Origin of the sequence: Pseudomonas sp. GM18, assembly GCF_000282195.1 — a bacterium.
Lineage (GTDB): Bacteria > Pseudomonadota > Gammaproteobacteria > Pseudomonadales > Pseudomonadaceae > Aquipseudomonas.
Genome location: NZ_AKJT01000044.1, coordinates 1 through 57671 on the forward strand (window position 1 = coordinate 1; position 57671 = coordinate 57671).

General features: G+C 59.2%; 49 protein-coding genes and 1 pseudogene (1 of these 50 running past the window's edge). 20 read left to right on the plus strand and 30 right to left on the minus strand.

Going from position 1 to position 57671, the window contains the following annotated elements; all coding sequences use genetic code 11:
• Positions 1-16: 16 nt before the first annotated feature.
• The 14 genes from PMI21_RS14875 to PMI21_RS14810 all read right to left on the minus strand — a co-directional run bounded on the left by PMI21_RS14875 (position 17) and on the right by PMI21_RS14810 (position 16838).
• Positions 17-1555, minus strand: a complete 1539-nt coding sequence (locus tag PMI21_RS14875; protein ID WP_238541217.1) for an ArnT family glycosyltransferase — start codon at positions 1553-1555, stop codon at positions 17-19.
• 56 nt (positions 1556-1611) lie between these two features.
• Entirely contained in the window at positions 1612-2976 is a 1365-nt protein-coding gene (locus PMI21_RS14870; RefSeq protein WP_007938129.1) for a UDP-glucose dehydrogenase family protein, read from the minus strand.
• Complete coding sequence (gene arnF, locus PMI21_RS14865; protein ID WP_007938131.1) at positions 2973-3386, minus strand: 4-amino-4-deoxy-L-arabinose-phosphoundecaprenol flippase subunit ArnF; 414 nt, start codon at positions 3384-3386, stop codon at positions 2973-2975. Before arnF ends, PMI21_RS14870 begins: the two co-directional genes overlap by 4 nt.
• Entirely contained in the window at positions 3383-3727 is a 345-nt protein-coding gene (gene arnE / locus PMI21_RS14860; RefSeq protein WP_007938133.1) for a 4-amino-4-deoxy-L-arabinose-phosphoundecaprenol flippase subunit ArnE, read from the minus strand. Before arnE ends, arnF begins: the two co-directional genes overlap by 4 nt.
• Positions 3724-5379, minus strand: coding sequence for a lipid IV(A) 4-amino-4-deoxy-L-arabinosyltransferase (gene arnT / locus PMI21_RS14855; RefSeq protein WP_007938135.1), 1656 nt, complete (start codon positions 5377-5379; stop codon positions 3724-3726). The genes arnE and arnT (PMI21_RS14855) overlap by 4 nt, the downstream gene beginning before the upstream one ends.
• On the minus strand, positions 5376-6260 hold the full coding sequence (gene arnD, locus PMI21_RS14850; RefSeq protein WP_007938137.1) for a 4-deoxy-4-formamido-L-arabinose-phosphoundecaprenol deformylase: 885 nt from the start codon (positions 6258-6260) through the stop codon (positions 5376-5378). Before arnD ends, arnT (PMI21_RS14855) begins: the two co-directional genes overlap by 4 nt.
• The gene (gene arnA / locus PMI21_RS14845; protein ID WP_007938139.1) at positions 6260-8254 is read right to left on the minus strand and encodes a bifunctional UDP-4-amino-4-deoxy-L-arabinose formyltransferase/UDP-glucuronic acid oxidase ArnA; all 1995 of its coding nucleotides are present in this window, start codon (positions 8252-8254) and stop codon (positions 6260-6262) included. The genes arnD and arnA overlap by 1 nt, the downstream gene beginning before the upstream one ends.
• Positions 8251-9270, minus strand: a complete 1020-nt coding sequence (gene arnC, locus PMI21_RS14840; protein ID WP_007938141.1) for an undecaprenyl-phosphate 4-deoxy-4-formamido-L-arabinose transferase — start codon at positions 9268-9270, stop codon at positions 8251-8253. The genes arnA and arnC overlap by 4 nt, the downstream gene beginning before the upstream one ends.
• On the minus strand, positions 9267-10415 hold the full coding sequence (arnB, locus tag PMI21_RS14835) for a UDP-4-amino-4-deoxy-L-arabinose aminotransferase (RefSeq protein WP_007938143.1): 1149 nt from the start codon (positions 10413-10415) through the stop codon (positions 9267-9269). Before arnB ends, arnC begins: the two co-directional genes overlap by 4 nt.
• Positions 10416-10836: 421 nt before the next feature.
• Positions 10837-11907 (minus strand): ABC transporter ATP-binding protein, encoded by a 1071-nt coding sequence (locus PMI21_RS14830; RefSeq protein WP_007938147.1) that lies wholly within the window; start codon positions 11905-11907, stop codon positions 10837-10839.
• The gene (locus tag PMI21_RS14825; RefSeq protein ID WP_007938150.1) at positions 11904-13427 is read right to left on the minus strand and encodes an ABC transporter permease; all 1524 of its coding nucleotides are present in this window, start codon (positions 13425-13427) and stop codon (positions 11904-11906) included. Before PMI21_RS14825 ends, PMI21_RS14830 begins: the two co-directional genes overlap by 4 nt.
• Positions 13428-13505: 78 nt before the next feature.
• Positions 13506-14522, minus strand: a complete 1017-nt coding sequence (locus tag PMI21_RS14820; protein ID WP_007938152.1) for an iron ABC transporter substrate-binding protein — start codon at positions 14520-14522, stop codon at positions 13506-13508.
• A gap of 245 nt (positions 14523-14767) precedes the next feature.
• Complete coding sequence (locus tag PMI21_RS14815) at positions 14768-16183, minus strand: sensor histidine kinase (protein WP_007938153.1); 1416 nt, start codon at positions 16181-16183, stop codon at positions 14768-14770.
• Entirely contained in the window at positions 16173-16838 is a 666-nt protein-coding gene (locus PMI21_RS14810) for a response regulator transcription factor (protein WP_007938156.1), read from the minus strand. The genes PMI21_RS14815 and PMI21_RS14810 overlap by 11 nt, the downstream gene beginning before the upstream one ends.
• 188 nt (positions 16839-17026) lie before the next feature.
• Between PMI21_RS14810 and secF the strand changes: the two genes are divergently transcribed.
• Positions 17027-19591: a protein translocase subunit SecF gene (gene secF / locus PMI21_RS14805; RefSeq protein WP_007938158.1), complete on the plus strand. Its 2565-nt coding sequence runs from the start codon at positions 17027-17029 to the stop codon at positions 19589-19591.
• Between the two features lie 3 nt (positions 19592-19594).
• Here the strand turns inward: secF and PMI21_RS14800 are convergent, their stop codons facing one another.
• From PMI21_RS14800 to PMI21_RS0128100, 3 genes are all read right to left on the minus strand, one after another.
• The gene (locus PMI21_RS14800; RefSeq protein WP_007938160.1) at positions 19595-21124 is read right to left on the minus strand and encodes an ArnT family glycosyltransferase; all 1530 of its coding nucleotides are present in this window, start codon (positions 21122-21124) and stop codon (positions 19595-19597) included.
• 27 nt (positions 21125-21151) lie between these two features.
• Positions 21152-22873 (minus strand): lipid IV(A) 4-amino-4-deoxy-L-arabinosyltransferase, encoded by a 1722-nt coding sequence (arnT, locus tag PMI21_RS14795; protein ID WP_007938162.1) that lies wholly within the window; start codon positions 22871-22873, stop codon positions 21152-21154.
• A gap of 187 nt (positions 22874-23060) precedes the next feature.
• A complete protein-coding gene (locus tag PMI21_RS0128100; protein ID WP_033063995.1) occupies positions 23061-23741 on the minus strand; it encodes a histidine phosphatase family protein in 681 nt (226 codons plus the stop codon).
• Between the two features lie 297 nt (positions 23742-24038).
• Here PMI21_RS0128100 and PMI21_RS14790 point away from each other — a divergent pair, with 297 nt between their 5' ends.
• A complete protein-coding gene (locus tag PMI21_RS14790; protein WP_033063999.1) occupies positions 24039-25310 on the plus strand; it encodes a sensor histidine kinase in 1272 nt (423 codons plus the stop codon).
• Positions 25311-25316: 6 nt separating this feature from the next.
• Here PMI21_RS14790 and PMI21_RS14785 read toward each other — a convergent pair whose 3' ends face one another.
• From PMI21_RS14785 to PMI21_RS14760, 7 genes and pseudogenes are all read right to left on the minus strand, one after another.
• Positions 25317-25871 (minus strand): PqiC family protein, encoded by a 555-nt coding sequence (locus PMI21_RS14785; protein WP_007938168.1) that lies wholly within the window; start codon positions 25869-25871, stop codon positions 25317-25319.
• Between the two features lie 16 nt (positions 25872-25887).
• Complete coding sequence (locus tag PMI21_RS14780) at positions 25888-27543, minus strand: PqiB family protein (protein ID WP_007938174.1); 1656 nt, start codon at positions 27541-27543, stop codon at positions 25888-25890.
• Positions 27524-28204 carry a paraquat-inducible protein A gene (locus PMI21_RS14775; RefSeq protein ID WP_007938176.1) on the minus strand — a complete coding sequence of 227 codons (681 nt, stop codon included), beginning with the start codon at positions 28202-28204 and terminating at the stop codon, positions 27524-27526. Before PMI21_RS14775 ends, PMI21_RS14780 begins: the two co-directional genes overlap by 20 nt.
• Positions 28201-28797 carry a paraquat-inducible protein A gene (locus PMI21_RS14770; RefSeq protein WP_007938179.1) on the minus strand — a complete coding sequence of 199 codons (597 nt, stop codon included), beginning with the start codon at positions 28795-28797 and terminating at the stop codon, positions 28201-28203. The genes PMI21_RS14775 and PMI21_RS14770 overlap by 4 nt, the downstream gene beginning before the upstream one ends.
• A 110-nt stretch (positions 28798-28907) precedes the next feature.
• On the minus strand, positions 28908-30209 hold the full coding sequence (locus PMI21_RS14765) for an NAD(P)/FAD-dependent oxidoreductase (RefSeq protein ID WP_007938180.1): 1302 nt from the start codon (positions 30207-30209) through the stop codon (positions 28908-28910).
• Positions 30206-31289 (minus strand): annotated as a pseudogene (locus PMI21_RS0128105) (polyamine ABC transporter substrate-binding protein). The gene PMI21_RS14765 and the pseudogene PMI21_RS0128105 overlap by 4 nt, the downstream one beginning before the upstream one ends.
• A gap of 138 nt (positions 31290-31427) precedes the next feature.
• The gene (locus PMI21_RS14760; protein ID WP_007938186.1) at positions 31428-32786 is read right to left on the minus strand and encodes a glutamine synthetase family protein; all 1359 of its coding nucleotides are present in this window, start codon (positions 32784-32786) and stop codon (positions 31428-31430) included.
• Positions 32787-32948: 162 nt separating this feature from the next.
• Between PMI21_RS14760 and PMI21_RS14755 the strand changes: the two genes are divergently transcribed.
• Both PMI21_RS14755 and PMI21_RS14750 read left to right on the plus strand, forming a co-directional pair.
• Positions 32949-33875, plus strand: a complete 927-nt coding sequence (locus PMI21_RS14755) for a helix-turn-helix domain-containing protein (RefSeq protein WP_007938188.1) — start codon at positions 32949-32951, stop codon at positions 33873-33875.
• A complete protein-coding gene (locus tag PMI21_RS14750) occupies positions 33872-34324 on the plus strand; it encodes a YMGG-like glycine zipper-containing protein (protein ID WP_007938190.1) in 453 nt (150 codons plus the stop codon). Before PMI21_RS14755 ends, PMI21_RS14750 begins: the two co-directional genes overlap by 4 nt.
• Here the strand turns inward: PMI21_RS14750 and PMI21_RS14745 are convergent.
• The 3 genes from PMI21_RS14745 to PMI21_RS14735 are packed head-to-tail and all read right to left on the minus strand — an operon-like array spanning position 34309 to position 38000.
• Positions 34309-35340 (minus strand): DUF2955 domain-containing protein, encoded by a 1032-nt coding sequence (locus PMI21_RS14745; RefSeq protein WP_007938192.1) that lies wholly within the window; start codon positions 35338-35340, stop codon positions 34309-34311. The two genes, PMI21_RS14750 and PMI21_RS14745, sit on opposite strands and share 16 nt — an antisense overlap.
• Complete coding sequence (locus PMI21_RS14740) at positions 35330-36469, minus strand: HlyD family secretion protein (protein WP_007938193.1); 1140 nt, start codon at positions 36467-36469, stop codon at positions 35330-35332. Before PMI21_RS14740 ends, PMI21_RS14745 begins: the two co-directional genes overlap by 11 nt.
• Complete coding sequence (locus PMI21_RS14735) at positions 36462-38000, minus strand: efflux transporter outer membrane subunit (RefSeq protein WP_007938194.1); 1539 nt, start codon at positions 37998-38000, stop codon at positions 36462-36464. The genes PMI21_RS14740 and PMI21_RS14735 overlap by 8 nt, the downstream gene beginning before the upstream one ends.
• A gap of 202 nt (positions 38001-38202) precedes the next feature.
• On the opposite strand from PMI21_RS14735, the gene PMI21_RS14730 reads away from it, so the two are divergent.
• Both PMI21_RS14730 and PMI21_RS14725 read left to right on the plus strand, forming a co-directional pair.
• Positions 38203-38727 carry a transporter suffix domain-containing protein gene (locus PMI21_RS14730; protein WP_007938196.1) on the plus strand — a complete coding sequence of 175 codons (525 nt, stop codon included), beginning with the start codon at positions 38203-38205 and terminating at the stop codon, positions 38725-38727.
• Positions 38728-38760: 33 nt separating this feature from the next.
• Positions 38761-39285 (plus strand): cupin domain-containing protein, encoded by a 525-nt coding sequence (locus tag PMI21_RS14725; RefSeq protein ID WP_007938211.1) that lies wholly within the window; start codon positions 38761-38763, stop codon positions 39283-39285.
• Here PMI21_RS14725 and PMI21_RS14720 read toward each other — a convergent pair.
• Positions 39282-39914, minus strand: a complete 633-nt coding sequence (locus tag PMI21_RS14720) for a response regulator (RefSeq protein WP_007938213.1) — start codon at positions 39912-39914, stop codon at positions 39282-39284. The two genes, PMI21_RS14725 and PMI21_RS14720, sit on opposite strands and share 4 nt — an antisense overlap.
• Before the next feature lie 33 nt (positions 39915-39947).
• Positions 39948-41309 (minus strand): cache domain-containing protein, encoded by a 1362-nt coding sequence (locus PMI21_RS14715; RefSeq protein WP_007938215.1) that lies wholly within the window; start codon positions 41307-41309, stop codon positions 39948-39950.
• Between the two features lie 242 nt (positions 41310-41551).
• Here PMI21_RS14715 and PMI21_RS14710 point away from each other — a divergent pair, with 242 nt between their 5' ends.
• The gene (locus PMI21_RS14710; RefSeq protein ID WP_007938217.1) at positions 41552-43609 is read left to right on the plus strand and encodes a carbon starvation CstA family protein; all 2058 of its coding nucleotides are present in this window, start codon (positions 41552-41554) and stop codon (positions 43607-43609) included.
• A 14-nt stretch (positions 43610-43623) separates the two neighbouring features.
• Positions 43624-43821 (plus strand): YbdD/YjiX family protein, encoded by a 198-nt coding sequence (locus PMI21_RS14705; RefSeq protein WP_007938220.1) that lies wholly within the window; start codon positions 43624-43626, stop codon positions 43819-43821.
• A gap of 55 nt (positions 43822-43876) precedes the next feature.
• Here PMI21_RS14705 and PMI21_RS14700 read toward each other — a convergent pair whose 3' ends face one another.
• Positions 43877-44719, minus strand: a complete 843-nt coding sequence (locus PMI21_RS14700) for a type 1 glutamine amidotransferase domain-containing protein (protein WP_007938221.1) — start codon at positions 44717-44719, stop codon at positions 43877-43879.
• Between the two features lie 116 nt (positions 44720-44835).
• On the opposite strand from PMI21_RS14700, the gene PMI21_RS14695 reads away from it, so the two are divergent.
• The 12 genes from PMI21_RS14695 to PMI21_RS14640 form a co-directional block, all read left to right on the plus strand.
• Positions 44836-45741, plus strand: a complete 906-nt coding sequence (locus PMI21_RS14695) for a LysR family transcriptional regulator (protein WP_007938222.1) — start codon at positions 44836-44838, stop codon at positions 45739-45741.
• Positions 45742-46564: 823 nt separating this feature from the next.
• Positions 46565-47884 (plus strand): C4-dicarboxylate transporter DctA, encoded by a 1320-nt coding sequence (dctA, locus tag PMI21_RS14690; protein ID WP_007938224.1) that lies wholly within the window; start codon positions 46565-46567, stop codon positions 47882-47884.
• 733 nt (positions 47885-48617) lie between these two features.
• On the plus strand, positions 48618-50027 hold the full coding sequence (locus PMI21_RS14685) for a circularly permuted type 2 ATP-grasp protein (RefSeq protein WP_007938225.1): 1410 nt from the start codon (positions 48618-48620) through the stop codon (positions 50025-50027).
• 3 nt (positions 50028-50030) lie between these two features.
• Positions 50031-50981 carry an alpha-E domain-containing protein gene (locus PMI21_RS14680; protein WP_007938226.1) on the plus strand — a complete coding sequence of 317 codons (951 nt, stop codon included), beginning with the start codon at positions 50031-50033 and terminating at the stop codon, positions 50979-50981.
• Entirely contained in the window at positions 50978-51775 is a 798-nt protein-coding gene (locus PMI21_RS14675) for a transglutaminase family protein (RefSeq protein WP_007938228.1), read from the plus strand. The genes PMI21_RS14680 and PMI21_RS14675 overlap by 4 nt, the downstream gene beginning before the upstream one ends.
• Before the next feature lie 81 nt (positions 51776-51856).
• Entirely contained in the window at positions 51857-52606 is a 750-nt protein-coding gene (locus PMI21_RS14670; protein WP_007938243.1) for a proteasome-type protease, read from the plus strand.
• A 165-nt stretch (positions 52607-52771) separates the two neighbouring features.
• Entirely contained in the window at positions 52772-54079 is a 1308-nt protein-coding gene (locus PMI21_RS14665) for a dicarboxylate/amino acid:cation symporter (protein WP_007938245.1), read from the plus strand.
• 317 nt (positions 54080-54396) lie between these two features.
• Entirely contained in the window at positions 54397-55314 is a 918-nt protein-coding gene (locus tag PMI21_RS14660; RefSeq protein WP_007938248.1) for an NAD(P)-dependent oxidoreductase, read from the plus strand.
• A complete protein-coding gene (locus PMI21_RS14655) occupies positions 55308-55622 on the plus strand; it encodes an NIPSNAP family protein (protein ID WP_007938251.1) in 315 nt (104 codons plus the stop codon). The genes PMI21_RS14660 and PMI21_RS14655 overlap by 7 nt, the downstream gene beginning before the upstream one ends.
• Before the next feature lie 15 nt (positions 55623-55637).
• Positions 55638-56570, plus strand: coding sequence for a VOC family protein (locus PMI21_RS14650; RefSeq protein ID WP_007938252.1), 933 nt, complete (start codon positions 55638-55640; stop codon positions 56568-56570).
• Entirely contained in the window at positions 56563-56940 is a 378-nt protein-coding gene (locus tag PMI21_RS14645) for a YciI family protein (RefSeq protein ID WP_007938254.1), read from the plus strand. Before PMI21_RS14650 ends, PMI21_RS14645 begins: the two co-directional genes overlap by 8 nt.
• Before the next feature lie 10 nt (positions 56941-56950).
• Positions 56951-57671: the 5' portion of a fumarylacetoacetate hydrolase family protein gene (locus PMI21_RS14640; RefSeq protein ID WP_007938256.1), read on the plus strand. It continues 233 nt past the right edge of the window; 721 of the gene's 954 nt are visible here — the first part of the coding sequence; the start codon lies at positions 56951-56953; its stop codon lies off the right edge, out of view.

Sequence of the window (57671 nt, forward strand, 5' to 3'; positions counted from 1 at the left end):
CAGCCTGCGGCAGCTCCTACAAGGGAGGTGTGTGTAGCAATACGAAATCGTTTTTATCGAAACGTCCGCTCAATACTGGCGTCTGGGTACCCAGCGGAGTGCCTTGCAAGGCGTTGTAGTCGCTTCGGTCCATCATCAGCCAGGCCGGCCCGGAGAGGGCTTCCAGTTCCTGTATCGATTCGGTGAACACCGGTTGCAAATCCTGCTCGATATTGACCATGAACTTGATCGCCTTGGCGTCTTTGCCCATGCCGTGCAGCACTAACGGCGCCGGGGCTTTTTGAACCTCAGCGAACGCGGCTCGGCTGAAGGCTTGTGTGTCGTAAAGCTGACGTTCGACCGGTTCAAACACCAGGATATAAACCGACCACAGCGCCAGGACTGCGCAACAGGCCAGCGCCTCGGCTCGCCAGTGAGCGCGGAACCAAACCGCCAGCGCGATGATTTGCAGGGCCGCAAGCACGATCAATACCGGCACAAACGCAGGTGGTTGTGCTGGCAGACGCCGCTGAACGATCAGCAATGCGACAATCAACACCCCCGGTATCACCAACCAAAGCCCTTGCATCAAACCCCGCAACCAACCGAACACCCGACCCTGCGCCACCTGAAACGGGTACGCCGCAACGATCGCCGCCATGGGCAGCATCGGCAGCAGGTAACGGGCCTTTTTCGCTTGGGGAATCGATAGGCCAATCATCACGATCAACCCGGCCGCCGTGCAGTATTGCAACAGGCGTAATGCCGGACCTGCCTGCCGTGGATTCGTCAGCCAGACCGCGGCCAATACCAGCAGTGCCAGTGGATAAGCGAGCGCATAGTTGCCAAACGAAGCGGTGAAGTAATACAGCGAACCACTGACGCCCTCACTGCCGTCCATGCGCCCCATGAACTGCATGCGCACCACGTCATGCATGAAGGCTGTTCCACCACTGGCTTCGGCCAGCCACAACAGTGCGCCGACGCACACCACCAGCAACACCGCCGCCAACAGGCCAAAACCGAACAACCGCGACCATTGGCGATTGAGCAGGTAGTAGCTGCACAGCATACCGGTGGGGATCACCAGCCCGATCGGCCCTCGAATCCCGAAGCCCAACAGCAGCAGTACAAAAATCAGCGGCCACCGACGGGGCATCGCGAAATGATCGGCGGCGTACCCAAGGTAGAACACCGAAAAGGCCACGGCCGCCAGCATCAGGTCCTGGGACACGGCACGGGTTTCAGTGACAAACATACTGGTGAGCAACATCAACGCGATGCTCAGCAGCGCCCAGCGTGTGGAGCAGGGCGCGAGCAACCGGTACATCAACGTGACGATCACCGCGGCGCCGATGGCGCTCGGCAACCAGGCGCTGAGGCTGTTGACCTGCCCGAACGGCAGGGACAGCAACCAGACGAACAATGTCGACAGCGCCGAGTAATCGGCATAGGGCTGGCCGTAGGTGGTCGGGAAAAACGACGGCCCGTGGCGCAGCATTTCCTGGGCGAACAGCACGAACCGCGAATCGAAACCGATCGCCGTTTGCTGATAAGCACCGGCGATGAACAGCATCAGCGTCAGCAGCCCGAACCCTAAGGACTGCCGACGAATGCCGGGGGATACCGTACTCACGCGACGACTGAGGCCGCTGGAATCGGTAACTTGCACGATTCACCACGGCCCATCGGGAAGTACAGGAAACCGCTGCGGGCCAGGCGCTCGGCGTCGTACAGGTTACGTCCGTCGAAAATCACCGGTGCATTCAGACGTTGCTGGATCAGGTCGAAGTCCGGCGCCTTGAACTGCTGCCATTCGGTGCAGATGATCAACGCGTCGGCTCCTGCAAGCACCGATTCCGGCGTGCCCATGAGCATCAGCTTCGGTTCGTCAGGATAAAGTTGTTGGGTTTCCTGCATGGCTTCCGGGTCGAACGCGCGAACATTGGCCCCCGCGGCCCACAACGATTCCAGCAGCACCCGGCTCGGCGCATCGCGCATGTCGTCGGTGTTGGGCTTGAAGGCCAGGCCCCACACGGCGAAGGTCTTGTCGCGCAAATCACCCTTGTAGAAGGCGTTGATGCGTTCGAACAGTTTGTGTTTCTGCCGCTGGTTGATGGCTTCCACCGCTTGCAGCAGGTCGCTGTTGCAATGGGCTTCTTCGGCACTGTGAATCAGTGCGCGCATGTCCTTGGGGAAACACGAGCCGCCGTAACCGCAGCCGGGATAGATGAAGTGGTAACCGATTCGCGAATCGGCACCGATGCCCAACCGTACCGATTCGATGTCGGCACCCAGGTGTTCGGCCAGTTCGGCGATCTGGTTGATGAAGCTGATTTTGGTCGCCAGCATGCAGTTGGCGGCGTATTTGGTCAGCTCGGCGCTGCGCAGGTCCATGAACATGACGCGGTCATGGTTGCGGTTGAACGGTGCATAGAGGTCGCGCATCACGTCGCGCACTTCATCGCCTTCACAGCCAATGATGATGCGGTCCGGGCGCCGGCAATCGGCTACAGCCGAGCCTTCTTTCAAAAACTCCGGGTTGGAAACGATATCGAACTGCAACTGCCGGCCGGCCTTGAGCAGGTAGTTTTCGATGTGGGCGCGCAGCGTATCGCCAGTGCCCACCGGCACCGTGGATTTCTCCACCAGGATCACCGGCTGTTCACGATGACGCGCCACCGCTTCACCCACCGACAACACGTATTGCAGATCCGCCGAACCATCCTCCCGGGACGGCGTACCAACAGCGATGAACAGCACCTGGCCATGTTGCACCGCGAATTTTTCGTCCGAGGTGAAGTGCAGCCGCTTGGCGTCCAGGCTTTCACGCACCAGGCTGGCCAGCCCCGGCTCGAAGATGCTGACGTGGCCTTGTTGCAGTAACGCAACTTTTTTCTCGTCAATGTCCATACACACTACGTCGTGGCCGACTTCAGCCAGGACGGCGGCTTGCACCAGACCAACGTAACCGCTACCAAATACACTGATTTTCATGATGCACTCCTAAGTTCGGGCGCGCGAGCAGGTCGAGAATTAATAGTAATGACACCCAGGATGACCAACGCCACTCCCAGGGTTTTTGAAAGGCTGAAGGATTCGTTGAACAGCGGCAGGCTGGCGGCCAGCACATACACCAGCGCGTAGCCGATGCTCAGCAGCGAATAGGCCCGGCCCAGGGGCACATCCCGCAGGGCGGCAAGCCAGGTGAGCATCGACGCGGCATAGGCGAGGATGGCGGTCAGCACGACAATCACAGCGGACACATCGACGCTGCCGCTGCTCAAGGCCGCTAACCACTGTTCGGGACGCGGCAAGCGAATCATGCTCCAGCGCATGCCCAGCTGCGCGGCGGTGCCGAACAGCACGCTGCCCATGGCGAAAGCGATTCCGCGACGCAGGCTCATGCGTGTTGCCCCAGCAGCGCCACGCCACCGATCACCAGTGCCACGCCCAACCAGTGACGGCGGTCGATGACTTCGTGAAAGATGAAACGGGCGACCAGTGTGATCAGCACGAAATTAAGGCTGAGCATGGGATAGGCGATACCGACTTCGAGACGCTGCAATACCAGCAGCCAGACCAGCAAGCCCAGCCCCAGAGAGACGAGCGCCAGCCACAGCCAGGGTGAACGCAGTTTCTGGCCCCAGCCCGAGGTCTTGCCACGCCAGCTTTCCACGGCGTACTTCTGGGCGATCTGGCCAAGGCAAGTCAGCAGGCAGGCGATCAGTAGCAGCAACAGGCTCATGACGCGTCCTGAGGGAAGATCAGAATCACCAGGTTGCCTTGTTCATAACGTTTGCCATCCTTGGGCAGCAGTTCGATTTCTTGCAGTTCGTCATCCCCTTTGACCCGCATCACCACCCCGACCGAACCACTTTGGCGCGCTTCGCGCATCCACTGTTGCACGTGCTCGAGGTCGACCCGCTGCTGCATTGCATCGGGATCAGGATAGTCAAGGCCGTATTTCAATTCGCCTATCGTGTTGTACAACGCCACCTCAGGGCGTTTCAAGCGCCAGGCCAGGGCCGAGGCAGCGCCCAGGTCGTTGCTCAACAGCTTGTCGGTTTGCGCCAGTTCCGGGGCGTGCTGGAGGATGAACTGGTCGGGCATCTTGTTCGCCACCACCGAATCCGGCATGCCGGCCGGCAGCACGCCGATCAGCAGCAAACTGCCGAAGGCCGGTGCCGCCCAGCATTGCAAGGGGCGGAAGGCCTGCAGCAGGTTGGCCATGATCCAGCCGATCAACCCGATGAACACCAATACCAGGTTGTGCAGTTCGTGGGTGTACAGCGGCTTTTTCAGTTGCAGGTAGACCAGCGCAATCAGGACGATCAGGCCGAGCGTCATGTTCAGCAGGCCATTGATTCCCAGCACCCGGCCCTGTTCCAGCTTCAGTCGGTCCGCCAGGGTATGACCCAACAACAACGCCAGAGGCAGCAGGCAGGGCATGATGTAGGTCGGCAGCTTGCCGTTGCTCAGGCTGAAAAACAGCAAGGGCATCAGCAACCACAGCAGCAGGAAAGCGATGTTGGTTTGACGCCGGGTCTGCCAGGCCTGTTTCAGCGCCGATGGCAGCAACGCCGCCCATGGCAGACTGAACGCCACCAGTAGCGGCAGGTAGAACCACCATGGCGCATCGTGCTGGGCATCATCCCCGGCGAACCGGCGAATGTGTTCGTGCCAGAAGAAGAACCGCCAATAATCGGGTTCCTGTGCGTGCACCGCCAAGGCCCAAGGCAGACTCACCGCGATGGCCACGACAATTGCCACCGGGCCGTAAGTCAGCAGTTCCCGCCAGCGTTTCTGCCAAAGCACCCAGGGCAGGGCGATCAAAACCGGCAACGCCCAGGCGAGGAAGCCCTTGGTCATGAAACCCATGCCGCAGGCCAGCCCCAGTACTGTCCAGCCGAGCAGACGCTGACCACGGCTGGTGCTGTCGAACGCAAACCACAAAGCCACCAGGCTCAGGTTGACCCAGAAGGTGAATTGCGGATCGAGGTTGGCGTAGCCGGCTTGCCCGGCGATGATCGCAAAACTCATGTACAGCAGCGCGCAGGCAAAACTCTTGCGCGGCTCGTTCCACAGCCGGCGGGCGATCAGATAACACAGCAAAACGCTCAGTCCGGTGCTCAGCACCGAGGCGATACGCACGCCAAACAGATTGTCGCCAAACAGCGCCTGGCCGATGGCGATCATCCAGTAGCCCGCAATGGGCTTTTCGAAGTAGCGCAGGCTCATGAAGTGCGGCGACACCCAGTTACCGGTCAGGAGCATGTCCTGGCTGATCTGGGCGTAACGGGTTTCGTCGGGAATCCATAGGCCGTGAGTGCCCAGTGGCAACAAGTACGCCAGCGCCAGAACGACCAGTAATAACGGCAATGCCCAGGGTTTGCTCATGCGCCTTGAACCCCTAGCCAGCCTTCGCGACCCTCAAGAGTGCCGCGTACGACCCGGCCCTTTGGCAAGATGGCGGGGGCGTCGGGAAGCAAATTGCCCAAGGGCTGGAAATGAATATCACGTTGGCGAGCATCGGCCAGTAATTGGCGAAAATCGTTGGCCATCAGAATCCCTTCTACTTCGGCATGGACAGTGTAGACATTGAGTTTTTGCGGGGAGAACCGCTCAAGAATAAAGGTGTTGAAGTCTTTGGCTGCGACGGTCGGGCCGACCACTTCGTCGAAGGTCGGCAGGTCCACCGGAATCTGCGGTGCCCCCAGACTACCATTGGTCAGGATCGGCTGGAACAGGTGCTGGCCTCGACAATCGCTGTTGTAGCGAAAGCCGAAACCTTGCTTGGCTTCGATCACACGCTCATCCGCCCGCCAACCGGCGGACGCCGAGCATTCGACTTTTTGCCCGAGGATGTCACTGAGGCTGTCGACGCCACGACGGATCTGCTCGATCAGTTGCGCTTGGCTCCAGCGTCCGGCATTGGCCTGCCAAGCGTGGTGATCCCAGGCGTGCAGGCCGACTTCATGCCCGGCCGCCTGCGCCTGACGCATCAGGTGCCCGAGGTCGCGACCGATCGGTTTGCCCGGCCACGCGGTGCCGGCCAGCAAAATGTCCCAGCCATACAGACCGGCAGCGTTGGAACGAAGCATCTTCCAGAGAAACTGCGGACGGATCAGGCGCCACAAGTGGCGCCCCATGTTGTCTGGCCCGACGCTGAAGAAAAACGTCGCCTTGACCTGTGCTTCATCGAGCATCTCGAGTAACCGCGGCACCCCTTCACGGGTGCCTCGGTAAGTGTCGACATCGATTCGAAGGCCTGCCTGCATCAACGTTTTTTGTCCGCGATTTCGAGCATGGCTTCACGCAGGAAGAAGTCCAGCGTGTTGCCGATGGTTTCCTTCATCTCCACGGTTGGAGCCCAGTCAAGCAGACGCTTGGCGTTGGCGATGCTCGGTTTGCGGTGAGACACGTCCTGATAGCCGGTGCCGTAGAAGGCCTTGCTTTCGATATCGCGGAAACCGGCAAATGGCGGGAAGTTGTCGCGTAGCGGGTGAGCTTCGAACTGACGCAGCAATTCTTCGCCCAACTGCCGAATGCTGGCTTCGTTGTCCGGATTGCCAATGTTGATGATCTGGCCGTTACAGGCATCGTTGTCATTGTCGATGATCCGCGCCAGGGCTTCGACGCCATCGGCGATGTCGGTGAAGCAGCGCTTTTGCTCGCCGCCGTCGAACAGGCGAATCGGCGTGCCTTCCACCAGGTTCAGGATCAACTGGGTAATGGCCCGGGAACTGCCGATACGCGCTGAGTCCAGACGGTCCAGGCGTGGGCCCATCCAGTTGAAAGGGCGGAACAGGGTGAAGTTCAGGCCTTTCTGGCCGTAAGCCCAGATTACTCGATCAAGCAGCTGCTTGGAGATCGAGTAGATCCAGCGTTGCTTGTTGATCGGCCCAACCACCAGGTTGGAGCTGTCTTCGTCGAAGTTGGCGTCCTGGCACATGCCATAGACTTCGGAGGTCGACGGGAAGATCACGCGCTTGTTGTATTTGACGCAGTAGCGAACCAGTTTCAGGTTCTCTTCGAAGTCCAGTTCGAACACACGCAGCGGATTGCGGGTGTATTCGATCGGCGTGGCGATCGCCACCAGCGGCAGGACCACGTCGCATTTCTTGATGTGGTACTCGATCCACTCCGAGTGGATGCTGATGTCACCTTCGACGAAGTGGAAATTCGGATGGCTGCGCAGGCGCTCGATGGCGTCCGAGCCGATGTCCAGGCCGTAGACTTCATAGCGATCGTCACGCAGCAGACGCTCGGACAGGTGATTGCCGATGAACCCGTTGACGCCAAGGATCAGCACTCGGGTGCGACGCGGTGCACGGCCCGATTCGGCGCCCCGCAGCACAGAACCGTCGACCAGCCCCAACTCGTTGGCCAGTTGCGGGCCACTGAGGTACAGGCCGCTGTCGTTGCGCTGGCCGGCGTTGACCACCAGCGAGTCTTCGCCGCAGGCGATTCGCAGCGGATCGACGCTGATGACCCGGCCCGGTGCCTGGCCTTCGTTGCCCTTGACGACATCCGCGCTCCAGACAATCAACTTGTGCTCGCCCACGGCACAGAACGCGCCCGGGTAAGGCTGGGTCACGGCGCGGACCAGATTGAACAGTTCTTCGGCCGGTTTGCTCCAGACCAGTTTGCCGTCCGCCGGGGTACGACGGCCAAACACTGTGGCTTTGGATTCGTCCTGCGGAGTTTCGCTGATTTTGCCTTGAAGCAGTGCAGGCAAGGTGTCGCGCAGCAGATCGCTGGCGGCCTGGCGCAATTTACCGTGCAAGGTCAGCGCGGTGTCGGTGCGCTCGATCGCCACCCGTTGCTGGGCGGTGATTGCGCCGGCATCGGCACGTTTGACCATGCGGTGCAGGGTCACGCCGGTCTCGGTTTCACCGTTGACCAGTACCCAGTTGGCCGGTGCGCGACCACGGTAGCGAGGCAGCAACGAGCCGTGCAGGTTAAAGGCGCCTTTGCTGGCGGTGGCCAGCAGTGGTTCGCTCAGCAGGTTGCGGTAGTAGAACGAAAACAGGTACTCGGGGTTGAGTTTGCTGATGCGCTCGATCCACAGCGGGTGGTTGGCGTCTTCCGGGGCGTGCACCGGGATGCCTTTGCGGGCGCACAGTTGCGCAACCGAGCCATAGAACGCATTTTCCTTCGGGTCATCGGGATGGGTGAACACGGCTGCAATCTCGAAACCGCTGGCAAGCAGGGATTCGATGCCGGCACAGCCAATATCGTGATAAGCGAAGACAACAGCTTTTGCACTCATGAGAGAACCTGATCTGAAGAAGTGGAAGTGAGACCGTCAACGGTGACAACGGGGGCTGGAGCGGAGGGGGTGCTGCGCAAAATCTTTTCGATAAAGAACCGTGGACGCGCCCGGACATCGCTGTACATGCGGCCCAGGTACTCGCCCAACAGGCCCATGCCAATGAATTGGCCACCGGTGAACACGAACAGCACGGCGAACAGGACGAATGTACCGCCGCCGGCCCAACCGGCACCGAAAACCATGCGCAGCACAATCAACGCGATGGCGAACAGCACGCCGAGCGCCGCCATGCCGAAGCCGACGATGCTCAGTAATCGCAGCGGTGTGGTCGTCATGCAGGTGACCAGATCGAACATGAGGTTGATCAGGCGCATCGGGCTGTATTTGGATTCGCCGTGTTCGCGTTCGGCGTGAGTCACCAGAATTTCCGTGGTGTGCCGGGCGAAGCTGTTGGCCAGGATCGGGATGAAGGTGCTGCGTTCGCGGCAGGCGAGCATGGCGTCGACGATGGTCCGGCGATAGGCGCGCAGCATGCAGCCGTAGTCGCTCATGGCAACGCCGGTGGAGCGTTGCACGGCGAGGTTGATCAGCTTCGACGGCCAGCGACGCAAGGCCGAGTCCTGACGGTTGTTGCGCACAGTGGCGACCACGTCATAGCCCAGTTCGGCCTGGGCCACCAGCCGCGGGATTTCTTCCGGCGGGTTTTGCAGGTCGGCGTCGAGGGTGATCACCACATCGCCCTTGCACTGTTCGAACCCGGCCATGATCGCCGCATGCTGGCCATAGTTGCGGTTGAGAATGACCGCCACCACCGGGCTGCAGTCACGACTGGCGGCCTCTTCGAGGATTTGCGCCGAGTTGTCGCGGCTGCCGTCGTCGACCAACACAATTTCGTAGTCATGGTGCAGTTGCTGGCACGCCGCTTCGGTGCGCCTGAGCAACTCGGGCAGGCTGTCCTGCTCGTTGTAGACCGGGATGACGATTGATACGCAACGGATCGGATAAGGTTTCACAGGCTTCTGTCCAGTGTTTTTTCAATGGCGCCGACGACACGATCGACATCATCGGTGGTCATGTCGGGGAACAACGGGATCGAACACAGCCGCGCCGAGTTCCATTCGGTGTTGGGCAGGTAGATGTTGGGGAAACGCTGCCGGTAGTAAGTGTGCAGGTGGGTGGCGATGAAGTGAATACCTGTGCCGATGTTCTGTTCCTGCAACGCCTTCATGAACGCCTCGCGATCCAGCCCGCAACGTTCGGCGTCGATGCGCAGGATGAACAGATGCCAGGCGTGCTGTTGCGCATGGGCCGGAATGGCCAGTGGTTGCACCGGCAGGCCTTCAAGGCGTTGCAGGTAGGTCTGGGCCAGCTCTGTGCGCTTGGCGTTGATCGCGTCCAGGCGTTCCAGCTGCACCAGGGCGATGGCGGCATTGATGTCGGCCAGGTTGTACTTGAAGCCGGGCTCGATCACCTGGGCCTGGGGTTTGCGGCCGTGGGTGAGTCGGTCGTAGGCGTCGACGCCCAGGCCATGGAACTTGAGCATGCGTACCCGATTGGCCAGGGCTTCATCGTCGCTGACGAACATCGCGCCCTCGGCGCAGGTCATGTTCTTGATCGCGTGGAACGAAAAGATCGCCGTGCCTTGAGCGCCGACATGCCGACCTTTATAGAAAGTGCCCGCCGCGTGAGCCGCGTCTTCGATGACGGCGATGCCATGTTTGTCGGCCAGATCGTAGAGTGGATCGAGGTCGAATGCCGCGCCGGCGTAATGCACCGGAATGATTGCCTTGGTGCGAGGCGTGATCGCCGCTTCGATGCTCGCCAGGTCGCTCATCAACGTGTCGCGGTCAACGTCGACGAACACCGGCGTCGCACCGAGCAGGCAGATCATGTTGGCGGTCGACACCCAGGTCTGCGACGGTGTGATGACTTCGTCGCCGGGACCAATGCCCAATGCCAGTAACGTGATATGCATGCCACCGGTGGCCGAGGACAATGCAACGGCATGCCGACAGCCGACATAGTTGGCGAAGTGTTCTTCCAGTTGCTGGTTTTTCGGCCCGGTAGTGATCCAGCCAGAGCGCAGTACTTGCTCTACCGCAGCAATTTCTTCGTCGCCGATACTAGGGCGAGAGAAGGGGAGAAACGCCTGACTCATGGGCACCTCGGAACTGAAAAAAAAATTAGACTATCAGGCTTGAGCGTTGGATCCAACACCAGCGTAGACGCCAAAATAAAAGCTGCATCAAGCAGTTGCCAGAAATTTGTGACAAATTACGTTGATTGAGTTTGCTCGTCGTGACCGGCAGGCTGGACGCTATCAAGACGCCATCTCGTATCCGTTGAGGTTAAGCGCGATTTTGTGAAAGGAACATGAAAACCCGGTAGGCGATTCGTTTATTTGAAACCCATACAGGCACGGTTCAGGCTTCTGCCGCTCATCGCACTTTTTTTGCAGGAAAAGGCGTACAGAAGTGTCCGCCTTAATGGACTTGTGCTGCATTGCTTAGTTGTTTTTTTGAATTGTTATATTCAGGGCGATTTCGTTTGATTGACTGACCTGTTACCGATTCAAAAGCTTAAAGTTCGTTCAGTACATGAGCATGGCCGATGGTCGACACATGAACCTCGCTGCCAGCGGGGGGCGCGTGCATGCCGGAACTGCGCACCAGCAATGAACGACCCGGGCGTTCATCAGCGGCCAACGTCTGCAATTCCACGGTCAAGGTGCAGGTATTACCACCGAAATCGCATTCGGTGACCACGCCGCGACAGCCGTCCGATTGTGCCAGACCGTGGGGCGCGCTGATCAGCTGAAGTTGCTCGGGGCGCAGCATGATTTGCGCTGATCGGTTGTTTCTGTGGTTGTTGACCGGTATACGACCCAGATCGCAATGAGCCCAACCCGCTTCGATTCTGGCCGGCATGACCACGGCATCCCCGAGAAACAGGGCGGTTTGTTCATCGGCGGGATAGCGGTAAAGGTCCAGCGGATGCCCGGATTGCACTAACCGGCCCTGACGCATCACCGCCAACTGATCGGCGAATGACAACGCTTCACTTTGATCGTGAGTCACCAGAATGGTCGTGACACCGGCGTCGGCCAGAAGCCTTGCGACCAATTTGCGCATGGCGGCGCGCAAACCGGTATCGAGCGCCGAGAATGGCTCGTCCAGCAACATCAACCGTGGTTGTTGTGCCAGGGCCCGGGCCAGCGCGACACGCTGTTGCTGGCCGCCGGAGAGTTCATGCGGCCAACGATTGGCCATGCTCGAATCCAGCGCCACGCTGTCCATCAACTCAGCGACACGCTCCTGTTTGGCAACGCCCTTGGCCGCAAGCCCGAAACCGATGTTGGCGGCTACGGTCATGTGCGGGAACAGTGCACCATCCTGCGGAACATAGCCGATTAACCGTTGATGCGCGGGGACCTCACGGGTGCCATCGACCAGCGTCTGACCATTGAGCGAAAGGCTGCCCGAGTCCGGGAATTCGAAACCGGCGATCATTCGCAGCAAGGTGGTCTTGCCCGAACCGGACGGGCCGACGATAACCGTACGGCTTCCCGTCGGCACCGACAGGCTGATGTTCTCCAGGGCTCGGTGAGAACCGTAGGACTTGCAGATCGAGTGGAGTTCAAGAGCGTTCATCGGCCAGCCGTGCGTTTGGATTGGTGATAAAGAAGTCCGGTTAACGGAAGCGACAGCAGAATCATGAGCAAGGCATAGGGCGCAGCAGCGGCATAGTCGATTTCACTGGTCATTGCCCAGAAACCGGTGGCCAGGGTGCGCGTGCCATTGGGGGCGAGCAGCAGGGTAGCGGTCAACTCATTGGTGACCGCCAGAAACACCAGCGCAGCGCCAGCGGCTGCACCGGGTGCGGCCAGACGCAGAGTGATCAGCCACAACGCCCGACCGGGCGAACGGCCGAGGCTGCGGGCCATGTTCTCCAGCTCAACCGGCGCCTGGGCGATGCCCGCGCGCAAACTCACCAGGGCTCGGGGCAAAAACATCAGTAAATACGCCAGCAGCACCGTGATGGTGGTCTGGTAAATCGGCCGGGCAAAATGAATCGTCAGGGTCACCAATGCCAGCGCAACGACAATCCCCGGCAACGCGCTGGTAATGTAGTTGCAGCTCTCCAGCACACGCTGCAACGGGCCCGGCGAGCGAATCGACAGCCAGGCAATCGGGATGGCCGCGCATGTGGTAATGAGCGCGCCGGCGGCCCCGAGCATCAGCGTTTGTTCCAGCGCCGGCAGCAGTTCGCTCAGCTGCCAGACTTGCGCACCACCGGCGATCAGCCACTTGCCAAGGGTGATCAACGGCACACCGAGTGCCAGCACACAGGTCACGCCTTGCAGCGTGAGCGCGAGTAGGGTGGTGCGCAAATTCAGATGCACGATCCTTTGTTCGCGCGCGCTTCCCGACCCGACCCGGGCATAGCGCGCCGTACCGCGAGCAGCCGACTCGGCCGTCAGCATGGCCAGGCAGCAGAGTGCGAGGACGCCGGCCAGCATATTGGCGGCGGGCCCGTTGAAGGTGGACTTGAACTGATCGAAGATGGCCGTGGTGAAGGTGTCGAAGCGGATCATCGCGTACAGCCCGTACTCGGCCAGCAAGTGCAGCCCCACCAGTAAGGCACCGCCGCAGATGGCCAGGCGCAATTGCGGCAGCACCACGCGACAAAACACCGCCCAGGGCTTGAGCCCCAACGACTCGGAGACATCTTCGATGGCTGGATCGAGCCGGCGCAACGTTGCCGCTATCGGCAGGTAAAGAAATGGGAAATAGGCGATGACCGAAACCAGAACACCGGCAAACAGCCCATGAATCGGTGGCACCAGACTGACCCAGGCATAGCTGTGCACGAATGCCGGCACCGCCAGCGGCGCCGTCGCCAACAGCGACCACCAGCGCCGCCCCGGCAAGTTGGTGCGTTCCGTCAACCAGGCCAGCGCCAGCCCTAGTGCAATGCACAAGGGAATGGTGAGCAATACCAGCAACACGGTGTTGATCAGCAACTCGCCAACGCGTGGGCGCCATACCAGCGTCACAAGCGTCGCCCAACCTGTCTGCACCGACACGCCGATGACGAAAGCAATCGGCAGTAATGCCAGCAACGACATCAGCACCGACAAACCAATCACCCATGCGCCACCGCGGCCCACGAAGACGCCGCGAGAGCGTGCGCGCAAGTGTGCAGAGGACGCCGCAGCGACCTCTGCCGGTAGAGTTTCAGGAAGCAATTAGAGCAACCCGGCCTGGGTCATCAGCTCAACCGCCTTTTTGCTGTCGAGTTTCGAGACGTCGACAGTCGGGGCGTCGAGTTGCTGCAGCGGTACCAGTTTCGGGTTGGACTCTGCGCTCTTGCCCACGGCGTATTCAAACGAGTTGCCGGTCTTGAGAATCGCCTGGCCGTCTTTGCCGGTAATCCATTTCAGGAAGGCCTGGGCCTGTTCCTTGTGTTGACTGGAAGCCAGAACGCCGCCACCGGACAGGCTGACAAAGGCACCTGGATCCTTGTGTTTGAAGTAGTTAAGCGAGGTGTTCTTGCTGTTCTCGCCGGTCTTGGACTGATCGACGAAGCTGTAATAGTGATAGATCACGCCGCTGTCGATCTGGCCGGCATTGACGGCCTTGAGCACGGCGCTGTTGCCCCGGTAGGCGGTGAAGTTGGTTTTCATGGCTTTCAGCCAGTCGAGGGTGGCGGCTTCACCCTTGAGTTCCAGCACGGCAGCGACGATGGCCTGGAAGTCGGCACCGGCCGGCGAAGCGGCCCAGCGGCCTTTCCAGTTCGGTGCGGCGAGGTCCATCAGCGATTTTGGCAAGTCTGCTTCGGCCAGCTTGCTCGGGTTGTAGACGAACACCGTGGAGCGTGCGGCAATCCCTACCCATTTGCCATGCGCCGGACGATAGGCTGCGCCCACTTGTTCCAGCGTGCTCGGCGCAACCGGTGCAAACAGCCCCGCGTTGTCGACCAGCACCATGGCCGGGGAGTTTTCGGTCAGGAACACGTCGGCCGGGGAGGCTGCACCTTCTTGCACGAGTTGATTGCCCATCTCGGTGTCGTCGCCATTGCGCACGGTCACTTTGATGCCGGTTTCCTTGGTGAAACCTTCGACCCAGGCTTTGGTCAGGCTTTCGTGTTGAGCGTTGTAGACCACGATACCGTCAGCCTGCGCAGCTGCATACACATGACCGGCGCTGAGGAATGCAGTGGTCAGCAATGCTTTTTTAAGGAACGAGGGGATGCGGGAAATCATTCTGTCGACGGCTCCTGTTTTTTTTAGTCAACACGCGCAGATTCATTAGCGGAACAATGCGAATCATTTGCATGTTTAAGTCGCCGCGAATGTAGAGTGCCAAATGAGAAAAAAACGTCAAAAAAACCGTTAATAGATGTCATTTTAATGTCGACGGAAAACCCGAGCCGACGCGATATCGTCGATCAGAATGTGGCTTTGGGCACTGCGGCTCAATATTAGCCTGGCCTGAGGTGACGCCGGGTTCAAGGCTTAAAACGCATAATGGCAATGGTCACACGAGTCCCTGCCTGCGGCGTACTTTGAACCGTCAGCTGTCCACCCAGTCTTTCGACGATCCGCTTGCAGTGGGCAAACCCGAGTCCGAACGAGGATGGTTGCGACCGTGCAGCGTCGGCACGAAAAAACACTTGTCCCAGCTGCCGGAGCTCTTGCGCGGACATGCCTGCACCGTTATCTCTGATCCGGATGGACAAACCGCTGCCCGGTTGTTCGTCCAGCGTGACGTCGACAGCGCCACCGGCCGGTGTGTACTTGATGGCGTTGTCCAGCAGGTTGCCAAACACCACTTCCCACTGTTCCGGACCTCCGGCGACTTGAGCCCGGTGATCCTCCAGCAGCTGCAGGGAGAGACTGAGACCCTTGAGGTCGGCGGCCTTGCGCCAACGCTCGACGGCATTGAGCGCATTGTCATTCAACCCGCTCGACTGCCCGGCAATGTCTGCGGTGCCCTCCAGTTGCGCAAGGTTCAACAGACCGAGAGACAGGCGCTTGAGCACCTGCATTTCGGCCAGTACGTCACGACAGGTCTGGGCGTAATCTTCGGCGTGCCGTGGCCGCGCCAGAATGACCTCCAGCGCAGAGGTCACGGCAGCAATCGGCGTCTTCAGTTCATGGGAGGCGTTGGCGATAAACAGCCGTTGATGTTCCAGCACCTCCTGAACCGCCGTTTCCATTTGCGCGTAGCTGTCGAACAGCAGTTTTTCTTCCGCCGAGTGCGCCTTGAATACCACCCGGCGGGTGAATTCCGGCGGCTTCAATGTGCGCAATTGTCGAGCGAAATGGCGAAGGTTGCGGGTGGAGAGCGACACCACGATAAAGCTGCCAAGCGTCGTCAGCAGCAGTATCCCTATCGCGGCCAGCGCCACCACACGTTTGAAGGCGGCGACCGCGTTGAGTACCGGTTGCGCGTTGGTGGCCACCAGCAGCCTGGCCTTCAACGGTCCTTCGGGGCTGGGGCGCTCAAGGTCGCCCATCTGCGCGATCCATTTCTCGTGACCGACATCGAACAGGAACGTCTCTTCGTTGCCGGCGCGAACCTGGCTCATGGCCTCGCGAAGCGCTTTGCGCATTGGCGGTGTCGGCCCCCAGGAATCTTGCAGCAACTCGCCCGAAGCCGATGACAGGTCAAAGTACAGGTCGTGATCGTGATCCAGTTCCGAGGCGAATTCACCCTGGCGCTGATAGACCAACTGCGCGTTTTCGACGCCGATCAGCGACTCGATGACGTCCGACTGGGTATCGAGATGGTGCTGCAGTTCATCGAGCCGGGTGGTTTGCACCCAATGACTCAGCCACACATAGCCAATCAGCAAAACGCACGCCTGAACCACGAACAGGGTGAGCGCGATTTTGATGTTCAGCGCCAGGTTACGCCACACGAAGGATCAACCCTTTGCCGCGAATGGTTTCAATCTCGACATCGGCCCCGGCCAACTTGCGTCGCAGGCGATTGAGCAGCACGTCCAGGCTGTTGCTGTCCGGCTCGCTGTCGAAAGGGTAGAGCAGCCCCAGCAACACCGTGCGGGTCTGCAATTGATTAGCCTTGCCGGCCAGCGCCACCAGCAGATCGTATTCCATGCCCGTGAGCTCCAGAGGACGGTCGCCGATGCTGACCCGCAAGGTGTCGAGTTCGATGTTCAGATTGCCCAGCGTCAGCGATTTCGAGCCACGGGCGATCGAGCGTCGATAGAGGGCATTGAGCCGCGACACCAGCTCGATCATTTCGAAAGGTTTGGTCAGATAATCGTCGGCACCGCGATCCAGGCCCAGCACCCGATCCACCACCTCGCTTCTGGCCGTGACCATGATCACCGGTACTTCGTTGCCCTTGCCGCGCAGCACATTGAGTACGTCCAGACCGGATATCTGCGGCAGCATCCAGTCCAGCACCAACACGTCGTATTCACTGGAGTCGACATAGTACAAAGCCTCTTTGCCATCCCTGGCCAGATCCACCACCCAGCCTTCTTCCTCAAGCCCGCGCTTGATGCTGTTACCCAGCAGGGCATTGTCTTCGGCCACCAGAACCTTCATTGCTCACTTCCTGATCAGGCATCGCAGGCGTGCATTCATTGCATGTCCGGCACGTGCTGGCAAGCCGTCGCACAGCCATACGGCTTCGTTAACAAGCGGTTCATTTTCGCTTCTTTAGACTGCCCGCCAGTGGTGAATGGGCCCTTGGGCTTCGATTCGCTTTTCAGTCCCTTATCTGGATTTCTTCCATGAGCCTTTCCAGTCGACGTCTGTCGTTCATCCTCTTGACGGGGCTTCTGGCCTGTCTGGTGGCCGCGACATTTTCCAGCCTGGCCACTCATGTGCGCTTCGGGCTGGAGTTTCGCGGTGGTTACGAGATTTATTACGTTGTGAACCCGGCGCCGGGCAAAACCCAGCTCGCCAAGGATGACCTGTTGCAGACGGTCGCGATCCTGAGTAAACGCGCCGACAGCATTGGTATTACCGAGCCGGACATTCGCGTTGAGGGCGCCAACCATATTCGGGTGAAACTGGCAGGCCTGACGTCCGCCGAAGAGTCACGCTCGCTGCTCGGCAGTTCGCAGGGGTTGCCCACGCAGCTGACCGAGAAATACACCCAGACCGTCGGCAGCGTGCTCGGCAAAACCGCGCTGGCGGAAACCGTTCAGGCAGGTTTGATCGGCATCGCCTGTATTTTTCTACTGCTGGTGGGGTTGTACCGCACCGCCGGTTTGATCGCCGCGTTTTGTACGCTGGTGTACCTGTGGCTATTGCTGATTGTGTTCACCGCTTCGGGTGCCACCTTGTCGCTGTCGGCGGTGGTCGTGTTTGTGCTGGGCATTGGTATGGCGGCGGATGCGAGCATCATTTGCCTGGAACGTATTCGCGAGGAAATCGACCTCGGCCGGTCTCTGCGCGAAGCCGTGGAAAACGGCTTCAAAGGCTCGCTGCCGACGATACGTGATGCCAACCTTGTGACCGCGCTGGCGATGATTGCCTTGTTTGCGGCCGGCATCGGGCCGATTCAAGGATTTGCACTGACCATGCTGGTGAGCATCGTGATCAGTGTCGCCACTAACTTCTTGCTGATTCGCCGGCTGATGCTGTGGCTGGTCGATACCCAGTGGGTCAGCCAGCGCTGGTTGATCGGCAAGGGCAAGCCGCGCGCCACCAAGGCCCGTCGTTTCAACTTCGTGGGCCTGGGTAAAACGGCGATTGTGGTCTCGTTGCTGACCATCGTTTCCGGCTCGCTGTACTACCGCGCTCACGGCTTGAACCTGGACATCGACTTTACCGCCGGTACCGCGCTGGACATCGACGTCGACCGTGCAATCACTCAGGAAACCGCCACGCAGATCATGACCGGGGCGGGCACCATCCCGGCCACCGTGGCCGTGGGCGGCGCACAGAATCAGCACATCGCCGTGCGCTTCGATGAAGTGCTCAAACCGGCTGATTTGAAGCAGATCATTACTGCGTTCAAGGGCAAGTATCAGACCGTAGAGTACGAGGAAAACACCGCAGACCCGGGCGTTGCACGGGATTTTGCCACTCGGGCGATCTATGCGGTGATTGCGGCATTCGCCAGCATCGCGATCTATATCGGCCTGCGTTTCTCCTGGGCCATCGCCTTGGCGACCTTGCTGCCAATCGTTCAGGACATCCTCATTGTTTCGGCGATCTTCTCGCTGTTCAAGCTGGAGATCGACGTCACTTACATCGCTGCATTGCTGACGATCATCGGCTATTCACTGAACGACAAGATCGTGATCTTCGGACGCATTGTCGAAAACGTGAAAAAGTCCCCGCCGATGGATGCGGCGGCCTTGTGGGGTTTGATCAACCTGAGCATCAGCCAGACCCTGGGGCGTTCGCTGTACACCGTGCTGACGGTAGTGATGGCGTCGACCTGCCTGTATCTGTTTGCCTGCGAACCCTTGCAGATGTTCTCGCTGGCACTGGTGCTGGGGCTGATATCCGGCGCGGTATCGTCGATTTTCATGTCCAGCGCTATCTGGCTGACGCTGTCCCGGCGAAAACATCAAGTGGCGAATGTTGGCTCGACGTTGAAAGTCAGCGCCAAACGCATCCCGCATCTGGCGTCCACTCCATTCCTGGGAGCACTGCTGGTTGTCTGCATGGTCGGACTCGGTGGATGGTTCTGGGTGCCGGCCCAGGCAATGGCTGGCAAAACGGCGGTCAGCGCCTCGACTTCACTCGGCGATTTGTCGAGTTTCCGGACGATTACCGTAGACACCGCCCGTTTAGTGGACGCCGGCGACCTGAAGGCGGCCAAGGCGCGCATCACCGATCTGGAAACTGCCTGGGATCAGGCCGAAGAAACCTTGCAGCCGAAGTCGCCAGCATCCTGGACGTCGCTCGACAAATCGATCGACCGTGCGCTGTCCCAATTGCGCTCCGGCAAACCGGACCCGAAAGCCTGTGCCGACGCCCTGAAAACCCTGCTGGCCAAACTTGATAGCCAGCAGATCAGTGCCGTCACCCCCGTTGCGGCACCTTCTGCGGGGTCGATGGGTGACTTGTCCTACCTGAAGGTCATGATTACCGACACCGAAAAACTGCTGGGCAGTGGCGACATGAAAGGCGCACGGGCCAGGATCACCGACCTGGAAAGCACCTGGGACCAAAACGAGGAAAAGCTGCGGGCGATTGATCCTGAAGGCTGGACCTCCATCGACAAGTCCCTGGACCGAGCGTTGAAACAAGTCAGGACCGGTTCGCCGGATCTGGCGGCGTGTACCGAGGCGCTGAGCACCCTGGCGACAAAGATCGACAGCAAAAGCGTGCACTGACGCCTATTCGATCCGGGGAATGAACGCCACGCTCTGGTCTTCACGGGCGTGGAATATTCGCTCGCCGTTGGTGGGCGTGGTGGTGATGACCTGATGGTCGGCACTCAGGTAGTTCAGCGGTAACGCATCACCGTTGCGGTACTGGGCGATAACGATGGTGCGTTGCGGATTCCAGTGCTGGCCGCTGGTGTTGTCCAGCCAGGTCATCAGCGCGGCGGTATCGCCAGTGCGAGGAAAGTCCTGGGTTTGCTGCACGTAATAGAAGGGTGCGCCGCCGGTTTGCAGGTACATCGGTACTTTGTTGTCCACTTCGATCATCACCATGCGCCATGTATTGAGGGGCGCGCGTTTGCTGGCCTCAAGCCTGACCGTCTCACCGAACTGAACCACGCCGCCGCCGCCATTGGTCCAGGGATAGAACACACCGAGTATCGCCATCAACAACGCGGCGGTCAGGCCGAAACCGATTATTAATCGGCGACCGCCGAACCTGCCCGCGGCGTTGCGTTCGGCCATTCGCCGGGTGATCCACCAGGCGCCCAGCAACTGGGCGAAAGGTACCAGGGGCAACACGTAGTAACTGCGTCGACTGCCGCTGGCGGTGAAAAACAGCATCAACAGACCCAACCCCCAAACCAGCCAGCGCGTATTGGGTTCGACGCTGCGCCAGTGGCGCAACGCATACCACAACGCCAGCAGCCAGCAGGGCGCCCATGGCAGGGTGTAGATCGGGAGATAAAGCAGATAGGTGTAGATCGGTCCGATGTTGTCGAAGGGCTGGAAAAACCGCACGACGTTTTCCCGTAACACCAGGCCCAGGCCGCTTTCGCCATAAGTTGGCGTGCCATAGAGGTGCGACAACATGAATGGCGTCATGTAAAACGCCCCGGCGATGACCAGGGCCGCACACAGCCGTAGATTGAGGTGGCTTTTCCAGCGACCGTCCTGCACCACATGTGGTAACAGCAGCAAGCCCGGCAGAATGAAGCCGATCAGGCCTTTGAACAATGAGGTCAGGGACAACAGCAGGAAGAACACCAGATAACGGCTGAAACGTGTGTCTTGCGGCCCGCGCCAATACCACCACACCGCCGCCAGCACACCGCAGACGGTGAGGATGTCGGCGGTGGCGACCCGTGCCCAGAACGCGAAATAGAAGGTGGTCGCCAGCATCCAGCCGGCAATCAACCCGGTGCCTTTGCGCATCAGTTGCTCGCCGATCAAGTACACCAGCCAGACGCTCAACCAGGCAGCAATCACCGAAGACAAGCGCAATGACCAGTGTCCCAAACCGCCGGTCAGCCAGGCCGTGGCCGTGATCAGCCAGTAGGAGGGCAGCGGTTTGTCGTAATACGGCCCGCCCTTGAGGTAGGGGTCGAAATAGTCACCGCTCTGCAGCATTTGCAACGCAATGTTGGCCCAGCGGGTTTCCGCTCCCCATAACTCCCGCGTGCCCAGACCCAACAACAAAATCAGCGCAGACGCACCCAGCAGGAGCGCCAACGCGCCCCTGTCACTTGCCCAAAACTTCATGACGGGTTTCCTGTAGGACGGACAGCGTCAGGGTTGGCTCTGCGGGAATATCAGGATCTCCAGTTGGCCGCGCTGATAGCGCTTGCCATCGATGGGCAACATCTCGACCTCCTGCATTTCCACGACACTGTTAACCCGCATCACCACACCGACCGCGCCTTTTTTGCGGGCCTCGGTCATCCATTGCCCGACGTTGTCCATGGTGACTTTACGTGAAGCCATGGCGGGATCGTCCAGGCCATATTTCAACTCGCCGACCGTGTTGAACAGATCGACCTGAGGCCGCTTCAGTCGCCACGACAAGGCTGACGCCGCGCCCAGATCGTTGCTGAGCAACGACGTCGTCTGATTCAAGGCATCCAGATGCTCGGCGATAAACTGGTCAGGCATTTGGCTATTGACGATCTGTGACGGCATCGCTGCCGGCAACAACGCTACCAGCAGCCAGATGCCGAGTGCCGGCATGGCCCAGAACACCAATGGACGCAGCACCTGCAAGGCGTTGGCGATGATCCAGCCGAGCAATACGATGAACGCCAGGGACAGGGCGAACATCTCGGTGTTTTCGTAGACTTCTTTGGTGGCTTGCAGATAAAGCAGGGCGATCAGGGCGCTGGTGGCGATGACGACGTTGATCGCGCCGTTGATGCGAATGGCCCGGCCTCGCCCCTGATTCAACAGCTCCATCACGGCGTGTCCCATCAGCAACGCCAAAGGCAACAGGCACGGCATGATGTAGGTTGGCAGTTTGCCGCTACTCGAGCTGAAGAACGCCAGCGGCAACAGCATCCATAGCAACAGAAAACCGATCACGGGCTGGCGCTTTTGCTGCCAGGCCTGAACGAACGTGGTCGGCAACAAGGCGGCCCACGGCAGGCTCGAGGCGACCAGCAGCGGCAGATAGAACCACCACGGGCGAGCATGTTGCGCGTTATCGGCAGCGAAACGGCGGATGTGTTCGTGCCAGAAGAAGAACCGCCAGAAATCCGGTTCCTGATGGTGAATGGCAAGCACCCACGGCAGGCAGACCACCGCCGCCACGACCACCGCCAGCGGTCCGTAGCGCAACAGCTCGCCCAGGCGTCGCTGCCAGATCATGTAGGGCAGGGCGATCAACACCGGCAACAACCAGGCGAGAAAGCCCTTGGTCATGAAGCCCATGCCACAGGCAAAACCCAACAGCGCCCAGGCGCCGAGTTTGCCGCGGGAGGAATGGCTATCGATGGCAAACCACAACGCGACCAGGCTCAAATTGACCCAGAGCGTGAATTGCGGATCGAGGTTGGCGTATCCGGCTTGCCCGGCGATCAGGCCGAAGCTCATGTAGAGCAAGGCGCAGATAAAGCTTTTGCGCGGATCATTCCAGAATCGGCGCGCAATCAGGTAAGTCAGCCAGACGCTCAACCCGGTGCTCAGCGCCGAAGCGATACGCACACCGAACAGGTTGTCGCCAAACACCGCTTGACCGATGGCGATCATCCAGTAACCGGCGATGGGTTTTTCGAAGTAGCGGATGCCCATGAAGTGCGGGGACACCCAGTTACCGCTCAGCAGCATTTCCTGACTGATCTGGCCATAACGGGTTTCATCGGGAATCCATAGACCATGGGTGACTAGCGGCAGCAGGTAGAAAACCACGTACGCCAGCAGCAGGCCGGGCACGATCCAGCGTTCAGTGATGGGCAGCGCACGCGCGGTGCCACGCAATAAAGAGCCGTCGGGGTGGGGCAACAAGTTATTGGACGTCATGACTCGACCTTGGCGCAGAAGGATGTTGCTCCGCCAGGTGCACGCGTGCACCAGCGGAACTTCTTACATAAAGCAACACAATAGCGATGTGGACTACAGAAGTTGCGTCAGCCATCTAATGGTTACGGACTAGTTATAGTCCGCCCGAGCAAAAGCGCTTTCTCGGCATCAACTTTTTTTGCCGCGATTATTGTTTCAAGGCTTTGCCGTGCAACAGCGTCTGCCAGTCAGTGGCATTCACAATGCCGAGCACCTGAGGTTGCCCGTCGGCGGCAATGTGCACGAACAAGGCACTGCCATACTCACTGGTCGTCGCGTGCTCGAAACCGGTCTGGGCTTCGAAATCGCTGATGCAACCGCTGTGCGTGACCAGCACCAGATTTCGATGGGCTTGCTTGTGTGCCACCACATCGTCACGCAGGGTTTTGCCACAACTGACCAGCCAATCCTGGGTCACCGCGTCTTTGCCGAACATGTAGTGCGAGGTTTGCGCTGTGCGGGTGGCCGGGCTGCTCAACACATCGGTCTGCGCCATGCCCAACTGCATAAAGCCTTGACCCACGGCTGTTGCGGCAGCGCTGCCGATTCGGGTAATGCCGTCGGCGGGACCAAGACACGGGTTGCTGGATTGGTCGCAACGCTCGGCATGACGAACCAGCGCCACGACTTCGCCGGCTTGCCAGCGACTGACCAGACTGCTGGTCACCTCGGATCCGGCAGACCCCAGATTGACCGGAGATCTGGGCCACCAGACAAACCCCGTTACGAGTGCAGCGATAACCAGAGCGGCCGCTGCCGCGACCAGTTTGCCGAGCCGCGATGTAATGATTCGTGCCGTTGGCAGTTTGCGCGATACATGATTAACCACGTTTTGTTTACCCGTCGGTACGCAATAGAGAACAACTTTCAAATACGACCCTGCGTAACAACGCTTGAAGGGCCATGGAAAGACACTAGTTCAAGGCAGGTGTCGGAGTAGTGAAAGGGATGTGAAAATTTTGCGTAGAAAAATTTCAGTACTTATTTAGTTGGTTGTTGCAACGCTTGTCTTGAACACCACGTACAGTGGTCTATGGTCTATCTTTGGTTCGCGTCTCGGCTCTGCGGCATCGGCCCGATTCAGCAGATGGCGCGGTTTGAACCGGCAGTGGAGCCAGGCAACAGAATGGATTTCAAACAGAGCCTGAATAAACGGATTGTCATCGTATTTGCCTTGATGAGCACCTTGGTCGCGGGCGTATTTGCGATGGGCATCATCGCGACCGTGCATGTGGTGGAGCGAAATCTCACGGCTTCCCGTCTGGTAGGAGGGCTGCACCGCTTGCTGTTGATGGAAAACAGCGCCGGGTGGAGCCATCAGCCGGAGAAAGACGAACTGTTTTTCATCCAGGGCGGTCAGGGGGCGATGGCGTTGGACACGGAGCTGGCGGCGCTTGCACCGGGTTTTCAGGAAATTCTCTACGCGGGTTCGAAGTACTACGCCATGGTGAACCTGGTGGGCGGTCGCAAATACGTTCTGTTGAGAGACCGGCAAAGTGTCGAACAGCGTGAACAGGTGTTGTTCTCGGTGGTGGTGGTCGGGTTCGTCTTGAGCATCCTGCTCGCGGTTTTGTTGGGCCGGCTGCTGGCCAGGCGGGTGATGGCGCCGGTCATTCGTCTGGCGCGCCAGGTGCGTCAACGCGATCAGTTGCTGGAACTGGCCCCTGCGCTTCATCCCGACTACGCGGCCGACGAAGTGGGAGCGTTGGCGCTTTCCTTCGATCAGACCCTGGGCCGGTTACGTGAGGCACTGGGCCGGGAAAAACTCTTTACCAGCGATGTCAGCCACGAACTGCGCACGCCGTTGATGGTATTGGGCAGTTCCTGCGAATTGCTGCTAGCCAATCCCTCGCTTGATCGGCGCTCCGTGGCTCAAGTCAGTCGAATCGCCCGCGCGAGCGACGAAATGCGCCAGTTGGTCGATACGTTTCTGATGCTGGCTCGCGATCGGGAAGACTCTGATACCGCAGCAAGCGCGACACTGAAAGAAGTCGCCGATGCTCTCGTGGATATCTGGGCGCCGCTGATCCGGGAAAAGGGCATCGAGTTTATCTACGACGATGAACAGGTTTCGTCGGATCGCCATAACCTGACGTTCCTGCGATCGGTCATGGGCAATTTGCTGCGCAATGCCTGGCATTACACCGATCACGGCTACATCCGCCTGACCCTGCGGGCGCGCGGCTTCAGCGTCGAAGACAGTGGCATAGGCATTTCGGAAGAAAAACGCCATTCGATGTTTCAACCGTTCGTTCGCGGTGACGAGCGTCGGGGAGAAGGCCTGGGACTGGGCCTTTCACTGGTCCAACGGATTTGCACTCATCAGAATTGGCGAGTGGAACTCAGCAGCCTTCAGCCCAACGGCTGTTGTTTCACCATTGAGCTGGAAGGCGCCTGATGACTGTTATTTAGCGGCCGGGCAGCTTCTCGATGTGCCGGCGGTGGCCTGGCTGATGGTGGCGGCCAAGCGCTTCACATTGTTCTGATGAGCCACCACCAACTCATCGATACTCGTGCCGGAAGGCGTCTGCAAGGTGCTGCGGCAGGTGACCAATGCAGCATCGCCTTCGCCGAGTTTGCGCAGGCGCCATTTGACGTCGATCAATGCGTACTGACCGGGTATCGAATCAAAACGCTGAACTTCCAGGCGCAACGACACTTTGCGCTGCGGGTTACTGTTGACCAGTTGATCAACCAGGGCACTGCGCAGTTCTTCCGACAGGCTTGCGCCCCACCATTGTGTTTCGAGGATTGCCAGGCCGGCGTTGCCTTGACGAATGACGATCTGTGGACGGTCGACCTGGGGCGGCACGGTGATGCTTTCGATCTGGATGTCCGCGCCGCCGCTTGCACCGCTCGGTTGAGCCGGGGTCAGGGTGTGGAATTGAATCGGCTCACTGCGGCAAGCGGTGAGCAATAACAACGCAGTGACCAGCGTGATCTTCAGCGAAAAAGCCATGGGGTAGCTCCTGTGGTCAGTTGCGCGGTGGCCCTTGCAGATCCATTGGCGCGGCATTGTCGGGGCGGCCGCGAATCAGCGATTCCGGATGCCGACCCATGTAGTCCGAGAGTTCACGCAACGAGCGCGACATGCGTGCGAGTTCGTCCAGGGTCTGGCTCAGTTGTTCCCTTTGTGGCGAATCTTCGGCGAGGGTCGAACTGGCCGATTGCAAGGTCTTGCTGACGTCCGACAAGGTGGTTTGCACGCCGGGCAGGGTCTTGGCGTTGAACTGTGCGAGGCCTTTGCGCAGTTCGACGAGGTTGCTGTCGAGGTTGCCGGCAATGCGTTCGATGGGCAGCTGGTTGATCTTGTTGACCATGCTCTCGAGTTTTTCCTGCAACTGCTCGAGGCTGCCGGGAATCGTGGGAATAACGACGGGACGGGCGGTCGGATCGAACGCGACTTTCTCTGCCTTGGGGTAGAAGTCGAGCGCGATGTAAAGCTGGCCGGTCAACAGATTGCCGCTGCGGGCCTGGGCTCGCAGGCCGTTTTCGATGAAGGAGCCGATCAGGCGAACGCTGGCGGCTTCGTCGTTGGGGTCATGCTTCAAGGCTTCGAGCAATTTTAAATGAGCCTTACCGAGCCGTTGCGGGTAGATCACGATGCCGACATTCACAGGAAAGCTGCGTTTATTCACGTCGAAATCCAGATTGACCGCGACCACCCGGCCGATCTCCATGCCGAGGAACTCCACCGGAGCATCGACCTTGAGCCCGCGCAATGCCTGATCGAAACGCAAGCTCAGGTACTGCGCCTTGCCGTTGGGCGGGGCGAGGGCGGTTTGCTCATCCTCGAACAGGTCAAAGGCATTATCCTCGGCCGCCACTTGATCGTTAGGGCTGTATTCCGGCGCGCGAAACGCGATGCCGCCGACCAACAGGGCCGACAGGGACTCGGTCTTCACCGCAAAACCGTTTGCGCCGACATTCACATCAATACCGCTGGCGTTCCAGAACCGCGTATTTTCGGTGACATAGGCATCGTTGGGCGCGTGCACGAAGATTTCGATGTTCACCCCTTTGCCGTCAGCATCCAGCGCATACGCCACCACTTGCCCGACCGGGATCTTGCGATAGTAGACGGGGGAGCCGATGTCCAGCGAGCCGAGATCCTGGGTGTGCAGCATGAAGCGTTTACCCGGCTCGCCATAGGTAATAGGCGGCGGGTTTTCCAGCCCGGTGAAGTGTTTGGCACGGGCATCGGCCTGGCCGATATCGGCGCCAATGTAGTCACCCGACAGCAGGGTATCGATGCCCGAAACGCCGCCGGCACCGATGCGCGGCCGCACGACCCAGAATTGCGAGCCTTCGCGGGTAAAGCTTTCAGCCTGTTTGTCGAGCTGGATCGTGGCGTTGACGCTTTTCTGGTCGTCGCTCAGTTTCACCTCCGAGACATGGCCGATCACCACATTGCGATACTTGACCTCGGTCTTGTTGGCTGTGAGACCGCTACCGGTCTTGAACGTGACGGTGATGGTCGGGCCTTCCTGCAGCCAGCTGTGCACCACCAGGGAAATCCCCACCAGCACCGCGACGATCGGCACGATCCACACCAGCGAAACGCTGAAACGGCGGGTCTTGATCGCGGCCTGGCCAGGGGCCTGTGGCCCGTCAGTGGCTTGGGACTTCATCCATGGGCTCCTCATCTTGTGGGTTTTGCGGCTCTGTATCCCGCTCTTTATCCCGTTCTCTATCCCAGATCAGCCTCGGGTCGAAACTCATCGCCGACAGCATGGTGAACACCACCACCAGACCAAAGAACAGAATGCCCGGGCGCGGTTCGATATCGCCCAGGGCCTGAAACTTCACTAGCGCGGCGACCAGCGCCACCACCAGTACATCGAGCATCGACCAGTAGCCGATGAGTTCGACGAAACGGTAAAGCTTCGAACGTTCCTTGCGCGCCCAAAGGCTGTCGCGCTGCACGGTGACCAGCAGCAGCGTCAAGGCGACGAACTTGATGCCGGGTACCGCGATGCTGGCGATGAAAATGATCAGGGCAATGTCCCACGCACCGTGTGCCCAGAACTCCAGTACACCGCTCATGATGGTGCTGTCGTCGCCGCTGCCGAGCATTTTGGTGTTCATCACCGGCAACAGATTGGCCGGCACGTAAAACGCCAGCGCGGCGAGCATGTAGGCCCAGGTGCGGGCCAGGGAGTTGGTTTTGCGTCGGTGCAACGGCGCGCCGCAGCGTTCGCATTCGTGAGGCTCATCGGTCATGTCGCAGGCCATGCCGCAGCTGTGGCACAGGCACAGATTGAGTTCGCTGGCGAGCGGGGGCCTGTTCATAAGGTGTCCCACAATTCGCGCACATCGCGCCCGGCGATACGGATCAGCAACAGGCTGAGAACGGCCAGGGCAAACAGGCCGATGCCGGGTAGCACATCCAGCAGCCCGGCGAGTTTGAACACCGCGACCATCGCCCCCAGCAAGCACACTTCCAGCATGCTCCAGGGCCTGAGGGTTTCCAGCCAGCGCATGCACAGTTTGAAGCCTGGCGAACGGCGGGAGGTGAGGGCGAAGCTCAATACCCAGATCAGCAGGAGCAACTGGAACATCGGCGCGATGATGATGGAAATCGCCGCCACCAGTGCAATAAAAGTGATCGGCCCCTGACTCAGTGCCAACACCGAATCCCACAGCGTTGCACTGTTCTTCAAGCCCTTCAGGCTGATGCTCATGACCGGATAGAAATTGGCGAAAGTCCACAGCACTGCCGCCGTGAAGCTCAGCGCCAGGCGCTGCTGCACCGACAAGCCGTTGTAACGCGCAAGCACGCCGCCGCAACGGGTGCACAGGGCCTTTTGATGTTTGGCGAGCGTGACTTTTTCATACACGCAGTCGCAGTGCTCGCAGATGATCAATGGGGCAGTCGTCGCCATGGGCCGCACTCGCCGGAAGGCAGAAAAGTCAGAGCACTCCTTCAATATAGAAGTGACTTGCGATTGAGCAAATCTAAAGGCTATTCCAGGGATAACGATCGCACTGGTGGTCAGCCGAGCAACTCGCGCAAGCGATACCAGAGCATGCCGAGGGCCAGCAGCGGTGAGCGCAGGGCTCGTCCGCCGGGAAAGGTCATGTGCGGCACGGCGCTGAACACGTCCAGCCCTTGGCTGTGCCCGGCCTGAATTGCTTCGGCCAGCAGCCGGGCGCACCAGTGGGTCACGTTCAGGCCATGGCCGGAATACCCCTGGGCGTAGAATACGTTCGGGTACTGGCTCAGGCGGCCGGCCTGGGGGAAACGGTTGGCGGTGATGCCGATCCTGCCGCCCCATTGATAGTCGATGCGCACATCCGCCAATTGCGGGAAGACCTTGAGCATTTTCGGCCGCATATAGGCGCCGATGTCCACGGGGTCACGCCCGGAATAATGGCAGGCACCGCCGAACAACAAACGTCGATCCGCCGAGAGCCGGTAATAGTCGAGGCCGACTTTCTGGTCGCACAGCGCCAGATTCTGCGGGATCAATTGCGCGGCCACCGCAGGCGCCAACGGTTCGGTGGCGATGATGTAACTGCCCGCCGGCAGCACCTTGCCGCTCAGGCGCGGTTCGAGTTCTTCCAGATGCGCGTTGCACGCCAGCACCAGGCTGCCGGCGCGCACCGTACCGCCCGCGCAGCGAACCTGCACGGTGCTGCCGTGGACCAACTCCAGCACTGGGCTCTGCTCGAAAATCCGCACCCCGAGGGATTGCGCCAGCCGCGCTTCGCCGAGCACCAGATTCAGCGGATGCAAGTGCCCCGAACCCATGTCGATCAGGCCGCCGGCATAAAGGTCCGAGCCCACTACATCCCGGCGGATCTGCTCGGGGCTAACGAGTCGGGTTTCATGGGCATAACCCGATTCGGCAAGGCTTTGCAGCTCAGCCTTGAACGCGGCGAACTGCGCCGGGGTATTGGCCAGTTCGCAGAAACCCCAGCGCAGGTCGCAATCGATGCCATGTTCACGGATGCGATTGCCCACCAGCTCCACGGACTCGATGCCCGCACGCTCCAGATAACGCACGCCTTCCTCGCCGACATATCGGGCAAAACCGCTGACGTCATGGCCAATGCCACGGATCAACTGCCCACCATTACGGCCGCTGGCACCCCAGCCGATCCGCCGGCCTTCCAGCAGAATCACCGAGAGCCCGCGCTGTGCCAGTTCGATCGCGGTGTTGACCCCGGTGAACCCGCCACCGATCACGCAGACATCGGCTTCAAGGTCCGAGTCCAGCGTGGGGTAGGGCGCCATGCCATTGGCTGACGCCGCGTAATAGGAGCGGGCATGTTGGTTATCGTGCTGATTCATTGGTTGGACTTCACTTTGCTCCAGGAGCGGGTCATCAGACGCATGATCGCCTGGGGCGGGGTGGTGGAGATGTAGAGTTTGTCGAGGACATCCTGGGGTGGGTAAACCTCTGGATTATTGATCAACTCAGGGTCCATGTATTGCTTGGCCGAAGGGTTCGGATTGGCGTAACCCACCGAGGCACTGACCTTGGCGATCACTTGTGGGTCCAGCAGGTTATTGATGAAGGCGTGGGCTTCTTTCGGGTTACTGGCGTCGGCGGGAATTGCCAGCAGGTCGAACCACAGGTTGCTGCCTTCCTTGGGGATCGAGTAGGCGATATTCACGCCGTTCTTTGCATCCTTGGCGCGATTGGCCGCCTGGAACACATCGCCGGAGTAACCGAAGGCCACGCAGATGTTGCCGTTGGCCAGGTCCGAGACGTACTTGGAGGAGTGGAAGTAGGTGATGTAAGGCCGGATGGCGAGCAGTTTGGCCTCGGCTTTTTTAAAGTCCTCAGGGTTTTCGCTGCGTGGGTCCATGCCCATGTAGTTGAGGACTGCCGGGAATACTTCATCGGCCGAGTCCATCATCGACACGCCACACTGGCTGAGTTTCTTCAGGTTCTCGGGTTCGAAAAACACGGCCCAGGAATCGATGTGATCAATGCCCAGCACCTGTTTACCTTGTCGACGTTGTAGCCGATGCCATTGGTACCCCACAGATACGGCACGGAATGCGCGTTCTGCGGATCGTTTTTCTCCAGCAGCGTCAGCAGTTTCGGGTCGAGGTTTTTGAAGTTGGGCAGCTGCGAGCGATCCAGTTTGAGGAACGCGCCGGCCTTCACCTGGCGCGCGAGAAAGTGGTTGGACGGCACCACCACGTCATACCCGGTGCGGCCGGCGAGCAGTTTGCCTTCCAGGGTTTCGTTGGAATCGAATACGTCGTAGATCACCTTGATCCCGGTTTTCGCCTGGAAGTCGGCGAGGGTGGTTTCGCCGATGTAATCGGTCCACGTACGCTGACGCTCGGCTGAGCCTGCGCCCCGGCGCTGAACAACACTGCCAGCGCGACCGGAACCACGGATTTCAATAGACGCATATCGACACCTCTTCGGGTTGTTGATCGTTCCCACGCTCTGCGTGGGAATGCAGCCCGGGACGCTCTGCGTCCCATTGGAACGCGGAGCGTCCCTTGAGGCATTCCCACGCAGAGCGTGGGAACGATCATTAGTGGGGGTTAGACGCTGAGCAGCAGGAACTCGCGCTCCCAGGAGCTGATCACGCGCTTGAAGTTTTCATGTTCGGCGCGTTTGACCGCGACATACCCCCGGACGAATTTGCTGCCCAGATAACGCTCGATGGTTTCGCACTCTTCCATGCGCGTGAGTGCGTCCTCGATGGTGATCGGCAGGCGCAGGTTGCGTCGTTCATACGCACGACCCTGCACCGCGGCGCTCGGCTCGACCTTTTCGACCATGCCCAGGTAGCCGCACAACAGGCTCGCGGCGATCGCCAGGTAAGGGTTGGCGTCGGCGCCCGGCAAGCGGTTTTCCACGCGCATGGCGTCGGGGCTTGAGGTCGGCACGCGCAGGCCGACGGTGCGGTTTTCTTCGCCCCACTCGACGTTGACCGGCGCCGAGGTGTCGGGCAGGAAGCGGCGGAACGAATTGACGTTGGGCGCGAACATCGGCAGCACTTTGGGAATGTACTTTTGCAGGCCGCCGATGTGGTGCCGGAACAACTCGCTCATCTGCCCGTCGGCATCGGCGAAGATCGGCTGGCCCGTGGCGATGTCGACCACGCTTTGATGGATGTGCATGGCACTGCCGGGCTCGTCACCGATGGGTTTGGCCATGAAGGTCGCAGTCACGTTGTGCTTGAGTGCCGCTTCGCGCAGGGTGCGTTTGAACACGGTGATCTGGTCTGCCAGGTCCAGCGCATCGCCATGACGGAAGTTGATTTCCATCTGCGCCGGGCCGTCTTCGTGGATCAGCGTGTCGAGGTCCAGGCCCTGGAGTTCGCACCAGTCGTAGACGTCTTCAAACAGCGGATCGAACTCGTTGGCGGCGTCGATGGAAAACGACTGACGACCGCTTTCCGCCCGACCCGAACGGCCCAGCGGTGCCTTGAGCGGCAAGTCCGGGTCTTCGCAGCGTTGGGTCAGGTAGAACTCCATTTCCGGTGCGACAATCGGCTGCCAGCCTTTGTCGGTGTAAAGCTGCAGCACTTTCTTCAGCACGTTGCGCGGCGACAGCTCGATGGGATTGCCGAACTTGTCGAACGTGTCGTGGATCACGATGGCGGTAGGCTCGATGGCCCACGGCACCACGTAAACCGCATCGGCGACAGGTTTGCAGACCATGTCGATGTCGGCCGGGTCGAGCAGGTCGTAGTAGATGTCGTCGTCGACAAAGTCCCCGGTTACCGTTTGCAACAGCACACTTTCCGGCAGGCGCATGCCTCGCTCATGCAGGAACTTGTTGGTGGGTGCAATCTTGCCGCGAGCAATGCCGGTCAAGTCGCTGACCACACACTCGACCTCGGTAATCTTGTGATCTTTCAGCCACGTGAACAGCTGATCGAAAGGGACATTCATAAAGACCTCATTGTTGGTTTGAATGACGCCGGGGAAGGCGGCTTCATCCACCGGACACTTCCCCTGTAGCGCGTTGACGACTATCTTGGGTGAGCCGTGGCGTTCCATCTATCCACTTTAAGCAGCACCAAAACGCACCAAACGAGTGCGTAAGGTCACCCCATGACAGCGTGCAATCCGTTACAGGTTCAAGCCTTCAACACCGCCGACGTGGCCGAGCAAATCCGCGCCACACCGGGTTGGGTGCAGCACTATCAGCAGATGTCGCCGGGGCATTTCGCCGGACGGGTGCGCTATCTGGACTTGCAAGGCGTGGAGATTTACGAAGAACAGATGAACACCCGGGTCGAGCAGAATTTCAGCGCTCCCGAAGGTTCACTGGCTTTCTGTTTCGATCGCAACGACAACTCGCTGTACGTGTTGAACGGCGAGAGCCGCAACATCTGGATCACCCCCGAGAACTATCAGGAAATCGCCGTGGTGTTCGGGCCGCAATTCGTTCAACGGCATGGCCTGGACGTGGCGCGACTCGAAGGTTTGTTCATGTCACCGCTCAATTCCGGGCAGAACGCGCTGTTCAGCCGCTGGTTGAGCAGCACCTTGACGCGACTGGCGCAGACGCTGGATCCGCCGAGCAAAGAGGCATTGACCCAGCAGTTGCTGGAGGACTGTTTGTTCATCCTCGATAACGCCTGTGTGTGCCTGGATCGAGCAGGCTTGCAGCGCCGCGCCGAGGAGCGAACGATCATGAAGCGCGTCGCCGAATGGGCCGCCGATACCCCGGAAGAAACCCTCAATTTGCTGGAACTGTCCCAGGTGGCCGGGGTTTCGTTGCGTCAGTTGCAGCACGCGTTCAAGGCGTACACCGGGATGACGCCCTCGCATTGGTTGCGTTTGCGCCGGCTCAACAGTGCGCGTCGTGAGTTGCTCAGCCGAACGGCCAGCGACACGACAGTCGCGCAAGTGGCGATGCACTGGTCGTTCTGGCATTTGGGGCGGTTTTCCAGCAGTTATCGAGCGTTGTTCCAGGAACTTCCCAGCCAGACGCTCGCCCGCCAACACAGTGGACCTTGTCGGAGGTCATCATGAGTCGGTTATCGTCTTTGAGTCTGTGTGTCGTAGTGTCGATGGCCTGTACGCAGGTTCAGGCCGAAACGGTCGTGCCGTTGAAAGGGCAGAGTTCGCAACAAATCCAGCTGGACATCAACGATTGCCGCAACGTCGCAGCGAGTCAGAGCGCCTCAACGCCGCCACCCTCGGGCGGGCGACTGCGCGGTGCTGCGGTGGGGGCCACTGCCGGCGCGGTGGGCGCTGAGGTGCGAGGGCGTCAGCATGACGAGTTTTACGATCGGGTCGACGACGATGTGAAACAGGAATATCGCCAGAACCGTGCCGGGCAAACCGCCGCGGCGGGCGCGGTGGTCGGTGGCGCGCGCCAGCGTCAGGAACGCCGGGCGCAGCAAAAAACCACCGCGGCGAGCAGTTCAACCGCCTATACCAGTTGCCTGCAAGGGCGCGGTTATCAGGTAACGCCCTGAGCCCCCGGTGTTCGCTGCCGCTGTTCGATCAGGTGAACCATCAGGTCGGCATAGAGCGTGAGGGCGATAAACAGCGCCATGCGCACGGCGAAAGCGGTATAGACGTCCTTGCCGGCAATACTGTCCTGCACTGACTGGCCCAGCAGGATGATCAGCGTGACCAGGCTGTTGAGCCAGAACCCCGGGGTTTGTCGAGTCGGACTCAGGGCATAGAGCTTGCGCGCCAACAGCAAGCCGAACAGCAGCATCCACAGAAAGAACATCCACAAGTGCACGAACAGGCTGAGCGCGCACCAAAACACTATGGCCAACATCCCGCCCATCAAGGTCGAGCCGAGCAGTTCACGACTGGCGTTGCGCGTCGTTACTGTCGAACTCTGCTGGCCAAGACTGACCGCTTTCAAAATGATCGGCAGATAACTGGCCGGGTCGATCAGCGCCAACAGGAACGCCGGCATCACGATCAGGGTGGCACGTAGCGCAATCCTGGGCACTTCCTTCGCCGGCATAGCGCTGGCGGCAGGTGGCGAGGGCGCATTGGCCGGGTCGGGAAACAGCCAGTGACTGATTGCCACGACGATGACGGCGAGGAGCAAGCCCTTGACCAGGGCACCGATGACCATCATCGCCAGATCGAACTCGGCAACGCCGGCCGAGGAAATCATCGTCAGGCCAATGATCAGAAAGGTCACGACCAAGGCGTTGCCGCCGCGCAGCCCGAAACCAAAGGCCAGGAACAGACTGACACCGATCAGCAGCACACCGCTGAGGGGGTAATAACGCAGGACCGGGATCAGTAACAGCCCGATGCCGGTGGTCAGCATGGCAACCACTGCCAGCATCACTCCGGCCTTGAATGGCAGAGGCTTGTTAAGCGTGGCCAACAGCAACACGGAAAGCACCGGCGCAATAAACGGAATCGGCAGCGCCAGGCCGAAGCTGATGGCCAGGCACAGCGCCGTGCCGACGGCGAGACGCGGCGCCCGTTGGAATCCGGGCGGGCGATCAGTAGGCATAAGACAGCCAGCTCATCAGCCAGAAAAACAGGCGTCCCAGGGGATTCAGCGGATTGTTCTGCCCAGGAAAGGCCATGACTTCGGCCTGGCCGCCGGCGCGAATGGCGCGACTGTCACGCAGCACCTGCATCGCCTCGTCAGAAAATTCGATGATCACCGGGAAGCGTTGGGCCGGACGCAACCAGTCGCGACTGTTTTGCACGCTGGGCAAGGTGCCCGGCGCCGGCGTCTGCCCCACGCTGACACCGTAGCCGACGCTGCGCACCCGTCCCTCGAAGACCTCGCCCGGCAGCGCGTCCAGCACGATCGCCACCGGAGTTCCGGGTTTGACCCGCCCCAGGTTGTTCTCGGTCATGTCTGCACTGATCCACACATCGTGGATGGCAATCAAGGTCATGACCGGCGTGCCGACCGCGGCGAATTGCCCGACGTCGGTGCGCAGGTCAGTAATCAAACCCGCCGAGCGCGCGCGGACTTGAGTGTTGGCCATGTCGAGTTCAGCTTTTGACAACGCCGTGGCAGCACTGCGTAACAGTGCGTTGTCTTCCTCGCTGCCGCCTTCCTGTTCGCGGGCGCGCTGGACTTCGGCACGGGCCGCGGCGACTTGGCTGACGGCCTGTTCACGGCTGGCCCGAGAAGCTTCCAGCAGGCGCACGGAAATGGTTCCGCGGTCTTGGCGGTACAAGCTTTCAAGGCGTTCGTTATCTTGCCGGGCCTTGAGTTCATTGGCCTGGGCCGCCCGCAACGAGGCTTGTGCGGAGGCAATGCCGGCGGTGCTGGCGCCGATCTGCCGGCGGGTAGACTCAAGATCAGCGCGTGCGCGGTCGGCGGCTATTTGATAGGGCTGCTGATCGACCTCGAACAGCACATCACCGGCCTTGACGTCCTGGTTGTTGCGCACATTCACGCGGATCACGCGGCCGGCCACTTCAGCCGCCACCGGAATCACGAAGGCACCGACCCGAGCCTGTTGCGTATACGGCGTGAAACGGTCAGCCAACAAGTACCAGGCCAGGCTCAGGACGATCAGCAGCATCACCCATTTGATGCCTTTTTTCGCCGGATCGGCAGCCGGTTCGGGCGCCTTGGAAGAGGGCGCTTGAGTGGCGGGCGGTGAGGGTTCACTCATCGGCTTTGACCTTGTCTGACGTGGAAGAGGGGGCTCGCGAAGGGGCCGGTTCATTCAGCAGGTTGCCCCAGTCGGTGCGGTGTTCCATTTGCTGGCGAGTGCCTGGGTCGACGGTCGGCTGGGCGCTGTACCAGCCACCGCCAAGGGCTTTGTACAGGGCGATCAGGTTGCTCACGGCATTGCTGCGGCTGATCAGGTAGTTGTCCTGTTGTTCGAGCAAGGCGCGCTGGGCATCCAACACGCGCTGGAAGTCCGAATAACCTTCGCGGTATTGGCTGTTGGCCAGGCTCAGCGAGCGCTTGGCGGCGACTTGCGCTTCACGCAGGATGCGCTCGCGTTCCAGTGATTTGCTCAGGCCGCTGGCGGCATCATCGGCCTCGCGCGCGGCCTGGCGGACTTTGTCGCGATAAACCTCGATCAATTGCTGCAAGCGCGCATCCTGTACTCGCACGTTGTTGCTGATCTGGCCGTGGTCAAACAGGTTCCAGCGCAAACTGGGGCCGCCGATCAGGTCCAGGCTGTTGGAGGTGCCCTTCAGCGTGTCGGTCGACCAGACGATGCTGCCGAGCAAGGTCAGCGACGGATAGAAATCGGTTTCTGCCACGCCGATCAGTGCCGATTGGGCGGCGACGTTGAGTTCGGCGGCGCGTACGTCCGGTCGACGCAATAGCAGGCTGGCGGGCACGTTTTGCAGCACGGCCCGGTCGACCAGCGGAATCAGCCCCTGGTTTTCCAGCAATTGGGGCAGGGTATTGGGCGGTTGTCCGATCAGTACGGCCAACGCGTTGCGGGTGCGCAGCACTTGCCCTTCAAGCTCCGGAATGCTGCTCAAGGTGCCGAGGTACTGGGTCTTGGCTTGTTGCAAATCGAGCTCGGCGGTTTGGCCGCTGTTGAACAGTTTCTCGGTGATCTCGAAATTGCGTTTTTGCTGTTCGGCGTTTTCTCGGGCGACGCGTAAACGCGCTTCGGTGGTACGCAACGAGAAGTAAGTGTCGGCCACCTGGGCGCGCAGCAGTACCAGTACGTCTTCATAGTTGGCTTGAGCCGCAAAGTAACTGGCGTCGGACGACTCGATGGCTCGACTGAAGCGCCCCCAGAAGTCCAGCTCCCAACCGACATCAAAGCCCACGCTGTGTTGCCAGAAATGGCTGTCTTGCGGGTTGCTGCCGCCGGATTGCCGGCGGTTGAAGTACAGACTCTCGGCACTGGCCTGTTGCAGTTGCGGATAGCGTCCGCTTTGCGCCATGCCCAGCCGGGCACGGGCTTCCATGACGCGAAGGCCGGCAATCTTCAGGTTGGAATTATGCGCATCCGCTTCGGCAATCAATCCGTCGAGGACTGGGTCGGCGAACACTTGCCACCACTGGCGCACATCGGGATTGAGGCGTCTTTGGCTGGCCTGTTCAAGCGCAGGGCTGCTCCAGAGATTTGTCCAGGCCTCGCCCGGGGCCTGAAAATCCGGTCCCAGACGCACGCAACCGCCAAGGCCGAGGGCGCCCAGCAGAAGTAGCCGACCCGAACGCGTCAGCATCGCTGCACTACAAGCAGGTCACGGGAAAACCTCATCCTGGAGTCCCCAAGTATTGAATGCCCTGGCTATTGGGCTTGGGCCGGTTTGCTTAGGTTAGTACAGCCCGGGCAAACACAAGGTCATGTTGGACGATCATGGGGCCGGGCAACTGCTACGCTTCTGAAAGTTATTCATTCGGGCCAAAACGAAGGGTACGAAGACCATGAGCAGCCCCCAGGACGAGATTGCCCCCAGTTCCACCGGTTGGCGCTTCAAAGCAGGCATTGCGATACTCAGTTTGACGGTGATCTCCTGGCTGGCGGTGCCACTCGCCGCCGCCGCGGATGTGCCCGGCCCAAAGATCGCGGCACTGACAGGCATCCTGTTTATCAGCAACAAGATTCTGTTGATCCTCGCCATTGCGGTCATGGGCAAGTCCGGTTTTCAGCAACTCAAGAGTAACGTGTTTGGTTATGTCTCCACGCTTGCACCGGCCGCCGACCTGGAAGTAGGCCCGGCTCGTCATAGAATTGGCATGGTGATGTTTTGCCTGCCACTGATTTCATCGTTTCTCGAACCTTACGTGGATACGCTTTGGCCGGGGCTGAGACCGAACCTCTGGCAGGTCCAGGTGTTGGGCGATGCGCTGTTGGTTGGCAGCTTTTTCGTATTGGGCGGGAATTTTTGGGACAAGGTCCGTGCCTTGTTTATCCGCACGGCGCGTGTCGTGAATACCAGTACAGTGTGAATCGTCGTTTACGCGACCAGGAGCGTCTGCAGGATGAAGAAAGAGGGACTCGATACAAACAAACCTGATGCTCAAGCCATCGTCGCCGCACTCAATCTCGAACCGCACATGGAAGGTGGTTTCTACCGCAGAACCTTTCAGGCGGATCACCGCGCCATGGTTGAGACCGAAGGGGGGCGGCGTTATTTGCTGACCTCCATCTATTACCTGTTGACCGAGGATTCGCCGATTGGCCATTTCCATCTGAATCAGTCCGATATCGTGCATTACTACCATCTGGGCGACCCGATTCAGTACAGCCTGATTTTCCCGGACGGTTCATTGAAAACCGTGGTGATGGGCAGCGACGTAATTGCGGGTCAGTGCTTGCAGCTGCATGTGCCGGGCGGCGTCTGGAAGGCTTCGCAACTTATGGATGGCGCGGCGGGTTACGGCCTGATCAGTGAAGCCGTTGCGCCGGGGTTTGATTACGCGGACATGGAACTGGGGGCCCGGCGCAAGCTCGGCGAGATGTTTCCCGAGCATTCGGAGTTATTTGAAAAGCTGACAGCGGATTAACCAGAAATGATTCCGTGATCGATCGCGTATTTTACGAGGGCAGCGGGTTTGTCGATGTTGAGCTTGCGGCGAATACTCAGGCGATGGGTCTCCACCGTGCGGACGCTGATGTCCAGCTCGCGAGCCATTTCCTTGTTGTTCAGCCCCTGAGCCATCTTGTACAGCACCTGGCTCTCGCGGGGTGTCAGTTCATTGTCGGTATTTTTATCGGTGATGAGCCGCTGGGCGATTTCGGCACTGTAGAACGTCCCGCCACTGACAATGGCTTCGATCGCCGCAATGATTTCCCGTGAAGGGGCGTTCTTCAGCACATAGCCGCTGGCCCCCGAGCGAACCGATTCACTGACGTATTCGTAGTTGTCGTACATGCTCAGCACCAGCACCTTGAGCGACGGGTACTGGCTGCGTAACAGCCGGGTCAGCTCGAGCCCGTTGATGTCCTTCAGGCTGATGTCGACCAGCAGCAGATCCGGCTGGCAGCGCCCGACCATCTCAATGGCATCGGCGCCATTCTCGGCTTCGCCCACCACTTCCAGCGGCGCCATGACCGCCAGCAGCGATTTGATTCCATCGCGGACCAGGGAGTGATCGTCGACCAGGGCGACGCGGATCGGGTAGGGCAGGTTCATTGCAGGCATTCACTCTAATTGTTATGGGTGGAGTCAGCGTTCTATACCGGGTGGCTTCATCGGCAGCAGCACGTCCAGCTCACTTTTTCCCGGCATCGAGGTCAGTTCGAATCGACCGCCGAAATGCTCGACTCGCTCACGGATATTGCGCAGGCCAATGCCGGCCTGGCGACGCTCGACCTGGGCGACGTTGAAACCTATGCCGTCGTCGATCACCGTCAACCGTACGGACTTTTCGCAGCCGTGCAGGGTAATGATGACGTGTTTTGCCTGGGCGTGGCGTTCGATGTTGGTCAGGCCTTCCTGCACAATGCGAAACAGCGAGGCGGCGGCGCCATCTGCCAGGTGACAGTCGAATTCGTTATCGTTGAAGGTTACAACAAGACCGCTGCGTTGCTCGAACTCGGCGGCGAGTTGACCGATTGCCGCCGGCAGGCCGAGGGTGTCGAGCAACGATGAGCGCAGGTCGTGGGAGAGGCTGCGAACCTCGCCGATCGCTTCCCCCAGGCGCTCGGTGGCGTCTCTTAAAATGCTCAAGCCCTTGTCTTGGCCGTTCTCCAGCACATGGCTGGCCAGTTCGAACTGAAACTTGATAGAGACCAGTAGTTGGCTGATGCCGTCGTGCAGCTCTCGGGAAACCCGTGAACGCTCTTCCTCTTGCAAGCTGACGATGCGTTGGGTCAGGCGCTGCAGTTTTTTGTCGGCCAGGCGATGCTCGCTGACATTCAGCGTCATGCCGCTGGCGAACACAAACAGCACCGCCACAAGCGCCACCGCGGCAATCGCCAGCATGGTTGTGCGGATACCCTGAGCCACTTCGGCACGCGCTTGCTGGGTGGCGCGTTCAACGTCTTCAAGATAGATACCGGTGCCGAGCATCCAGCCCCAACGATCGAGCATCACTACGTAGGCGAGCTTGTCGGTCACTTGGCCGGAAGAGGGTTTGTTCCAGGCGTAACGTTGAAAGCCTTCGCCGGATGCTGCGCTTTTGAGCAACGCCTGGATTACCGGCAGACCGTGAGGGTCTTTCATGTCCCACAGGTATTGGCCCACCAGCTCCGACTGGCGTGCGTGCATCAGGCTGCGGCCCTCGCGGTCGTAGACGAAGAAGTAGCCGTTGATGCCAAAGCTGAGCTTGCGCAGTTCCTCCAGCACTTGTTGCTGGGCGCGCTCGTCACCCCGTCCGTCGTCGTACAGCGGCGCGATCAGGCTTTGCGCCATTTCGACGTAGTTTTTCAGCTCTGCGCGCTTGCTGGCCAAAATACTGTCTTCAATCAGTTGCGCCTGTTGATCACCCAGTTGGCGGTTCAGGGAAATCACCAGCGCGCAGATGACCGCGATCGCCAACACCAGCGGCAGAATCCCGAGCGCGACGATTTTGTGTTTGAGCTGCATCTCTACTCCTGGCCAGACCGAGGGAGGGCGAAGGCCCGGCATCATATGCCAAAGATACGCGCCTCCAGTAGCGGTGCAGGACAGAACGACAAACCGTCTACGTAGAACTACGTAGACGCCACGTACGTAGTAACGCGGATTTATTTGTCGACAGCATGGGTGGATATTGGGCCCGCTCCGCAAAGCGGACACAATTATAATAATTACCGCCGCAGTCACTGACTGTCGGCAGGAGACACGCTATGCCCCGTCTGGCTAAACACCTCGCCTGGTTTGCCGTGGCTGTCTTGGGAGCGTTTGCGCTAAGTGTCGTGGCCCTGCGCCGCGGCGAAGCGATCAACGCCCTCTGGATCGTAGTCGCAGCCGTCGCTATTTATCTCGTCGCATACCGCTATTACAGCCTGTTCATCGCCACCAAGGTGATGCAACTCGACCCCAATCGAGCCACTCCCGCCGTTCTCAACAACGATGGTCTGGACTATGTGCCGACCAATAAACACGTGCTCTTCGGTCACCACTTCGCGGCCATCGCCGGCGCAGGGCCACTGGTCGGTCCGGTGTTAGCGGCGCAGATGGGCTATTTGCCCGGTACGCTGTGGCTGATTGCCGGGGTGGTGCTGGCCGGTGCGGTTCAGGACTTCATGGTCCTGTTCATGTCCACCCGCCGCAACGGCCGTTCCCTGGGCGACATGGTCCGTGAAGAAATGGGCCGCATCCCCGGGACCATCGCGCTGTTTGGCTGCTTCCTGATCATGATCATCATCCTCGCGGTGCTGGCGCTGATTGTGGTCAAGGCCCTGGCCGAAAGCCCTTGGGGTATTTTCACGGTGATGGCTACCATCCCGATCGCGATGTTCATGGGCGTCTACATGCGCTACATCCGCCCGGGCCGCATTGGTGAAATCTCGGTGATCGGCGTGGCGTTGCTGCTGGGTTCGATCTGGCTGGGCGGGCAGATTGCCGCTGATCCGGTCTGGGCCAAAGCCTTTACCTTCACCGGACTGCAGATTACCTGGATGCTGATCGGCTACGGCTTCGTGGCCGCCGTGTTGCCGGTATGGCTGATTCTCGCGCCGCGTGATTACCTGTCCACGTTCCTGAAGATCGGCACCATCGTTGCGCTGGCGATCGGCATTCTGGTCACCATGCCCGAGCTGAAAATGCCGGCATTGACCCAGTTCATCGACGGCACCGGGCCGGTGTGGAAGGGTGGGTTGTTCCCGTTCCTGTTCATCACCATCGCCTGTGGTGCGGTGTCCGGTTTCCACGCACTGATTGCTTCCGGCACCACGCCGAAGCTGCTCGCCAGTGAAGGCCATGCCCGTTACATCGGTTACGGCGGCATGCTGATGGAGTCCTTCGTGGCGATCATGGCCATGGTTGCCGCTTCGGTGATCGAGCCAGGCGTTTACTTCGCCATGAACAGCCCGGCAGCTCTGGTCGGCGCCGATGCTGTTTCGGTTGCGCAGACAGTCAGCAGCTGGGGCTTTGCCATTACCCCGGAAGCCTTGCAAGCGGTGGCCAAGGACATCGGTGAAACCACCGTCCTGGCCCGTGCCGGCGGTGCGCCGACCCTGGCGGTGGGTATCGCGCAGATCCTGCACCACGTTCTGCCGGGTGAAAACACCATGGCGTTCTGGTACCACTTCGCGATCTTGTTCGAAGCGCTGTTCATCCTCACCGCCGTCGACGCCGGTACCCGTGCCGGACGTTTCATGCTGCAGGACTTGCTCGGCTCCTTCGTGCCGGCACTGAAACGCACCGAATCCTGGACCGCCAACCTGATCGCCACGGCCGGTTGCGTGGCGATGTGGGGTTACCTGTTGTACCAAGGCGTGATCGACCCATTGGGCGGCATCAACACCTTGTGGCCGCTGTTCGGTATCTCCAACCAGATGCTGGCCGGTATCGCGTTGATGTTGGCAACCGTTGTGCTGATCAAAATGAAACGCCAACGCTATGTGTGGGTGACCATGCTGCCAGCCGTTTGGCTGCTGATCTGCACCACCACCGCCGGCTTCATCAAGCTGTTCGATGCCAACCCGGCGATCGGTTTCCTCGCGCTGGCGAAGAAATACAGCGATGCCTTGGCCAACGGTCAGGTGCTGGCTCCGGCCAAGAGCATCGAGCAGATGCAGCACGTGATCTACAACGCCTACACCAACGCAACGCTGACGGTGTTGTTCCTGCTCGTGGTGTTCAGCATCCTGTTCTTTGCGCTCAAGGTCGGCATCGCCGCCTGGGGCACCAAAGAACGCACGGATAAAGAAGCGCCATTCCAGGCTCTGCCGAACGCTTGATCGAGGAGGGCCACATGTTCAATGACCTGAGTCGCCTCGGTAAATACCTCGGTCAGGCCGCGCGCCTGATGGTCGGCATGCCCGACTACGACAACTACGTCGAGCATATGCAAACCGAACACCCGGACAAGCCGGTGATGAGCTACGAGATGTTCTTCCGCGAACGTCAGGAAGCTCGTTACGGCGGCAAGGCAGGGCCGAAGTGCTGCTGACCTGACAGCCAGGTTAATCCAAGCCCTGTGGGAGCGAGCTCCCACAGGGCTTGTGTTATTTCAGTCGAGCGAGCAATGCCTTGCCGACCTCGATGGCCGAGGCTGGGTTCTGGCCCGTGATCAACTCGCGATCGATGACCACATTAGGCGTCCAGTTCAAAGCATTGCTGCGGTACACCCCACCGGCTTTTTCCAGTGCGGTTTGCGGGTAGAACTTCATGGCGCCACCATTAAGCAGCCCTTTGGCTTCTTCCTCTTCCTTGTTGCTGATAACGGTCATCTTGTAGCCCGCATAGATCCAGTCGGCGCGACCCTTCACCGACTTCGCGGTCTGGAGTTGGCGGGTGAATTTTTCGGCGTCAGGCAAGGTCGACAGCAGGGCGATCGGGCCATGGCAGACGAGTGCGGTGATCTTGCCTTGTCCATGGAAATCCGCCAGCAAGCGACCCAGCGGACGGCTGTGAAGCAGATCCTGCATCGGTGCATGGCCACCGGGAATGTAGACCGCATCGAAGTGCGCATAACCCATCTGTTCTACCCGGGAAAGGCTGATGACCGGTGATTGTTCCGGCAGGGTCAGTTTCAGTTGATCGAGCAAGTCCTTGTAGGTCTGAAGCGCTGCCTCATCGTTGTTGAAGTACATTTTGTCGATGGACGTCTTGTCCACCGTTGGCGCATTGCCGTTCGGGGTCGCAAAGGTGACGTGATGGCCAGCGTCGAGCAGCATCTTCACCGGTTGCAAAAGCTCGTTCAGGTAGAAGCCGGTCGCAAAGACCTTGCCGTCCTTCAAATCAAGTTTCGCCGAATCGGAAAGCACCACCAGTACGTTGTCAGCGCTGGCCGCCAGGCTGGTGCTGGCGAGGGCTGTGGCCAATGCAATGCGGGTCAGTGTTTTCATGTCGCGTCCAGAAAAAATCGGGCGAGCGTTTGCCGCCCCTGCCTGGCTACTCTATTGATGTGTTATATGGCGATAAACTACCGTCAATGGAATTCATTTGGACCTGAGAGGCAATAATGCCCCGTAAATTCGACCATCTCGGCGATGTGGAAGCCTTTATTCGTGTGGTTGAGCAGGGCACTGTCAGTGCTGCTGCTGTTGCCCTCGCGACCACGCCTTCGGTGCTCAGCCGTGCGTTGACCAGGCTTGAGTCGCGTCTCGGCGTGCAATTGTTGCGACGCACCACCCGCAGGCTCAGCCTGACCGACGCCGGCAAGCTGTACCTGGAACAGACTCGTTTGGCGTTTGCCCAGATTGAAGAGGTGGAGCGCAATATTCGCGGTCAGGAAGGCGAGCTGAGCGGGCGCGTTCGGATGAGCGTGCCGACGACTTACGGGCATCATCGTTTGCCGCCGCTGCTCAGTGCGTTTGCCCGGCAATACCCGGCTGTGCGAGTGGAGTTGAGCATCACCAACCGCAATGTCGACCTGGTCGCTGAAGGTTACGATCTGGCGATTCGCCTGGGGCAGTTGCCGGACAGTGGTCTGGTGGGGCGCAAACTGGAAGATGCGCGGCTATGCCTGGTCGCGTCTCCCCAATACCTGGCTCGCGCCGGCATCCCTACGACGCTTGAGAGGTTAGGCGAGCACGTTTGCTTGCCATTCATCATGCCCAGCAGCGGCAAGATCGGGCCGTGGTTGTTCTGCCTTGACGGGAAAAATATCGAATGGCTACCGCAAGCCAATGTGCAGGTTCTGGATGATGTCCTCGGCATCGTTTCGCTGGCCGAAAGCGGCCTGGGCATCTGCCAGACCTATGACTTCATCGTCCGGGACAGAGTGCAGCGGGGGCAACTGGTGGAAATACTTCCGCAGTTGAGTGGCCGCAGTCGCCCCTTCTCGATTATTTACCCGCCTCACCGACAATTATCAGCGGCATCCCGAGCGTTGATTGAGTTCATTTTGGACAACACACAGGCCTGAACGTGTTGACACTCCCGCGCTTTGGGAGGCTCTGGCGTGCGTTTTGCTTTGCGCTTGAACGTCACCCCCCTCAGGAGTTCAACGGCATGGATTTGAAACGCTCTACGCAACAACCTTCGAATGTCGCCCACGGACCGTCGTCAGGCGCGCAGCCAACACCATCGTCACATTATCGCTCGCTGACAGAGGGCGAGGTGATTCAGCCAACGGATGTAGCCGGTGACGACCCTCAAGCCTGGACACTTGTGCCCAGCCATTGGGTCAGCCAGGTCCATTGTCTGGCTGTGTACGGTCAGGTACGTCGGCCGACGATCAGCAAGGGCTGTTGCTGACAGGCTGCCAGCAGCCGGGACACTCGGCTGCAAGTTTTATCCTGATTGAGTCTCGATGATGGATGGGGAGCTCCCCCATCTGCCATCTTTCTTTGCCAGAGCCCTGGCCACGATTTCCATTCTCCCTTTTCAGAGTGCTCGCGCACCTTCCCTCGGCGGCGAGACGAGATTGCGCTGTCTTGATGCGTGAGCATTCACCTGTGCACGATTGCGAGTCCGCATAAAACTGACGTTCCGAACAGCTTTTTTGCTGGTCTGACCTGTAAGACCTTGTTTTGCTATTGGTAAATAATAAATTCCTGATTTTTCAAGGGAAGTGGCATGGGGAGTGCTCTGTCCAGATGCATTCTTCAATGATTGCGCTGTGTTCGGCCAACCTGGCATTCGCTTGGGTAGCAGCCGATCGAAGTCATTGAAGAGAGGGGCAGTCCGCTGATCGACACTGCTGTCGAGCAGTCAGGGACTCGTTTGATTCTTGACGGAGAAGCATCATGAACCACGATTCAGTTACCGTGAGCGCAGCCAAACCAGCCAAGGCCTGGTACAAATCTCTCTTTGCACAGGTGCTGTGTACCTTGGTGCTGGGCATCGTGCTCGGTGTTCTGGTGCCGGATTTTGCAGTGAAGCTGAAGGTGCTCAGTGACGGCTTTCTCAAGCTGATTGCCATGATCGTTGGCCCCATCGTTTTCTGTGTCGTGGTGCATGGCATCGCCGGTACGGGGGACTTGAAAAGCGTAGGGCGGGTAGGGGGCGTGGCACTGATCTACTTCGAGATCATGACCACCATCGCCCTGGCGCTCGGACTTGTGCTGGCGTTCATCTTTGGGCCGGGGCACGGCATGAACATCGACACTACGACTCTGGATGCTGGTGCGATGAGCAGCTATTCAGAGAATGCCCACAAGCTTCAGGGCAGTGGTATCGGTTTGTTCATCCTGAACATCATTCCCACCACCTCAATTGATGCATTGGCTCGTAACGATGTGCTGCAGGTGCTGTTCTTTGCCTTGTTGTTCGGCGTCAGCCTGGCCTTGGTAGGCGGCAAAAGTGCCGAGCGAGTGACCTCGTTCATCGATGACATCTCCAAGGTGCTATTCAAGGCCATGGGCCTGATCGTGCGTCTGGCACCCTTGGGTGTGCTGGGGGCAGTGGCCTACACCGTTGGCAAGTACGGTGTTGGTTCGATGAAGCAACTGATCTCTTTGGTCGCACTGTTCTACGTATCGATCCTGATCTTTGTGTTCGTAATCCTTGGCGCTGTGTTGCGCTATGCCGGGATAAATGTGTTCAAGTTCATCGCCTACCTGCGCGAGGAGCTGACTATTGTGTTGGCTACGGCGTCCTCGGATTCGGTGCTGCCTCAGATCATGCGCAAGCTGGAAGTGCTGGGCGTGAAAAAGTCAGTGGTGGGGCTGGTGGTGCCGACCGGCTATTCGTTCAACCTCGATGCCTTCTCGATCTACCTGACCCTGGCGGTCGTGTTTATCGCACAAGCTACCAACACGCCGCTGTCGATCGGTGACTTGCTGCTGGTACTTGGGGTGTCGCTGGTAACTTCAAAGGGGGCTCACGGCGTACCGGGTTCGGCCATCGTGATTCTGGCTGCAACCCTGAGTGCAGTCCCAAGCATTCCGGTGATCGGCCTGGTGCTGGTGCTGTCCATCGACTGGTTCATTGGCATGGCACGCGCGGCGGGTAACCTGATTGGTAACTGTGTCGCAACTGTCGTGGTCGCGGCCAAGGTCGGTGATCTGGATCACGAACAGGCTCAGCGCGTGCTGAATAATCGGCAAGCATTCGAAGTGTCATAAGCGCCTGATGGAAGCGGCTGCGCGCGCGTAGCCGCTGTCGCGTACTACGGATGGTAAGGCTCGCTGTCAGGCCGTCCTCTCCAGCTTTAAATTTTTGCATCACTACTTGGCACTTTTGCTGCCAGTGTCATCTCTGGGTGCATTTTATTGAGCATTAACAGTGCATCGGTATTAATCGATGCGCCGCGCTGGACGCCTTGTATTACACGCAGAATAAAAACAGTGAGTAGGAATTTCCCGCTTGTAGGGCATAAAACTCAAATCAGTTGCCAAATGCACCATTTTCGTCCGATCCAGAGTTGTGCAAGTTACAAGTGGAAAAACCGTTTCAGTCGCTTTATCGATTTTCGTCTCAAAAATGAAATAATGTGTCGCAATGGCGTCTTGCTGGAAGGTTTTTTCGGTTTTTACAGGTCATGACAATACTTGGGCACAGCCCTTGCAAAAGTACTTTCAAACCACCGCTAGTGTGGTTTCAACGAAAAAAATAATGGGGGAACGTTATAAATGGGGCGCCAGAAATCAAACCGCAAAGGCCAAGTCTCTGGCGTCGGAACGCGTCAAGAGATTGCCGAAATCACGCGGAATTTGTTTCCAAATGAGACAGGAAGTTAACGACGCACACTGAGGTGCTCAACAGAAACAGTACTCACTAAAACAACGTAAGGCCTGATTTTATTGAAATAGCGAAGTTATAAGAAAATGCCGTCTGTATCGCGGCAAGGAGTAGGGTATGTCCCGAGCTTTTTTTAACGAAATGTATGATGCGAGTGGTGGCTGCCGCCCACATTACCAGGAGTTCGCGCGTTGGTTGGCGGACACACCTCTGGAGTTGCTGGATCAACGTCGTCGCGAAGCCGACCTGTTGTTCCACAGAGCCGGCATCACCTTCACTTTATACGGGGACGAGCAGGGCACCGAGCGGTTGATTCCGTTCGACATCATTCCGCGCAGCATCAAGGCCAGCGAATGGCAAATGGTCGAGCGTGGCTGCATTCAGCGGGTCCAGGCATTGAACATGTTCCTGGACGACATCTATCACGGGCAACGTATTCTCAAGGAGGGCATCATCCCGGCCGAACAGGTGTTGGCCAACGAGGGTTATCAGGTCGCCATGCAGGGCCTGAATCTGCACCGGGGCATCTACGCCCATATCGCCGGGGTCGATCTGGTCCGCGACGGCGATGGCAGCTACTACGTACTGGAAGACAATCTGCGCACCCCCAGCGGCGTCAGCTACATGCTTGAAGACCGCAAGATGATGATGCGTTTGTTCCCCGAACTCTTCGCCGCCCAGCGTGTGGCGCCCATCGATCACTACCCGAACCTGCTGCTGGACACTCTCAGGAGCTCCAGCCCGCTGGACAATCCCACAACCGTGGTGCTGACCCCGGGCCGCTTCAACAGCGCTTACTTCGAGCATGCGTTCCTGGCCCGTGAAATGGGCGTGGAACTGGTTGAGGGCGCCGATCTGTTTGTCCGCGACGATCACGTCTATATGCGCACCACCGCAGGCCCCAGACAGGTGGACGTCATTTATCGCCGCCTCGACGATGCGTATCTCGATCCTCTGTCGTTCAACCCGGACTCCATGCTCGGCGTGCCCGGCCTGATTGCCGCTTACCGCTCAGGCAATGTGGTGCTGGCGAACGCCGTCGGCACCGGCGTGGCCGATGACAAGTCGATCTATCCCTATGTCGGCGACATGATCCGCTTCTACCTCGCCGAGGAACCGATCCTCAAAAACGTGCCTACCTGGCAATGCCGCAAGCCGGAAGAACTGTCCCATGTGCTGGCGAATCTGCCTGAGCTGGTGGTCAAGGAAACCCAGGGTTCCGGCGGTTACGGCATGCTGGTCGGTCCGGCGGCCACGGCGGCGGAAATCGAAGACTTCCGCGCGCGCCTCAAGGCACGCCCTGAAGCTTATATCGCCCAACCAACCCTGTGCCTGTCGACGTGCCCGACCTTTGTCGAAAACGGCATCGCTCCACGCCACATTGACCTGCGCCCGTTTGTGTTGTCGGGCAGAGAAACCCGTCTGGTGCCCGGTGGCCTGACCCGCGTGGCATTGCGCGAAGGCTCGCTGGTGGTGAACTCGTCTCAGGGCGGCGGCACCAAAGACACTTGGGTAGTGGAGGACTAAGACATGCTTTCAAGAACCGCTTCGGACCTCTACTGGATGTCCCGTTACCTGGAGCGCGCCGAAAACCTGGCGCGCATGCTCGAAGTCAGTTACTCGTTGTCGTTGATGCCTCAGGCGGGGCGCACCGATGGCCGCGCCGAACTGGCAATGTCGCTGCTGGCCGCCGGTACGCTGGATGATTACAACGAGCGTTATGGTGAGCTCAACACCGAGCGCATGTTGCACTTCTTCGCGCTGGATGAAACCAACCCCGGGAGTATCTATTGCTGTTTGCAAGCCGCGCGGACCAATGCTCATGCCGTGCGCGGACGCATCACCGCCGACATGTGGGAGAACATCAACGCCACTTGGCTGGAGATGCGTAACATCGCCAGCAATGGTCTGGCGCGTTATGGCATCAGCCATTTCTGCGAGTGGGTCAAGGAGCGCTCGCACCTGTTCCGCGGTGCGACCTCGGGCACCATCATGCGCAACGATGCCTACTGTTTCATTCGCCTGGGGACTTTCCTTGAGCGGGCGGACAACACGCTGCGCCTGCTGGATGCACGCTACGAAATGTTCGGCGAGGAGTCGGAGGAGGTGAGTGACAACTCCGCGCGCGGCTACTACCAGTGGAGTGCCTTGCTGCGGGCCTTGTCGTCCTTCGAGGCGTTCAACGAGATCTACCGCAATGCGCCGGGTGCCGAGCAGGTCTCCGAGATGCTGTTGTTGCGCGGTGACGTCCCGCGTTCGCTGCACGCCTGCATCGAGGAACTGGACCAGATCCTCGCCAGCCTGCCAGGCAACAATGGCCGCCCGGCCCAGCGCCTGGCCGCCGAATTGAATGCGCGGCTGCGCTACACCGGTATCGACGAGATTCTCGGTTTCGGTCTGCACCTCTGGCTGACTGACTTCATCTCCCAGGTTCGCCATCTCGGCCAGACCGTTCACGAGTCCTATCTGGAGGCCGTATGAAACTGTCCATACGTCACGACACCACCTACAGCTACGCCGATGAAGTCTGCACCAGCATTCAGTTCCTGCGTCTGACGCCGCAGAACAGTGAACGCCAGCGCATCCTGGAATGGCACCTGGAACTGCCGCGCCTGGTACGCAGCCAGTTCGATCCGTACGGCAACATCCTGCATGTGTTGACGATGGACGAACCCCATGGGGCCTTGGTACTGACAGCTTATGGTCAGGTGGATATCGACTCGGATCGTGAACTGGAGCGCGACAGCCAATCGCCTTTGCCGTTTTTGCGCACCAGTAAGCTGACGATAGCGGACGATGCCCTGAATGCCTTCGCCGTGCAGCACTGCGGTGTACGGCGTGATCGAACGGCGCTGACCGACCTGATGCACGGCCTGGCCGACCATATGGTCTACAACCCGGGCGCAACCACCGTGGACACCACGGCTGCCGAGGCGTTTGCGGGCGGAGGCGGGGTCTGTCAGGACCACACTCACGCCTTCCTGGCCTGCGCCCGTAGCCTGGGGATTCCTGCGCGTTATGTCTCCGGTTACTTGTGCACCGAAGATGAAAACCACTTGGCCAGTCATGCCTGGGCTGAAGCCTGGCTCGACGATGGTTGGTACAGCTTCGATGTCACCAACCGGCTGGCCCGCCCCGAACGCCATCTGAAACTGGCGGTGGGCCTGGACTACCTCGACGCCTGCCCGGTACGCGGCATGCGTCGTGGTGGCGGGGCCGAGTCGATGCTGGCGCGGGTACAGGTAACGTCGCTGTTTCAGGTTCAGCACCAATAAACCTGAAACGCTCACCGTAATTGGCCATACCGTCAGGGATGACGGTATGGCCTTTCATCCAGAATTCACGAGTAAGCGCAAATGACTTATTGCGTCGCTATGCACCTGGCCGACGGGATGGTGTTCATCTCCGACTCACGGACCAATGCCGGTATCGACCAGATTTCAACGTTTCGTAAGTTGTTTATTTTCAGCACGCCGGGAGAGCGGCTGATTGTGTTGCAAACCGCGGGCAATCTGGCCACCTCGCAATCGGTGGTGAACCTGCTCAAGCAGCGTTGCAGTGGACCTGGCCCGCACCTGTTGAATGTCCACACACTCTATGACGCCACTGTGCTGGTGGCCGAAACCGTTCGCGAAGTCGTCGCCCGGGACCGTACCAAGTTGGCAGGCAAGACCGACTTGAGTTGCTCTTTTCTGGTGGGCGGGCAGATCTCGGAGGGGCCGATGGATGTGTACAGCATTTACCCGCAAGGTAACTTCATTCAGGCGACGGAGGACACGCCATTCCTGCAATTGGGTGAAAGCAAGTACGGCAGGCCGATACTTGATCGCAACCTCACGTACCGCACATCACTCGAAGAGGGCCTGCGCTGCGGGCTGATCTCGTTCGACTCGACCATGCGCAGCAACCTGTCGGTGGGTATGCCGCTGGACCTGCTGGTGTTCAGAAAAGACAGTTTTGGCGGTGCAAAAAGTTATCGCATCACGGCCGACGACCCGTACTTCATGCGTATCAGAATGCAGTGGGCCGCCGGACTGCAGGACATGCTTGCCGCACTGCCGGAGCCGCCTGACGCTTACATGTCGGGGACTGCCAATAAAAACTAGCTCTTCACCTCTTTTACAGGCGCCGTCCTGATTTCAGGACGGTTTGTCTGCTGCTGAGTCGGCCTTGAATGACCTTGGGTTGGTCAAGTCTGCACGGATGAAACGCATTGCGAATGAGCGACTGCCATTGAGGCAATCAGCACTGGATTGAACGAGAGGTGTTTTATGAAAAGCAAACTACCGGCAGCCGCATGGATTCTGATCGCCATGACGCTGGGAATCGTGATTGGCTACATGGTGTTCACCAATTTTCCGGACAAAGAATCGGCGACGAAAGTGGCGGGCTACATTTCCATTGTCTCGGATGTCTTTTTACGCTTGATCAAAATGTTGATCGGGCCGCTGGTGTTCTCGACCCTGGTGGTCGGCATTGCACATATGGGGGATGCCGCCTCGGTCGGACGCGTATTCGCCAAGTCCCTGGGCTGGTTCGTGACAGCTTCGCTGGTGTCGTTGGTGCTGGGACTGATCATGGCCAATCTGCTGCAGCCCGGCCACAATCTCGGCCTCCCGCTACCCGATATCGGTGCTCACACCAATCTGGCGACGTCCGCCTTCACCCTGAAGGATTTCGTCATCCACCTGGTCCCCAAGTCCTTCGCCGAGGCGATGGCCAACAACGAAATCCTGCAGATCGTGGTGTTCTCCATGTTCTTCGGCGTCGCGCTGGCAGCGCTGGGTAAAAAGGCCGAACGCCTGGTAGGCCTGATCGAAGAACTGTCCCACGCGATGCTGAAAATCACCGGTTATGTAATGAAACTGGCGCCTATAGCGGTGATGGCTGCCATGGCGGCGACCGTGTCGGTAAACGGGTTGGCAATCCTGTTGAAGTTCGCTGTGTTCATGGGCGACTTTTATCTGGGGCTGTTCTTGCTATGGGGGCTGTTGGTACTGGCTGGCCTGCTTTTTCTCGGGCCCCGGGTGTTCAAGCTCGTGGTGTTGATCAAGGAAGCTTTCCTGCTGTCTTTCGCCACGGCCAGTTCTGAGTCGGCCTATCCGAAAATTCTCGACGCCCTCGACCGCTTTGGCGTGAAGCGCAAAATCTCCAGTTTCGTCATGCCGATGGGTTACTCGTTCAACCTCGATGGTTCGATGATGTACTGCACGTTTGCGGTGCTGTTTATTGCCCAGGCCTACGGCATTGAGCTGCCCCTTGGCACCCAGATCACCATGTTGCTGATTCTGATGCTGACGTCCAAGGGCATGGCTGGTGTTCCGCGGGCATCATTGGTGGTGATTGCCGCCACCCTGAACCAGTTCAATATCCCCGAGGCCGGGCTGTTGCTGATTCTGGGCGTCGATACATTCCTCGACATGGGGCGCTCGGCAACCAACGCCGTCGGCAACTCCATTGCAACCGCTGTGGTGGCCAAGTGGGAGGGCGAGTTGATGAGTGAAGAGGAGGCTCAGGCACACACGCAAATGCTTGATCGCGAGAGTGCCGCGTCAATGGGCGCGCCAGTGGAAGCTTGAGAAACCAGAGTCAACGTTTCATACGTAGTTTTGACTGATTGGAGGAGGGTGAGGCGTAGTCGTAAATTATCAAAACCACTTTTGTACCGAGTCCGCTGACAGACACCTTGCCTGAGGCGGACTCTGTCTCCTCGTATTCATCATCGATTTCCAGTCTGTTGGCTGAGGCATCAAGCCCGCTCCAGCCCCTTCGTATAACGCCTGCTTCTACTTATTCATAACCCACGCTGTTTGCTCCCAAGCCCGGCCGCGCCTAGGTTAGCGCTTAGCCGAGCTTCAAGCTTTGCGTCAAAGAACAACAATAAGAGAGGCGAAAAATGCCTGTGATAACCATCGGTATGGTGGGAATCGGCCAACTTGGCCTTCCTATCGCAACCAACCTGCTTGCGGCCGGATTTCGCGTTGTCGGTTACCGTCGTCGAGATCGTGAAGCCTTCATCCGTCAGGGTGGCATCGCGCTCGAAAGTCCAGCCGCCGTAGCGGCGCAATCAAACTTCATCCTCACTTGCCTGCCCAGCGAAGTGGCCCACATGGGAATCATGGAGGGGCCTGATGGCCTGCTTCAGTCCATAGGGGCGCAGCACACGCTCATCGAGATCGGCACCTATCACAAAGCCTTCAAGCAACGTATGGCTCAGCGTATCGAACAACGTGGTGCGCGGGTGCTGGAAGCGGAGGTCAGTGGTACTCCATCCATGGTTTCCCAACGCAAGGCTTCCTTATTTCTGGGCGGTGACCCTGATCTGGTGGAGCACTGCAAGCCCGTGCTCGATGCAATCGCCGACATCCAGTTCCATATCGGTGGGTTTGGGTGCGCGGTCGCGATGAAATTGATCGCCAACTATCTGGTGACTATTCACACCCTGGCCGCAGCCGAGGCGTTAAACCTTGGCGTGAAAGCAGGGTTCAGCGCACAGCAGGTGGTTGAGGTGATACGCCAAAGCGCGGGTGGTTCAACGATGTTCAGCGCAAGGGCACCGATGATGGCTGATCGTCATTTCCTGCCGGCGCCAGGACCTTTCGCCACGCTGGAAAAGTACATCGACATGGCCAGTGAGCTGTCCGAGGAACTCGGAAGCGCCGCGCCTTTGTTCAATGCCGCCAAGCCCTACTTTCTAAGGGCTATTGAAGAAGGCATTGGTGAAGAAGATATCTCGGCAGTGATCAAGCTGATCGAAGCCGACTCCCAGGCCGACTCCCAGGCACCTTCCAAAAAAGAGAAAACAACATGCTGATTGAACAACGTACCTATCAACTCAAGCCAGGCGCCCTGCACGAATTCCTGCGTGCTTACGAGGAGGAGGGGCTGCCACTTCAGGGCGAGGCACTGGGCAACCTGATCGGTTATTTCAAGCCGGAAACAGGGGACATCAATCGAGTCATTCAGTTGTGGGGATATTCCAGCTACGAGGACCGCGCCCAACGCCGTGCGGCGCTGTCCAGCGATCCAAGATGGCGTACGTTCCTCGGCAAGAACGGTCATCTGGTGGTTGCCCAGCAGGTTGAACTGTTGAGCGCTGCCCCCTTTTCCCCTATTCGTTAAGAAGGAGCATCCAAGATGATTCGTTCTCTACAACACGTAGGCGTGACAGTTCCAGATCTGGAAGTGGGTCGTTCCTTCTACGAAGCGGTCGGGCTCGAAGCCCGCATGGCAGGTGAGCATTTGGTGTTGCGTTGCAAAGGGCGCGCCCAGGATCAAGTGCGACTGATGCCCGGCACTACAAAGCGCCTCAGCTATATCTCGTTTGGCACCGATGTTGAGGGGCTGCAGACTATTCGCGAAAACCTGAGCTACCACGGTGTGGTCATCCATCCGGCACCGTTCGATATCGGGCAAGACGGATTGTGGTTTCGTGATCCGTCCGGCGATTGGGTTCACGTCACCGCTGCCGACTCCATGCCGTTAGCTCCTTTGCCAACGCCAGAGTCGAACACCCCGGGCCGTTACCGCCGCATCGGTCAGCGCGGATGCACACCGTCCTCGAAGTTGCGTCGAGTGACACCGTTGCGCTTGGGTCACTTGATCAAGTTCACCCCCGATGTGGATCGTTCGATTGATTTCTATACCCGGGTGCTAGGGATGAAAGTCTCTGATCGCGCGGGGGACAAGATTGCCTTTCTGCGGTGTGGCTGTGGCGGTGATCACCATGTACTGGGCCTGGCCAAGAGCAGTCATAGCGGTCTGCATCATCTCAGTTTTGAGGTGATGGGTATTGATGAGATCGAATTGGGCGCTCAACACCTGATGAGCCTGGGCTACGAAAGCGCTTTTGGCCTTGGACGACATGTGGCCGGCTCCAATTACTTTCATTACATCCGCGACCCTTGGGACAGCATGGTTGAATACTTCTGGGACATCGATGTCATTCCCGAAGATGACAGCGAATGGCTGGCTATCGACGGGGCACCACCAGACCTGATCGCCGTGTGGGCAACCAATCCACCTCCTGAAGCCTTCATTCAGAATTTCGAGGCGGTGCGTGATGAGTGATAGCTCTACGACCAAGGAACTGCTGGCAGGGATGTTGAACAAGCCGCTGTTCGTGGTCATGCGTACGCCACGGGACCTGACCCGCGTACCAGAGCTGCTGGACGCCCACTTGAAGTGGGCGATTCTGGCGCAGCAACGCGGCGAGTTGTTCGCTTCCGGGCCCTTTGTCTCGGATCAGACCCTTCCCGGTGAGCTGGGGGGTATGAGCATTTTGCGTGCGGTGGATCATGCCGAAGCTCAGCGCATTGTCCAGTCGGATCCCTTTATCGCCCACGGAGTTTATGACGTGGTTGTACGCAAGTGGCTGCTCATGGAAGGCGGCCTCACGCTCCACGTCAGCTTTTCCAACCAACGTTTTTCGCTCCTGTGAAGGTGGCCCCATGAAGTATCAGCTTTTCACCTATCGGACGGATGTCCAGTCAAACGCTACCGGCCTGCTGGTTGGCGAGTACGCCTATGATCTTGGTCAGCTTGTGGCCAAGGCCGGCCTTGAGTTGCCGGCAGCTTCCATTGATGCATTGCTCGATTGCTGGGAGACGTCCAATCCGCAGCTGCAAAAGCTTGCAATGGCCGTGTTTGGAGCGCCAGCGCTCTATGAGTCGCAGCGGCTTGATCTTGCCACGTTGCGCTTTGCTCCATTCCTGGACCGTCCAGGCACAATCTATTGTGCGGGAGCAAACTATCGTGACCATGTCGAAGCCATGGCCCGTGCGTTCAACATGAAACTGTCGCTGGATCCCCGCAGTGAGGGCATTGCTCCCTGGCATTTCATCAAGCCCGGTCGTGGCAGTCTGGTCGCACACAAGCAAGCGGTAGATTTTCCGGCAGGTGTCCGCATGCTCGATTGGGAGGCCGAGTTGGCGGTGGTGATCGGCAAGCGAGCATCGCGTGTCTCCATTGAAGAGGCGCTCGACTATGTGGCGGGTTACACCTGCGCCAATGACCTGTCCGCGCGCGATCGACTGCGTCGCGAGCAAGTCGATCCCAGCTCGCCGTTTCGCTTCGACTGGATTGGCCACAAATGCTTCACGGGGTCTTGCCCGCTGGGCCCGTACCTGACGCCGGCACAATTTGTCAAAGATCCCGAGAACCTGGATATCA

Bases quoted from the DNA above. Each gene is read 5' to 3' on its own strand.
- PMI21_RS14875 (WP_238541217.1), bottom strand. From the start codon at position 1,555: ATGCTGTTCATCGCCGGTGCTTATCAGCAAACGGCGATCGGTTTCGAT.
- PMI21_RS14870 (WP_007938129.1), bottom strand. From the start codon at position 2,976: ATGAAAATCAGTGTATTTGGTAGCGGTTACGTTGGTCTGGTGCAAGCC.
- arnF (WP_007938131.1), bottom strand. From the start codon at position 3,386: ATGAGCCTGCGTCGCGGAATCGCTTTCGCCATGGGCAGCGTGCTGTTC.
- arnE (WP_007938133.1), bottom strand. From the start codon at position 3,727: ATGAGCCTGTTGCTGCTACTGATCGCCTGCCTGCTGACTTGCCTTGGC.
- arnT (WP_007938135.1), bottom strand. From the start codon at position 5,379: ATGAGCAAACCCTGGGCATTGCCGTTATTACTGGTCGTTCTGGCGCTG.
- arnD (WP_007938137.1), bottom strand. From the start codon at position 6,260: ATGCAGGCAGGCCTTCGAATCGATGTCGACACTTACCGAGGCACCCGT.
- arnA (WP_007938139.1), bottom strand. From the start codon at position 8,254: ATGAGTGCAAAAGCTGTTGTCTTCGCTTATCACGATATTGGCTGTGCC.
- arnB (WP_007938143.1), bottom strand. From the start codon at position 10,415: ATGAGTCAGGCGTTTCTCCCCTTCTCTCGCCCTAGTATCGGCGACGAA.
- PMI21_RS14830 (WP_007938147.1), bottom strand. From the start codon at position 11,907: ATGAACGCTCTTGAACTCCACTCGATCTGCAAGTCCTACGGTTCTCAC.
- PMI21_RS14820 (WP_007938152.1), bottom strand. From the start codon at position 14,522: ATGATTTCCCGCATCCCCTCGTTCCTTAAAAAAGCATTGCTGACCACT.
- PMI21_RS14810 (WP_007938156.1), bottom strand. From the start codon at position 16,838: ATGAAGGTTCTGGTGGCCGAAGACAATGCCCTGCTGGGTAACAGCATC.
- secF (WP_007938158.1), top strand. From the start codon at position 17,027: ATGAGCCTTTCCAGTCGACGTCTGTCGTTCATCCTCTTGACGGGGCTT.
- PMI21_RS14800 (WP_007938160.1), bottom strand. From the start codon at position 21,124: ATGAAGTTTTGGGCAAGTGACAGGGGCGCGTTGGCGCTCCTGCTGGGT.
- arnT (WP_007938162.1), bottom strand. From the start codon at position 22,873: ATGACGTCCAATAACTTGTTGCCCCACCCCGACGGCTCTTTATTGCGT.
- PMI21_RS14790 (WP_033063999.1), top strand. From the start codon at position 24,039: ATGGATTTCAAACAGAGCCTGAATAAACGGATTGTCATCGTATTTGCC.
- PMI21_RS14785 (WP_007938168.1), bottom strand. From the start codon at position 25,871: ATGGCTTTTTCGCTGAAGATCACGCTGGTCACTGCGTTGTTATTGCTC.
- PMI21_RS14780 (WP_007938174.1), bottom strand. From the start codon at position 27,543: ATGAAGTCCCAAGCCACTGACGGGCCACAGGCCCCTGGCCAGGCCGCG.
- PMI21_RS14775 (WP_007938176.1), bottom strand. From the start codon at position 28,204: ATGAACAGGCCCCCGCTCGCCAGCGAACTCAATCTGTGCCTGTGCCAC.
- PMI21_RS14770 (WP_007938179.1), bottom strand. From the start codon at position 28,797: ATGGCGACGACTGCCCCATTGATCATCTGCGAGCACTGCGACTGCGTG.
- PMI21_RS14765 (WP_007938180.1), bottom strand. From the start codon at position 30,209: ATGAATCAGCACGATAACCAACATGCCCGCTCCTATTACGCGGCGTCA.
- PMI21_RS14760 (WP_007938186.1), bottom strand. From the start codon at position 32,786: ATGAATGTCCCTTTCGATCAGCTGTTCACGTGGCTGAAAGATCACAAG.
- PMI21_RS14755 (WP_007938188.1), top strand. From the start codon at position 32,949: ATGACAGCGTGCAATCCGTTACAGGTTCAAGCCTTCAACACCGCCGAC.
- PMI21_RS14750 (WP_007938190.1), top strand. From the start codon at position 33,872: ATGAGTCGGTTATCGTCTTTGAGTCTGTGTGTCGTAGTGTCGATGGCC.
- PMI21_RS14745 (WP_007938192.1), bottom strand. From the start codon at position 35,340: ATGCCTACTGATCGCCCGCCCGGATTCCAACGGGCGCCGCGTCTCGCC.
- PMI21_RS14740 (WP_007938193.1), bottom strand. From the start codon at position 36,469: ATGAGTGAACCCTCACCGCCCGCCACTCAAGCGCCCTCTTCCAAGGCG.
- PMI21_RS14735 (WP_007938194.1), bottom strand. From the start codon at position 38,000: ATGCTGACGCGTTCGGGTCGGCTACTTCTGCTGGGCGCCCTCGGCCTT.
- PMI21_RS14730 (WP_007938196.1), top strand. From the start codon at position 38,203: ATGAGCAGCCCCCAGGACGAGATTGCCCCCAGTTCCACCGGTTGGCGC.
- PMI21_RS14725 (WP_007938211.1), top strand. From the start codon at position 38,761: ATGAAGAAAGAGGGACTCGATACAAACAAACCTGATGCTCAAGCCATC.
- PMI21_RS14720 (WP_007938213.1), bottom strand. From the start codon at position 39,914: ATGAACCTGCCCTACCCGATCCGCGTCGCCCTGGTCGACGATCACTCC.
- PMI21_RS14715 (WP_007938215.1), bottom strand. From the start codon at position 41,309: ATGCAGCTCAAACACAAAATCGTCGCGCTCGGGATTCTGCCGCTGGTG.
- PMI21_RS14710 (WP_007938217.1), top strand. From the start codon at position 41,552: ATGCCCCGTCTGGCTAAACACCTCGCCTGGTTTGCCGTGGCTGTCTTG.
- PMI21_RS14705 (WP_007938220.1), top strand. From the start codon at position 43,624: ATGTTCAATGACCTGAGTCGCCTCGGTAAATACCTCGGTCAGGCCGCG.
- PMI21_RS14700 (WP_007938221.1), bottom strand. From the start codon at position 44,719: ATGAAAACACTGACCCGCATTGCATTGGCCACAGCCCTCGCCAGCACC.
- PMI21_RS14695 (WP_007938222.1), top strand. From the start codon at position 44,836: ATGCCCCGTAAATTCGACCATCTCGGCGATGTGGAAGCCTTTATTCGT.
- dctA (WP_007938224.1), top strand. From the start codon at position 46,565: ATGAACCACGATTCAGTTACCGTGAGCGCAGCCAAACCAGCCAAGGCC.
- PMI21_RS14685 (WP_007938225.1), top strand. From the start codon at position 48,618: ATGTCCCGAGCTTTTTTTAACGAAATGTATGATGCGAGTGGTGGCTGC.
- PMI21_RS14680 (WP_007938226.1), top strand. From the start codon at position 50,031: ATGCTTTCAAGAACCGCTTCGGACCTCTACTGGATGTCCCGTTACCTG.
- PMI21_RS14675 (WP_007938228.1), top strand. From the start codon at position 50,978: ATGAAACTGTCCATACGTCACGACACCACCTACAGCTACGCCGATGAA.
- PMI21_RS14670 (WP_007938243.1), top strand. From the start codon at position 51,857: ATGACTTATTGCGTCGCTATGCACCTGGCCGACGGGATGGTGTTCATC.
- PMI21_RS14665 (WP_007938245.1), top strand. From the start codon at position 52,772: ATGAAAAGCAAACTACCGGCAGCCGCATGGATTCTGATCGCCATGACG.
- PMI21_RS14660 (WP_007938248.1), top strand. From the start codon at position 54,397: ATGCCTGTGATAACCATCGGTATGGTGGGAATCGGCCAACTTGGCCTT.
- PMI21_RS14655 (WP_007938251.1), top strand. From the start codon at position 55,308: ATGCTGATTGAACAACGTACCTATCAACTCAAGCCAGGCGCCCTGCAC.
- PMI21_RS14650 (WP_007938252.1), top strand. From the start codon at position 55,638: ATGATTCGTTCTCTACAACACGTAGGCGTGACAGTTCCAGATCTGGAA.
- PMI21_RS14645 (WP_007938254.1), top strand. From the start codon at position 56,563: ATGAGTGATAGCTCTACGACCAAGGAACTGCTGGCAGGGATGTTGAAC.